This window comes from Moraxella sp. K23, from assembly GCF_041154765.1.
Taxonomy (GTDB): domain Bacteria; phylum Pseudomonadota; class Gammaproteobacteria; order Pseudomonadales; family Moraxellaceae; genus Faucicola; species Faucicola tetraodonis.
The window spans coordinates 230687-288357 of record NZ_AP031595.1 but is presented as its reverse complement, the minus strand read 5'-3'; the positions used below and the strand labels follow the sequence as shown (position 1 = coordinate 288357).

General features: G+C 43.9%; 43 protein-coding genes, 3 tRNA genes and 1 CRISPR repeat array (1 of these 47 cut by a window edge). Of the genes, 20 read left to right on the top strand and 26 right to left on the bottom strand.

Going from position 1 to position 57671, the window contains the following annotated elements; all coding sequences use genetic code 11:
• Nucleotides 1-67 precede the first annotated feature (67 nt).
• The 5 genes from cas1f to cas6f all read left to right on the top strand — a co-directional run bounded on the left by cas1f (nucleotide 68) and on the right by cas6f (nucleotide 6836).
• Nucleotides 68-1042 (top strand): type I-F CRISPR-associated endonuclease Cas1f, encoded by a 975-nt coding sequence (gene cas1f, locus ACAM37_RS01250; protein ID WP_065253433.1) that lies wholly within the window; start codon nucleotides 68-70, stop codon nucleotides 1040-1042.
• 44 nt (nucleotides 1043-1086) lie between these two features.
• Complete coding sequence (locus tag ACAM37_RS01245) at nucleotides 1087-4173, top strand: CRISPR-associated endonuclease Cas3'' (protein WP_369626353.1); 3087 nt, start codon at nucleotides 1087-1089, stop codon at nucleotides 4171-4173.
• Nucleotides 4174-4244: 71 nt separating this feature from the next.
• Entirely contained in the window at nucleotides 4245-5198 is a 954-nt protein-coding gene (cas7fv, locus tag ACAM37_RS01240) for a type I-Fv CRISPR-associated protein Cas7fv (RefSeq protein ID WP_309595462.1), read from the top strand.
• Nucleotides 5199-5207: 9 nt separating this feature from the next.
• On the top strand, nucleotides 5208-6230 hold the full coding sequence (gene cas5fv / locus ACAM37_RS01235; RefSeq protein WP_369626352.1) for a type I-Fv CRISPR-associated protein Cas5fv: 1023 nt from the start codon (nucleotides 5208-5210) through the stop codon (nucleotides 6228-6230).
• A gap of 9 nt (nucleotides 6231-6239) precedes the next feature.
• A complete protein-coding gene (gene cas6f, locus ACAM37_RS01230; RefSeq protein WP_369626351.1) occupies nucleotides 6240-6836 on the top strand; it encodes a type I-F CRISPR-associated endoribonuclease Cas6/Csy4 in 597 nt (198 codons plus the stop codon).
• Nucleotides 6837-7000: 164 nt separating this feature from the next.
• Nucleotides 7001-11298: a CRISPR direct-repeat array (repeat unit 28 nt; unit sequence ATTCACCGCCACACAGGCGGCTTAGAAA).
• Between the two features lie 311 nt (nucleotides 11299-11609).
• Here cas6f and ACAM37_RS01225 read toward each other — a convergent pair.
• Nucleotides 11610-11686 (bottom strand) — tRNA-Val (locus tag ACAM37_RS01225).
• Between the two features lie 223 nt (nucleotides 11687-11909).
• Here ACAM37_RS01225 and ACAM37_RS01220 point away from each other — a divergent pair.
• From ACAM37_RS01220 to ACAM37_RS01205, 4 genes are all read left to right on the top strand, one after another.
• Nucleotides 11910-12185, top strand: coding sequence for a PepSY domain-containing protein (locus tag ACAM37_RS01220; RefSeq protein ID WP_007117114.1), 276 nt, complete (start codon nucleotides 11910-11912; stop codon nucleotides 12183-12185).
• A gap of 112 nt (nucleotides 12186-12297) precedes the next feature.
• Nucleotides 12298-12837: a cytochrome b/b6 domain-containing protein gene (locus ACAM37_RS01215; protein WP_369626350.1), complete on the top strand. Its 540-nt coding sequence runs from the start codon at nucleotides 12298-12300 to the stop codon at nucleotides 12835-12837.
• Between the two features lie 43 nt (nucleotides 12838-12880).
• The gene (locus tag ACAM37_RS01210; protein WP_007117116.1) at nucleotides 12881-13558 is read left to right on the top strand and encodes a response regulator; all 678 of its coding nucleotides are present in this window, start codon (nucleotides 12881-12883) and stop codon (nucleotides 13556-13558) included.
• 34 nt (nucleotides 13559-13592) lie between these two features.
• Nucleotides 13593-15035 carry an ATP-binding protein gene (locus ACAM37_RS01205; protein WP_369626349.1) on the top strand — a complete coding sequence of 481 codons (1443 nt, stop codon included), beginning with the start codon at nucleotides 13593-13595 and terminating at the stop codon, nucleotides 15033-15035.
• Nucleotides 15036-15128: 93 nt separating this feature from the next.
• On the opposite strand, the gene ppk2 is transcribed toward ACAM37_RS01205, so the two are convergent.
• Complete coding sequence (gene ppk2, locus ACAM37_RS01200) at nucleotides 15129-16142, bottom strand: polyphosphate kinase 2 (protein WP_369626348.1); 1014 nt, start codon at nucleotides 16140-16142, stop codon at nucleotides 15129-15131.
• A gap of 57 nt (nucleotides 16143-16199) precedes the next feature.
• Between ppk2 and ACAM37_RS01195 the strand changes: the two genes are divergently transcribed.
• Entirely contained in the window at nucleotides 16200-16739 is a 540-nt protein-coding gene (locus tag ACAM37_RS01195; RefSeq protein ID WP_369626347.1) for a hypothetical protein, read from the top strand.
• Between the two features lie 181 nt (nucleotides 16740-16920).
• Here the strand turns inward: ACAM37_RS01195 and ACAM37_RS01190 are convergent, their stop codons facing one another.
• Nucleotides 16921-17607 (bottom strand): hypothetical protein, encoded by a 687-nt coding sequence (locus tag ACAM37_RS01190; protein WP_309593666.1) that lies wholly within the window; start codon nucleotides 17605-17607, stop codon nucleotides 16921-16923.
• Between the two features lie 197 nt (nucleotides 17608-17804).
• On the opposite strand from ACAM37_RS01190, the gene metH reads away from it, so the two are divergent.
• Entirely contained in the window at nucleotides 17805-21572 is a 3768-nt protein-coding gene (metH, locus tag ACAM37_RS01185) for a methionine synthase (protein WP_369626346.1), read from the top strand.
• A gap of 133 nt (nucleotides 21573-21705) precedes the next feature.
• On the opposite strand, the gene ACAM37_RS01180 is transcribed toward metH, so the two are convergent.
• The 9 genes from ACAM37_RS01180 to epmB all read right to left on the bottom strand — a co-directional run bounded on the left by ACAM37_RS01180 (nucleotide 21706) and on the right by epmB (nucleotide 33486).
• A complete protein-coding gene (locus ACAM37_RS01180) occupies nucleotides 21706-22677 on the bottom strand; it encodes an Abi family protein (RefSeq protein ID WP_007117126.1) in 972 nt (323 codons plus the stop codon).
• A 227-nt stretch (nucleotides 22678-22904) separates the two neighbouring features.
• Complete coding sequence (locus ACAM37_RS01175; protein WP_256999112.1) at nucleotides 22905-23414, bottom strand: SIMPL domain-containing protein; 510 nt, start codon at nucleotides 23412-23414, stop codon at nucleotides 22905-22907.
• Between the two features lie 45 nt (nucleotides 23415-23459).
• Complete coding sequence (locus ACAM37_RS01170; protein WP_369626345.1) at nucleotides 23460-25556, bottom strand: transglutaminase TgpA family protein; 2097 nt, start codon at nucleotides 25554-25556, stop codon at nucleotides 23460-23462.
• Nucleotides 25526-26542 carry a DUF58 domain-containing protein gene (locus ACAM37_RS01165; protein ID WP_369626344.1) on the bottom strand — a complete coding sequence of 339 codons (1017 nt, stop codon included), beginning with the start codon at nucleotides 26540-26542 and terminating at the stop codon, nucleotides 25526-25528. Before ACAM37_RS01165 ends, ACAM37_RS01170 begins: the two co-directional genes overlap by 31 nt.
• Nucleotides 26543-26636: 94 nt before the next feature.
• Nucleotides 26637-27596 (bottom strand): AAA family ATPase, encoded by a 960-nt coding sequence (locus tag ACAM37_RS01160; protein ID WP_369626343.1) that lies wholly within the window; start codon nucleotides 27594-27596, stop codon nucleotides 26637-26639.
• A gap of 84 nt (nucleotides 27597-27680) precedes the next feature.
• The gene (locus tag ACAM37_RS01155; RefSeq protein WP_369626342.1) at nucleotides 27681-28121 is read right to left on the bottom strand and encodes a c-type cytochrome; all 441 of its coding nucleotides are present in this window, start codon (nucleotides 28119-28121) and stop codon (nucleotides 27681-27683) included.
• A gap of 42 nt (nucleotides 28122-28163) precedes the next feature.
• Nucleotides 28164-30353: a GGDEF/EAL domain-containing response regulator gene (locus tag ACAM37_RS01150; RefSeq protein ID WP_369626341.1), complete on the bottom strand. Its 2190-nt coding sequence runs from the start codon at nucleotides 30351-30353 to the stop codon at nucleotides 28164-28166.
• A 225-nt stretch (nucleotides 30354-30578) separates the two neighbouring features.
• On the bottom strand, nucleotides 30579-32342 hold the full coding sequence (locus tag ACAM37_RS01145) for a hypothetical protein (protein WP_369626340.1): 1764 nt from the start codon (nucleotides 32340-32342) through the stop codon (nucleotides 30579-30581).
• Between the two features lie 154 nt (nucleotides 32343-32496).
• The gene (gene epmB, locus ACAM37_RS01140; protein WP_472826317.1) at nucleotides 32497-33486 is read right to left on the bottom strand and encodes an EF-P beta-lysylation protein EpmB; all 990 of its coding nucleotides are present in this window, start codon (nucleotides 33484-33486) and stop codon (nucleotides 32497-32499) included.
• 166 nt (nucleotides 33487-33652) lie between these two features.
• Here epmB and efp point away from each other — a divergent pair, with 166 nt between their 5' ends.
• Nucleotides 33653-34225, top strand: a complete 573-nt coding sequence (gene efp, locus ACAM37_RS01135; RefSeq protein ID WP_007117135.1) for an elongation factor P — start codon at nucleotides 33653-33655, stop codon at nucleotides 34223-34225.
• A 290-nt stretch (nucleotides 34226-34515) separates the two neighbouring features.
• Nucleotides 34516-35745, top strand: a complete 1230-nt coding sequence (locus ACAM37_RS01130) for a toxic anion resistance protein (RefSeq protein WP_369626338.1) — start codon at nucleotides 34516-34518, stop codon at nucleotides 35743-35745.
• 246 nt (nucleotides 35746-35991) lie between these two features.
• On the opposite strand, the gene ACAM37_RS01125 is transcribed toward ACAM37_RS01130, so the two are convergent.
• The 4 genes from ACAM37_RS01125 to ACAM37_RS01110 form a co-directional block, all read right to left on the bottom strand.
• Nucleotides 35992-37149: a 5-(carboxyamino)imidazole ribonucleotide synthase gene (locus ACAM37_RS01125; RefSeq protein ID WP_198510571.1), complete on the bottom strand. Its 1158-nt coding sequence runs from the start codon at nucleotides 37147-37149 to the stop codon at nucleotides 35992-35994.
• A gap of 155 nt (nucleotides 37150-37304) precedes the next feature.
• The gene (locus tag ACAM37_RS01120) at nucleotides 37305-37610 is read right to left on the bottom strand and encodes a hypothetical protein (protein WP_369626337.1); all 306 of its coding nucleotides are present in this window, start codon (nucleotides 37608-37610) and stop codon (nucleotides 37305-37307) included.
• Between the two features lie 338 nt (nucleotides 37611-37948).
• Entirely contained in the window at nucleotides 37949-38587 is a 639-nt protein-coding gene (locus tag ACAM37_RS01115; protein WP_095356628.1) for a MarC family protein, read from the bottom strand.
• A 132-nt stretch (nucleotides 38588-38719) separates the two neighbouring features.
• Nucleotides 38720-40498 carry an ABC transporter ATP-binding protein gene (locus tag ACAM37_RS01110; protein ID WP_369626811.1) on the bottom strand — a complete coding sequence of 593 codons (1779 nt, stop codon included), beginning with the start codon at nucleotides 40496-40498 and terminating at the stop codon, nucleotides 38720-38722.
• Between the two features lie 390 nt (nucleotides 40499-40888).
• On the opposite strand from ACAM37_RS01110, the gene ACAM37_RS01105 reads away from it, so the two are divergent.
• Both ACAM37_RS01105 and ACAM37_RS01100 read left to right on the top strand, forming a co-directional pair.
• On the top strand, nucleotides 40889-42709 hold the full coding sequence (locus ACAM37_RS01105; protein ID WP_369626336.1) for an acyl-CoA dehydrogenase C-terminal domain-containing protein: 1821 nt from the start codon (nucleotides 40889-40891) through the stop codon (nucleotides 42707-42709).
• A 101-nt stretch (nucleotides 42710-42810) separates the two neighbouring features.
• Nucleotides 42811-43716, top strand: a complete 906-nt coding sequence (locus tag ACAM37_RS01100) for a polyprenyl synthetase family protein (protein ID WP_369626335.1) — start codon at nucleotides 42811-42813, stop codon at nucleotides 43714-43716.
• Here ACAM37_RS01100 and ACAM37_RS01095 read toward each other — a convergent pair whose 3' ends face one another.
• Nucleotides 43717-44361: an RDD family protein gene (locus ACAM37_RS01095; protein WP_060994536.1), complete on the bottom strand. Its 645-nt coding sequence runs from the start codon at nucleotides 44359-44361 to the stop codon at nucleotides 43717-43719.
• A gap of 63 nt (nucleotides 44362-44424) precedes the next feature.
• Here ACAM37_RS01095 and ACAM37_RS01090 point away from each other — a divergent pair, with 63 nt between their 5' ends.
• Complete coding sequence (locus ACAM37_RS01090) at nucleotides 44425-44643, top strand: hypothetical protein (RefSeq protein ID WP_060994535.1); 219 nt, start codon at nucleotides 44425-44427, stop codon at nucleotides 44641-44643.
• Nucleotides 44644-44661: 18 nt separating this feature from the next.
• Here ACAM37_RS01090 and ACAM37_RS01085 read toward each other — a convergent pair.
• Nucleotides 44662-44738: transfer RNA gene (locus tag ACAM37_RS01085), tRNA-Arg, on the bottom strand.
• 103 nt (nucleotides 44739-44841) lie between these two features.
• Nucleotides 44842-44931: transfer RNA gene (locus ACAM37_RS01080), tRNA-Ser, on the bottom strand.
• A gap of 331 nt (nucleotides 44932-45262) precedes the next feature.
• Between ACAM37_RS01080 and ACAM37_RS01075 the strand changes: the two genes are divergently transcribed.
• On the top strand, nucleotides 45263-46072 hold the full coding sequence (locus tag ACAM37_RS01075; protein ID WP_369626810.1) for a hydroxymethylpyrimidine/phosphomethylpyrimidine kinase: 810 nt from the start codon (nucleotides 45263-45265) through the stop codon (nucleotides 46070-46072).
• 10 nt (nucleotides 46073-46082) lie between these two features.
• Entirely contained in the window at nucleotides 46083-47735 is a 1653-nt protein-coding gene (locus tag ACAM37_RS01070) for a phospholipase D-like domain-containing protein (RefSeq protein ID WP_369626334.1), read from the top strand.
• 32 nt (nucleotides 47736-47767) lie between these two features.
• Here ACAM37_RS01070 and ACAM37_RS01065 read toward each other — a convergent pair whose 3' ends face one another.
• From ACAM37_RS01065 to ACAM37_RS01045, 5 genes are all read right to left on the bottom strand, one after another.
• Nucleotides 47768-48400, bottom strand: a complete 633-nt coding sequence (locus ACAM37_RS01065; RefSeq protein ID WP_100285136.1) for a YggT family protein — start codon at nucleotides 48398-48400, stop codon at nucleotides 47768-47770.
• Between the two features lie 105 nt (nucleotides 48401-48505).
• Nucleotides 48506-49345 (bottom strand): pyrroline-5-carboxylate reductase, encoded by an 840-nt coding sequence (proC, locus tag ACAM37_RS01060; protein WP_369626333.1) that lies wholly within the window; start codon nucleotides 49343-49345, stop codon nucleotides 48506-48508.
• Nucleotides 49346-49567: 222 nt separating this feature from the next.
• Nucleotides 49568-51052 carry a tRNA lysidine(34) synthetase TilS gene (gene tilS / locus ACAM37_RS01055; RefSeq protein ID WP_369626332.1) on the bottom strand — a complete coding sequence of 495 codons (1485 nt, stop codon included), beginning with the start codon at nucleotides 51050-51052 and terminating at the stop codon, nucleotides 49568-49570.
• A gap of 129 nt (nucleotides 51053-51181) precedes the next feature.
• Nucleotides 51182-51991, bottom strand: coding sequence for an acetyl-CoA carboxylase carboxyltransferase subunit alpha (locus ACAM37_RS01050; protein WP_369626331.1), 810 nt, complete (start codon nucleotides 51989-51991; stop codon nucleotides 51182-51184).
• A gap of 125 nt (nucleotides 51992-52116) precedes the next feature.
• Complete coding sequence (locus ACAM37_RS01045) at nucleotides 52117-53640, bottom strand: Ppx/GppA phosphatase family protein (protein WP_095356620.1); 1524 nt, start codon at nucleotides 53638-53640, stop codon at nucleotides 52117-52119.
• Between the two features lie 494 nt (nucleotides 53641-54134).
• Between ACAM37_RS01045 and trxA the strand changes: the two genes are divergently transcribed.
• On the top strand, nucleotides 54135-54458 hold the full coding sequence (gene trxA, locus ACAM37_RS01040) for a thioredoxin (protein ID WP_036589854.1): 324 nt from the start codon (nucleotides 54135-54137) through the stop codon (nucleotides 54456-54458).
• A gap of 392 nt (nucleotides 54459-54850) precedes the next feature.
• The gene (gene rho, locus ACAM37_RS01035) at nucleotides 54851-56119 is read left to right on the top strand and encodes a transcription termination factor Rho (protein WP_060994528.1); all 1269 of its coding nucleotides are present in this window, start codon (nucleotides 54851-54853) and stop codon (nucleotides 56117-56119) included.
• 123 nt (nucleotides 56120-56242) lie between these two features.
• On the opposite strand, the gene ypfJ is transcribed toward rho, so the two are convergent.
• The gene (gene ypfJ, locus ACAM37_RS01030) at nucleotides 56243-57127 is read right to left on the bottom strand and encodes a KPN_02809 family neutral zinc metallopeptidase (protein WP_144918730.1); all 885 of its coding nucleotides are present in this window, start codon (nucleotides 57125-57127) and stop codon (nucleotides 56243-56245) included.
• Between the two features lie 532 nt (nucleotides 57128-57659).
• Nucleotides 57660-57671: the 3' end of a hypothetical protein gene (locus ACAM37_RS01025; protein WP_369626330.1), read on the bottom strand. Its footprint extends 447 nt past the window's final position; the window shows 12 of its 459 coding nt (coding positions 448-459); the start codon falls outside the window, past its right edge — the gene reads right to left on this strand; its stop codon occupies nucleotides 57660-57662.

Below are 57671 nucleotides of genomic sequence, written 5' to 3'. Positions count from 1 at the left end.
ATACCCTATTGCATTCATGAACATGGTTTGACAGACTAAAGAAAAATCAACTTATGTCATCTCTATCATGTCAAACGCCAATCCCTATACCGACAATAGCTTTACGTCTTCTGACTTAAAGACCATCCTGCACTCCAAACGTGCCAATATCTACTACCTACAATACTGCCGCGTCATGCAAAAAGACGGGCGTGTGTTGTATCTTACTGAAGCCGAAAAAGAGAATCTTTATTACAACATCCCGATTGCCAACACCACTTGTATATTATTGGGCACAGGGACATCAATTACCCAAGCTGCCATGCGGATGCTGTCGCAAGCGGGGGTATTGGTCGGGTTTTGCGGCGGCGGTGGTACGCCTTTGTTTATGGGAACCGAAATCGAATGGATGACGCCGCAGTCAGAATATCGCCCGACTGAATATGTACAAGGCTGGCTATCGTGGTGGTGGGAGGATGGCAAACGCTTGCAAGCCGCCAAACACATTCAATTTGCGCGATTGGCATTTTTGCAAAACATTTGGAGTCGCGATCAAGATTTTCGGCAAATGGGTTTTGACAGTAGAAGTGACGCTGTGACGAACTTAATTGAACGCTATCGCGCTGATATTCCTAAGCAAACTGAAGTTATGCACTTATTACAGCTTGAAGCCCGTATGACTAAAGAATTGTATAAGTTAGCGTCAATTCATACCGATCATGCAGGCTTTAGCCGTGAGCATGACGGGATGGATAAAGCCAATGGTTTCTTGAATCACGGCAATTATTTAGCCTACGGACTCGGGGCAACCACTGCTTGGGTGCTTGGCATTCCGCATGGTTTTGCGGTCATGCACGGTAAGACACGGCGTGGGGCATTGGTGTTTGATATTGCCGATATTGTCAAAGATGCAATTGTGCTACCGCTTGCCTTTATTTGTGCTAAAGAAAATACCAGTGAGCAGGAATTCCGCCAAGAATGTCTGAATTATTTTACCACTTATAAAGCGTTGGATGTGATGTTCGATACGGTGAAAGATTTGGCATTAAAAAAGGACTTTTAAAAATTATAAACTTATGAAAATCAATGGATTGGAAAAATTAATTTATGCTAGTGACGTTTATTTCGCAATGTGAAAAAAAGGCGTTAAACCGTACTCGCCGTATTTTGGATGCGTTTGCCAATCGTATTGGCGATAACGTATGGCAAACCGCCATTACCGAAGATGGGCTAGACACTGTCAAAAAGTTACTACGTCAATCGGCAACCAAATCTACCGCCGTGAGTTGCCATCGGGTAAGGACACGGCAACGCAGTGAACTGGTGTGGGTGGTGGGGTGTAAAGACGCATTCAACAACTTAGGCTTTGTGCCTGTCAACTGGACAACAAAGGAAGTATTTATGGATTTGCCAATCGAAACAAAAAACATTCTAGCCAACACGCATGGTCAGCCACTAAGTCACCATTTATTTGCGGTAGGTTATTTGGCATACCAAATTATAAACAAACTAAAAATAGACAGTCCAAATTTGGCAAAATCAGCTTTTATCGCTGGCATTTTGCACGATTTGGGCAAAATTGACCCACAATTTCAACAATGGATAACCAAAAAATCTGCCAGTCCAAAATTTAAAGTCGCCAACGAAGATGAACCAGAAGATATCAAATTGCTTGATGATGGGGTACATATCGATAGCACGGTAAAAGGCTTGGGAAAATTTACCTTTGAAACCCATCCAAGGCATCATGAATTATCTTGGTTATTGGCTGCTTCCTTGCTAAAAGATGAAAAAAATTTGAACACCACTCAGCTAGCCCAAATCTATCACGGTATCTACTGGCATCACACGCGGCCTTACCGAAAAGAAGATAAATACTTCAGTAAAGCAGAAGGTATTGATAAGCTCTTTATCAAGTCATTAACTAATACGCATATTGATAAAGTAATTAACCAACTCGTAGCCGTTCTCAAAGATTTTAAAGTAATTGCTGAAAATTTTCAGTCAGAAGATTTTGATTTTGCCAATTTATTTCCAACTTTGTCATATCCTTACCAATTAACTAAAAATGATTTGCCATTGTATAAGAATTATAATGATTTATCCGATGAAGTGGCGGAATTTGTCAAAGATATCAAACCCAATGCATTACACAATTTGGTACGAATGGCAGTGATTAATGCTGACCGTATCGTCTCAAAAATACCGAGCGAAGATTTAGCCGAATATCTAGCAGAAGGTTCACTGGTGCATGCCTTAAACAATATTCTGCAAGAAGATACCAATTTAAAAATAGAAATTGACCGCTGTATTCAAGGCTTTAATCAAAGTTATCCTAATAGTGAACGTAATCAAAGCCAAAATGCTGCTTCAAGTCAATTAGCTGAACTGACAGAAATTGCTGAATTTGATGGTCGCGATAATGTTGCCGTATTACAAGGTCCTGCTGGCTGCGGTAAAACCAAAATCGCCCTTCAATGGGCAGCCAAAACCAATGTCCAAAAAATCGTGTGGGTATGCCCACGCGTGCAAGTATGTTTGGGTATTTTGCAAGATTTAACCCAAGCAGACTATTTACCAAACAGCAAAATCGAAATTTTCACAGGCGAATACAAGAAAATTTTGACGAATGGACAGCGTTTTGAAGATATCGAAGAAACGGCTGTTGATGATTATTTTAGTGGCGATATTGTCATTACCACAATTGACCAAGTAGTGAATAACATTATTTCCCATCAAAAAATTGACGGCATGATGAGATTTATGCACGCTCATGTGGTTTTCGATGAATTTCATGAATTAATTCCAATGCCTGCATTTAATTTGCTTTTTGCTGAACTTATCGAAGCCAAAAAAATGAGAAAACACCAAGCTAATACCCTGCTTGTCTCAGCAACACCCCATGATTTTTACGTCAAAAATATTCTACAACTTGATGAGACCGATATTGTCCGAGTGGATAGTTTCAATAACGCAGATTATCAAATCGAGTTTAAAGATTATGATGATCAAAATGGTGAAGTCAGTCCTTTAATTATCGATAAAGTGATTGATAATAACGTAACCTTCGTCATTACCAATACCGCCCAAGAAGCCCAACTTGGCTTTTTACTCAATCAAAATGATGAGCATGCTATTTTGTTGCATTCAAAATACACCAAACAGGACAAAGCTGAATGGTTTGATAAGGTGTATAAGTGCTTTAAGCAAAATGGCAACGGCAACTTCCAAATATTACGCAGCGGACCGATTGTGCAAGCATCACTTAATATTAGCTGTGAGCGAATGTTTACCGATATGACCAGTCCCGAAAACTGGCTACAACGTCTGGGGCGACTTGACCGTTTTGACAGCAATAATTCTTTAAATATCTATACTACTGTATTACCAAAATCAGCTGAAACAGGCAAACAATCGAGTAGTAAAGCCAAATTCTTGGCAAATATGAATGTATGGCACAGTAGCGTAGCATGGCTTAATTTTGTCAAAAATTATATTGCAGAAAAGGGCGATATCGTCAAAATCAATGATTTATACCAAATTTATCAAGCCTTTTATGCCGATGAAAAATGCCAAGAAAAAGTTAGAGAAGACTTGAATAAATCGCTCAAAGAAAGTGTCAAATTGATTAATGACAAAATTATTGACCCCATCAGTATACCAAGCCGTAAAAAACAAAAAGATGGCGTTGCCAAAATCGCCAATGTGTCGTTGCGTGGCGATAACCGCTTTGTGCAAATGGCGGTGTGTGAAGTGGATAGCGAGTTAAAACCCAATTTTATTGAAGAATATGCCTATCCAGAAGATACCGACCATAGCAAAATCACAATAGGATTGACTGAAAGTACCAACCGTATTCAAGGCGGGCGATTTGAGATGCGTGATAGCAATAAAGATTTGGTGACTTTCATGCATAAAAAACATCACAACATCATGGCAGGCAAGTATCCAAATGAGACTTTCAAAGCCACGCGCTTTGATTGGGAATTATTAAAACTGGCTCGCTCACCCGAGTTTCCAATTTATCTAAGTTATACCACCAAGGATTTAGAGCCGATTGGCGGTGAGCGTGAACGTCATGGATATGCGATGTATTATGTCAAAACGGCAAAACAGCCAGTCGGTATGATGTCGATTGATAAATTGAAAAACCCACAATCGATAGAAAGTGGGCTTGAAGAAGAGAGTAATTAGTTTTTTAATGTGATTGGGATAGCACAATAAATTTATCCTAATTTTAACTAACAAAATCGTAGGAGAAAATCATGGAAAAAATAACAGGTATTAAAAGTGTGGATTTTAAAATCAAAGCATTCGGACACGGCGTAGTCAACTGGAATGGTCCAACTACTTTGAGTAGCGAAGGTCGTACTGTTGATAATCATACTTTGCCAAAATTGCGTGGCTATACCAATTTAACAGGCAAAATCAAAGACGAAACAGGCTATAAATATAAAAAAGAAGCGACCGATATCAATTTTAAAGAAACACCACTTTATATTAGCCAAAACTGTATTCGTCATCATTTATTCCGTGAGCAAGCTTTCGATTTACATTTTGCAGGTGAAAAATCGCTTGATAAAGTACTGGCTTCTATCACAGGCTTGGTGCGTGGGTACGTTGTTCCAGCTAGCCAATGCAAACGCACTAGCCCTCTATTAATTGAAGATTTTGTAGACCAACTTGGCAATGGAAACTTTGAGCAATTTGGTCAAGCAGGCGAACGTGATAGCTCATCATTCTTTTCAAAAACTACATTTGGTGACACTGAATATATCTCTTATGGCTCGATTAGCATTGAGCAGCTTGAATTTATTTCTTTGGATAACAAGTTTGACCGTTGTGCAATGGTAATTAAAGATAATCAAGGTGAGGCAGTTGCCCAACAAGTACAAAGTTTTATCCAGTCACTTGCCCCAAATCGTAATCCTAAAGCTACTTTCCACTCAAATTATGTGCGTAAAGGTACAATTTATGAACAAGGGGAAGTCGGTATTTTGCTTGACCAAGAAGCCATTGATATTTTGGTGCAAACCACTTTAGAAATGATTCATAATTTGTCAATCCGCCAAGCCAAAGGCTATATGTATGTGGATAGCTTGGAAGTGGATTACAATGACAGTAATAAGATGATGCGCATCAAACGTAACCCAGATGAAGTATCTAGCCAACCAAATGGCAACTATGCGGTATATTTTGAAGCCAAATCTACTCAATAAGGAGGCGCTATGCGTATTATTATTGAATACGAATCATCATGGCGAAATTCCTTTTTGGACGGTAGTAATGATGAAAAATTACCGAATAAAGGGCGTAACTTTGTTGCGTCCATGACGGAACTCAAAAAGCCCGAAAACTATTTTCAACGTGAAGTGACCAAAAATACCGTGATGGGTATTTTAAGCCGTCTGATTGGCGACCAACGTAAACTTTACCAAGCCCGTGCAAGTGAAGACTATTATTTTGCCGACAAAGAGGAATTGATTGCATTTGAAGATAAGCCTAAAGTCATTAATCGTGAAATTGCTTATATTCGCAATATGAAAGGCAGCACTGACCAAAATTCTTTTACAGGTATGATTAAGGTCAATGACCCAATTTTTTTATCGAATTATTCTAAAGAATTTTGGGGTGTATTGGCACTCGATATCGAACAGCTTTGTGAATTTATCCTTAGCGATAAATTGATTAAAGAATTTGAAATTGATGCACCTATTTCACTTGACCCAGTATCGATTTTAAATCGTCTTGAAATTATTGGCAAATCCAAGCCTGTCGAGGCTGACGGTGTTCTTAAACAAGCATCAGATAAACTAGCCAGTTTGTTTGATAAATATAAACCACTTAACACCAAAGGTTTACAGTTGATTTTGCCAATGTACTGCTCTGCTTTGTATGTGCAAATGCAACGCCTTGAGCAACGTTATGACATGGCCACTGCCAAATCAAAAATGGGGGGTATTAGTGGAATTTCTAATAACGGCTTTACCCCAAAAGACTTTATGAGAGCCTATACAACAGGTAAAAGTAAATTAATTTATGGCAACCCCTATGTCCGTGAAGAATTTGTCAAAGGTGAAGGTAAGATTAACCATAACCTGACCAAAGCCAATGGTCAACTTGAAATCACATTGGATATTAATATTGAGCAAGCCAAAGAACTAAAGCAGATGATTGATAACGCAGGCGTTTCTAGTTTTTATTTAGGCAAAAAAGGCTTAGCTTATGTATCTGATATTCGTTTACGCTAAGGAAATTTCATGAAGTACTATCAAGAAATCACGCTAATCGCTGATGATATGCCTTTTTTTGAACTATGGAGTAAGATTTTCACCCAACTCCACATCGCACTTGCCGATGTCAAAAACAGTCACGGTATTGACACCATTGGGGTCAATTTTCCCAATTATCAATATAGCGAAAAACAGGGGAAAACCTTTGCCACTTTAGGACACAAATTACGCATTTTTGCCCCAAGTGAGCAGGCTTTGCAAATGCTGAATTTGGATAAATGGCTAGCGCGTTTGATAGATTATGTACATATCAAACGTATCCAGCCTGTACCCGAAGTGCATGGGCATGTGGTGGTGAGACGTTACCGCTACAAGAATTTTGACAAAAAAGTGGCGGAGTTTGCCAACTTTAAGGGCATCAGTGACCAAGAAGCGTTGGCGCATTGTCTTGCCCATAAGCGTACTATCAAACACTACCCTTTTATCACCCTAAAAAGTCAAACTACCCAAAATGACTACAAACTGTCAATTTGGCAAGAAGTGGCGAAGGATGAAAAAAGTGGCAACTTGAATACCTATGGGATGAATAATCAATCAGATGCGGTAACCGTTCCCCACTGGTAATCAACCTTGCCGACAAACTATAAGGGTGAATAACCCTTATTTTTGACTCAATAAAAATAGGTATAAATTTCAATCAGTTATATCCAGGCAGAAAATGTAGGGTAAAAAGGGTATTTTTACTTGGTAAGCCTTGCTATAACTGCTTTTTTTGGGATAAAATTCCTATTCACCGCCACACAGGCGGCTTAGAAAATTGCTGACAAGATTATCGAAACAGCCAACGCATTCACCGCCACACAGGCGGCTTAGAAAAGCGCAATGAGTTTAAGGCTATGACCCTCTAAATTCACCGCCACACAGGCGGCTTAGAAATTTGGTTATGACGAAATAAAAAAACAAGGTTTATTCACCGCCACACAGGCGGCTTAGAAATGCTGTCCCTAACAATGGGGCGGGGGAATCCTATTCACCGCCACACAGGCGGCTTAGAAATGTCACTTTTAACTGTGAATTTTCCCCTGACGATTCACCGCCACACAGGCGGCTTAGAAAAAAATACATGAAGCCCTAGAGGGTCAAGAAATATTCACCGCCACACAGGCGGCTTAGAAAAAAATACATGAAGCCCTAGAGGGTCAAGAAATATTCACCGCCACACAGGCGGCTTAGAAAACAATAGATTGCCAATTTGCACCCCAAATCAAATTCACCGCCACACAGGCGGCTTAGAAAAAAATTAAAGCCACCAAACGACCAACCAGCCGATTCACCGCCACACAGGCGGCTTAGAAAGCCAGTTCCCCTATTAAAGCGTCACTAGGTTTATTCACCGCCACACAGGCGGCTTAGAAACATTGATAGACAGTGGCAGCAGACAAGCCCCAATTCACCGCCACACAGGCGGCTTAGAAATGGAATGTTCAAGCCGTCAATATCCGCATAAAATTCACCGCCACACAGGCGGCTTAGAAATACTGATATAAAACCCCATGTGAAAACATTTCATTCACCGCCACACAGGCGGCTTAGAAAAGCAAGCAAACGACCCAGCGCAGTAGATAGCCATTCACCGCCACACAGGCGGCTTAGAAACCAACGCTCACCTGCACTATTGCCATACCACAATTCACCGCCACACAGGCGGCTTAGAAAACTGCATTAACTTAACTCGATGTTCCCAATATATTCACCGCCACACAGGCGGCTTAGAAATTTAAGCTCTTCAACATCGGCTTTACTTTCAGATTCACCGCCACACAGGCGGCTTAGAAAGTTAGATGGTCTCGGCTTAACGTATGCTTGTAATTCACCGCCACACAGGCGGCTTAGAAACAAATGTCCATTGTCCGCAGATGACCGCGTAAATTCACCGCCACACAGGCGGCTTAGAAACAAAACCAACACCAAAAACACCGCTATTGCTAGATTCACCGCCACACAGGCGGCTTAGAAAGCTACCACCATGTCTGCGATTACCGTTAAACTATTCACCGCCACACAGGCGGCTTAGAAATTAACCCTAGCAGCTTCAACCGCTGGCACGTTATTCACCGCCACACAGGCGGCTTAGAAATTGTTTGATATCGCCACACTCAAACACTTGGTATTCACCGCCACACAGGCGGCTTAGAAATAAAACTTGGCACTATCAAAACGTATGACCGCATTCACCGCCACACAGGCGGCTTAGAAATGTAATTACTCTTGCTGTGGGTGAGAGGTTTCCATTCACCGCCACACAGGCGGCTTAGAAAAATGACCGTGTAACCACTGAAGTGACTCGTCTATTCACCGCCACACAGGCGGCTTAGAAATATCGTCGATTCCAGCAGCGCAAACTGGTAAAATTCACCGCCACACAGGCGGCTTAGAAAATACACCGCTAAAGTGACAAAAGATGCCGCATATTCACCGCCACACAGGCGGCTTAGAAATGTTTGACGGTACAGCAAGTGACGGCAATGTAATTCACCGCCACACAGGCGGCTTAGAAAAAGTTGGTCAAACTCTAGCGGCGGCTGACGCTATTCACCGCCACACAGGCGGCTTAGAAATTATTCGCGCCCCCAACAGGACACGCAGCGCAATTCACCGCCACACAGGCGGCTTAGAAAAATGGCTTTGATTTCTGTTTACCCCGTATTACAATTCACCGCCACACAGGCGGCTTAGAAAACAGTTATGCGTAGCGTCTGCATCAGCTTTAGATTCACCGCCACACAGGCGGCTTAGAAAACGGGTTTACCTCCCCAGGCTTTGGCTTTTATATTCACCGCCACACAGGCGGCTTAGAAAGCTTAAAGTTACTTTATAAACAGTAGCACCAAATTCACCGCCACACAGGCGGCTTAGAAATGCCACTGGGTGCTGAACAATGCCCATTTGGAATTCACCGCCACACAGGCGGCTTAGAAATTGCGCGATTAACTTTTGCTTCATGTCATCATATTCACCGCCACACAGGCGGCTTAGAAAAGACCATGCCAAAATCGCTTGAGGAATATGTCAATTCACCGCCACACAGGCGGCTTAGAAATTTTGCTATCTCTTTATTTGAAGTAAAGAATAATTCACCGCCACACAGGCGGCTTAGAAACAGAATGTTTAGCCGATGCAATGAACTGGCTAAATTCACCGCCACACAGGCGGCTTAGAAATTGCCGAGCAATCAAAGCAGACACAATCAAAGATTCACCGCCACACAGGCGGCTTAGAAATTCAAAGATGCGGTTCTCTTTGGGCTTGTCCTATTCACCGCCACACAGGCGGCTTAGAAATTTCTGGTTGCATTTTCAATTAATTGTGAAATATTCACCGCCACACAGGCGGCTTAGAAAGACGCCAAGAATACCGCAACCAACGCAAAAATATTCACCGCCACACAGGCGGCTTAGAAATTTCTGGTTGCATTTTCAATTAATTGTGAAATATTCACCGCCACACAGGCGGCTTAGAAAGACGCCAAGAATACCGCAACCAACGCAAAAATATTCACCGCCACACAGGCGGCTTAGAAAAGTTGAGAGCTATGCCAATGCGCCATGCAAGGATTCACCGCCACACAGGCGGCTTAGAAAGTATAAAATGATTTTTGGGTTTGGCTCTATTGTATTCACCGCCACACAGGCGGCTTAGAAAAATACCCAGACATTAAAGAATTTGACGTAATAATTCACCGCCACACAGGCGGCTTAGAAACAAAAATCGCGGCTTGGGGCAGGGCGCTTGTTATTCACCGCCACACAGGCGGCTTAGAAATTTAGAACTGATGTTAATTTGCACATCGACGTAATTCACCGCCACACAGGCGGCTTAGAAAGTTAAAATATTGCATATCAATAACCGTTATTGATTCACCGCCACACAGGCGGCTTAGAAAAAAGAATTTTTGGAAGAATTAAAGAAGTAAAAATTCACCGCCACACAGGCGGCTTAGAAACGAATGTTTAGCAGATGCCATGAATTGGTTGAATTCACCGCCACACAGGCGGCTTAGAAATTTTCGACCTGCAAGCGTTAATTGCAATACAAATTCACCGCCACACAGGCGGCTTAGAAAATCAACTCCAACAACTCCAGATACACCATTTGATTCACCGCCACACAGGCGGCTTAGAAAAACCGCCTGCACTGGCGACATAGGCAAGGGGAATTCACCGCCACACAGGCGGCTTAGAAACCGTGTTACTAATCGGGGTGCTTGGGGTCATCATTCACCGCCACACAGGCGGCTTAGAAAATTTTAACTAGGAAAAATATTATGCAAATGCAATTCACCGCCACACAGGCGGCTTAGAAAAATGTGCCAACGGTTATAGTTTTATTTACTCCATTCACCGCCACACAGGCGGCTTAGAAAAACAGGTATCGTTTCAATCGGTGCTGCTAATGATTCACCGCCACACAGGCGGCTTAGAAAATTTGCGATTGGTTAAGCTCATAGCGCGAAGTATTCACCGCCACACAGGCGGCTTAGAAACCCAATGCTAAAGAACCGTAAATTAAAGATACCCATTCACCGCCACACAGGCGGCTTAGAAAAAAGACGTTATGACCTTGCAAGATTTTAGCCGATTCACCGCCACACAGGCGGCTTAGAAAATCATGGGATACCAAGTGCAAAAAGGCAAAGCATTCACCGCCACACAGGCGGCTTAGAAAATGAGGGTAGATAGCTTTTCATTGTCTTGGATATTCACCGCCACACAGGCGGCTTAGAAAATATGCACATGATGCGGTGTCATCAAAACCAACTTCACCGCCACATAGGCGGCTTAGAAATCATGGCTTGTTCAAGGTTCTATATCAATCTATATTCACCGCCACACAGGCGGCTTAGAAATTTTGATGAACCCAATGAGGACGGTAAAGTTAATTCACCGCCACACAGGCGGCTTAGAAATTATAAAAATGGTTGAGATTGATACCGATTTTATTCACCGCCACACAGGCGGCTTAGAAATATATGCAATATATCGTAAAATTTTAAACTCAATTCACCGCCACATAGGCGGCTTAGAAATTACGAGTCTTTGCCAACCTCATTTACTGGCACTTCACCGCCGCATAGGCGACTGAGTCTTAATTAGTAAAACCGTAAAGTTTATTTATTTTTACTAAAGTAACCAAAAACAAGTGGGTGTAAAATTAAAAGTCTTAAAAAAATGCGTGGTCACCAAATGGTCACCTTTTGGTCACCGTTCAATTTCTGTAGTAAAAAAGGTGCCCAAAATCACAAAAGTGGTCAAAATTTCAATTCTCGAAAAACCACGTAAACACTTGATATCACTGCAATAAAAAAGCCCCAATCAATCGACTGGGGCTTTTGGAATATGGTAGGCATAATCTGACTCGAACAGACGACCCCCACCATGTCAAGGTGGTGCTCTAACCAACTGAGCTATATGCCTAAAAGGGTCTAACAATCTACTTGCGTAAGTAGGAGTGCCATTTTACCAAAAAATTTTGCTTTTGCAAGTGGTTTTAATTTTTCGCTTCAATTTTTATTGCGCTATCTTCAGCTAAGTTTTCGTTAAGGTTAGGTTGTTTTAATACACTTAGCCACTCGGATATACCTCAGTATCAACCTTATCTCGTGACCTGACAAATTTATCAAAAACTTAGGATGGCATTATGAAAAAATCATTAATCACCTCAGGCTTATTGGCACTCGCTATGTTATCAGCCAGCAGCGCATTTGCCGAAGCCAACTGCCAAGCGCACCCAAAAAACGAACAAATCCCGCAAGCCGATTTTCAAAAAGCATTAGAAAAACATGGCTTTACTATCAAAAAATTCAAAACTGATGGCAACTGCTTTGAGATGTATGGCAAAAGCAAAGGTGGTAAAAAAGTTGAAATGTACTTTGATACCAAAGACGGCAAAATCGTTAAATCAGAAATCGACTAATGATAGGATAAGCAAACCGTCTAACCAACGCAATTTGAGGTAGGTTTGCCAATGTTATGCCTTGACGCGGCTAATTTAGCCGTGTTGATATTTTAGACAATGGAAAATAACAATGTTACCACAACCACAATCTGCACAAACCGTCAAAGTCTGGGATATTTGGGTGCGTATCACTCACTGGGCAGTCGCTGCGGGTATTTTTGCCAACCTTATCGTCACTGAAGGCGGTAGCGATGTGCATGAGTATATGGGTTATGCCGTCGTGGCGCTGGTAGTGTCTCGTTTGCTTTGGGGGTTGGTGGGTAGCCAATACGCCAGATTTAGTAATTTTTTCCCTACCCCAACCCGCATTCGCGAGCATATGACCGACATCAAGCAGCATAAGTTTCACGGTCATCTGGGTCACAATCCGTTGGGTGCGCTGATGATGTTTGCGCTGTGGGGCGTTATTATCGCGCTGGGTGTCACAGGCTATCTGCAAACCACCGACCAATTTTGGGGAGAAGATAGCATCCAAGCGATTCACGAATTTTTAGCCAATAGTCTTTGGGTACTAGTCCCTTTACACGTGGCAGCCGCGATTATAATGGGCAGACTACAACAGCAAAACTTGGTAAAATCGATGATAACGGGTGAAAAAACCGTTCAATAAATACCTTCGCTAAAAAATAAGATAAAACCCACGGAAGACCCTCATGACCCGAATTTTACTGATTGAAGATGATGCCACGATTGCCGATGGTATTGTCAAAGGCTTGAGCCAACAAAACATGATGGTGGATTGGTTTGCTGATGCCAAACTCGGTGAAATGGCAATTCATGAAGGGGTGTTTGATGCCGTGTTATTGGATTTGACTTTACCACGTGGCGATGGGATGACCATTTTAGCCAATTGGCGACAGCAAAAGATTGACACGCCTGTCTTGATTATTACGGCGCGTGATGCCATTGCCAACCGCGTGGCAGGTCTCAATGCTGGCGCAGACGATTATTTGGTCAAACCCTTTGCTTTAGATGAAGTGGTTGCCCGTTTGCAGGCTTTGATTCGCCGTAGCCAAGGGCGCAGTCAAACCGAAATCCGTTATGGGGATGTCAGCTATTTGCCACAGCAGCAGCAAGTTTTTTATCAAGGCAAATGGGTGGATTTGACTGCCAAGGAAATCACCGTTCTTGAGCAGTTTATCAGCTATCCCAATTTGGTGCATAGCCGCGCCAGTCTTGAGGACAAGCTATACGGTTGGCAGCAAGATATCGAAAGCAATGCGATTGAAGTACATATTCACAACCTGCGAAAAAAGCTCGGCAATGATTTTATCCTCACTCGGCGTGGTATTGGTTATTATCTCAATCCTGCGTTGCAGCGCCCTGAATGATTCCCCCGCTATCCTTCTTTAAGCTGTTACTATTATGATGCCTGCTACCCAAAAAGCTTATAGTATCCAAAGGCAGCTACTCAATTCCCTGCTCATCGGACTACCGATTATTTGGCTATCGATTACCCTCATATCGGTATGGCGGCTTTCGCACGAAATCAACGAAATCAATGACACCCAAATCACCCAATTAGCCCGCTATCTGATTGGTATTTCTCAAGACGTTAAGCTTCATCTCGCCAATCCTGCCAATGAGCCTAAAATTTTAAATCTTGAAAACGGCTTGCTATCAGGCGATTTAGGGGATGCAGAAGAAGATTACATGGGTTTTGCGATTTGGGATAAAAACGGTAAATTACTGATGGCTGATAAAGACGGTCAGAATTTTACATTTTTGCCCAAACAACACGGTTTTTTGGAAAACAACAGTGCCTATCAAGAGCTTAATCCCTTTAGTCACTCGTGGCGCCTGTTTTATGCGCATGATGACGCCACCAATCATCTCATCGCCATCGGGCAAAACCTTAATTCGCGTCAAGAGATTATCTATAAATCATTAACCATTCAACTCGTTCCCTGGCTGATTGGGGTGCTGCTATTGATTATGCTGACATGGCTGTCGGTGCGGCGTGGGTTTGTTCCGCTCAAACGGATTAGTGACTTGTTGAGCACTCGCAGCCCTGAAGATAAAACCCCATTATCGGTTGATACACCGTTAGAAATTCAACCCCTGCTAAACGCGCTTAATGGGTTATTTGATAAAGTCGCGGATACCCTTGAGCGTGAAAAACGCTTTACCGCAGATGTCTCTCATGAATTACGCAGCCCGCTCACTGCTATCAAACTACAGACCGATGTGCTACAACAAACCATCTTGCAAGCCAATTTAACCGATAGCCAAACTGATGCACTCCTGAGTCACTGCCGACAAATCAGTCACAGTAATGAGCGCGCCAATCGACTGGTCGAACAGTTGCTGATTTTGGCAAAATTGGCGCCACAGCAAGGGCTCGACCCGCAGACCTTTTCACCGATTGATTGGATAGCCCTATCCAATGACATCCTCTCAGAAGTCAACCGTCGTGCCCGCGAAAAAAACAGCCAATTACGCCGTGATGTGTTAGTGGATGCCAAAGCTATCTTACCTTTGACAGGTAACACCACGTTAATCGGCATTTTGCTGCGTAACCTATTGGACAATGCCATTCGCTATAGCCCTGACCATACCACGATTCGGTTAGTGTTAGATAGCGAGGTGATTTCAGTCATCGACAATGGCAATGGGGTTGCACCTATCGACCTTGCTCGGCTATCAGAGCGGTTTTTTCGTCCCGCAGGTCAAGCTGAGATTGGTAGTGGCTTGGGTCTGTCGATTGTGCGCCGTATCGCTGAGCTGCATGGTTTGCAAATTACCCTACAGAACCTAGAACACGATGGGCAGATTTGCGGTTTTCAAGTCAGTCTTCTCAAGCGCTGACTTGCCCACTGCTGAAGCTTACTTTACCAACAACAGGGGGCATTTAAAAAAGGATACATAGCGTATCCTTTTTGTGGGAGTAAACTAAAAAAATTAGTACACGTTGGGCACATACATATCTTCAGCGATAGGCTCACGTTGGTAATTGTCGTGATGCTCGCGTTCTGGCAATACCACTTCATCCCGTTGTATTTCTTGGTAGGGAATTTGTGAGAGCAGATGGTTGATGCAGTTTAGCCGCGCTTTTTTCTTATCATCCCCCTCAACCACCCACCAACGAGCTTCTGGAATATGGGTGCGTTCAAACATCACTTCCTTGGCTTTGGTATAATCTTCCCAGCGGCGACGCGATTCTAAATCCATCGGTGAGAGTTTCCACTGTTTGAGCGGGTCATAAATACGGCTCATAAAGCGTGACTCTTGCTCGTCATCTGAAATAGAAAACCAATATTTGATTAAGCGAATCCCTGAGCGCACCAACATACGCTCAAATTCTGGCACTGACTCAAAAAACTCTTCGTATTGCGCGTCAGTACAAAATCCCATTACTCGCTCAACCCCAGCACGGTTGTACCAACTGCGGTCAAATAACACAATCTCGCCCGCGGCTGGCAGGTGCGCGACGTAGCGCTGAAAATACCATTGGGTTTTTTCTCGGTCATTGGGGGCAGGCAGCGCGGCCACACGGCAGACACGCGGATTGAGCCGTTGGGTGATACGTTTGATAGCACCGCCTTTACCTGCTGAGTCGCGACCTTCAAAGATGACAACGATGCGCTCACCGGTTGCCACTACCCAATCTTGCAATTTGATCAATTCTTTTTGCAGACGAATCAATTCATTAAAATAAATATGGCGAGCGATTTTTTGGCTGTCGGTTAACGGCTGCCCCTCATACCGTAAATCTTGGATGTAGTCGTCCATTTCGGACTCAATCTCTTCGTCATAGCTGTCAATCAAGTCTTCATGCATTTGTTGTCGCAGTCTATCATTGTTTTTGAGGGTTTCATCATTTAAAAAATGTGATTGGGGTAAGTCATCAAGCATATCGGTGATATGATTGCTGATAGTGAGGTTGCTATGTGCAGTGGGCTGATTATTTGGCATATTGACGTTCTCTAATGAGCATTAAAAATGCTGATAATATGACAAAATTATGAAGGTATGATGATACAAAAGGTTAAAAACATCAGCTTATCTGCGCTGGCTGAAGCATTAAGTATTGTTGAGGCGTTAAAAACCAACCAAGTTGACAAACTGCCTTTGACAGCAGACATTCCGCCCACGTCAGGTTTACAGCGTCCCGATCTTTGGGCAAGCCTGTTGACCATTAAACAAACGCCTGCGTTTACCCCGCTCGTCAAAACAGTAGCCGATAGTGAAGTCAAACTTATTTGGGCAGAAGCAGAATTTTGTGAGTTTGGTTGGCGCCATTCTCGCGAGCACTATAATACTGTTGACCGCTGGGTAGCTACGGCTGAATTAACCGCCTTAAATACGTCGGGCGTGGATAAACAAAGCTTTAATGCGTTAAAAACCCAGTATTTGGCGCGCTTAAAGCCGCTTGCCGCGACTAAAAACAGTAAAGAAATTTGCCGTGGCGCTGTGTTACCTTATATCGAGCTACCCAAAGTTGGCATAGCTGAGCCCAGCCCGCAAACTTTGACTCTGCCTGTTGTTGTAGCTGTCGCATCTCCCAATTGAACTCAACATTGCGTCCAAACCTGCCATTGTAGGATAAAGTGCCCAACACAAAGCGGACAACGATGATACGTTATCCATTTTACATTTGGCCTAGCGTTGGTTTTTGTATTTTTAGGCCTAGTTCGCTTATTGATTATGGATTGTTGCATCTACCAGTTATCAATGAGTGTTTGACTGGTGACTAGCCCACGCTTGATTTATGCTTTATTAATCTATTTATTTTATTTAATAAATACATTATAGCAGCAGGTAACACAAACAGAATCAATAACCATTGATCACCTTTGCGACGTCTGGCCGCGATGGCTTGAACGCCTTTATCATAATCAGCAATGCTATAAAGCGCTTGGTCGGCCACCCTCATCTCATAGACGATAAACCCATACGGGTAGTCCTCAGCATAGTGAATACTGGCCGTATGTCCAGCCAACGGGTAGGCTTTTGGGCAACTTGAATGATAACCGTCGGTTTCCAAACAGCGAAAGCGCTTGCCATTTAACACCAAAAACTCATCACGGCTGCTGCCCGATTTGCTCTGGGCAAATACCAATTCGGTAGGTTGTTTGGGCAGTGTAGCGGTGATGGTTTGCCAGTCTTTTTGTTCAAGTGGTGTGTCAGTGATGGAGAAAAAATGGGCAATAGCGATGGCCATCAAGGCAATAACGGCATGGCTGGTGAAAAACACCCTTAAGCTTGGCAGGTCTTTGGGCGATTTTGCAACATAGCCAACCACCATAAAAAATGTGATTACGGCAATGATACCAACGGCCAATAAGTAATTGGGCGCAACATAAAAAGCGATAATGACGGCTGCGACATTATAAAGCTTGGCAATCGTGACCAGTATTGGGTATAAGTTGTTGGACATATTATTAACTAAATTTGGGTTTGCTTTATCCTTCCACAATAGGCCGTCCGGCTCAAGTTAAATTTTTTGTAAACTTTCACTTCAACCGCTTATTCCACAAATCTAACGATTGAGCGGCGACAAAATGTTATAATCGACTTATTAACAGATACCTATGACAATTTGAATCAGGACAAGCCCTCTCAGTGAGTATTAGCATGAGCATTAGCACCAGTAACGCACCTACCAGTCACAAACCCCACGACCCCACCAATTTTAAATTAACGCCCCCTACCAGCTTTCCGTATCAAGACCGTCAAGCCACGAATAAAGCGCGTTTAGCTGACCTGTTAAAGCAGCGAATTTTGTTCCTTGACGGCGCGATGGGTACTGAAATCCAAAATTATAAACTCATCGAGGCAGACTATCGTGGTGAGCGATTTGCCAATTTTGGACGTGACGTCAAAGGCAACAATGACTTATTGGTACTGACCCAGCCGCATATTATCCGTGATATTCACCGCTCGTATCTTGAGGCAGGCGCAGATATCATTGAAACCAACAGTTTTAATGGCACGCAAATTTCGATGGCAGACTACGGCATGGAAAATCTCGTTTATGAGATTAACAAATCCGCCGCCGCCCTCGCCCGTCAAGTGTGTGATGAAGTCACTGCGATAAACCCAGAAAAACCTCGGTTTGTGGCAGGCGTGATTGGTCCCACCTCTCGCACTTGCTCGATTTCACCCGATGTCAATGACCCCGCCTTTCGTAACGTCACCTTCGATGAACTGGTTGATAACTATACCGAGGCGACTTACGCTTTGATTGAAGGCGGTGCCGATATCATCTTGATAGAAACCGTGTTCGATACCCTAAACGCCAAAGCAGCGATTTTTGCGGTGACGGGCGTGTTTGAGGCCATTGGGTTTGAATTGCCGATTATGATTTCGGGCACCATTACCGATGCGTCGGGACGTACGCTGTCGGGGCAAACTGCCGAGGCGTTTTATAACTCAATCCGCCACGCCAAGCCGATTTCGATTGGGTTTAACTGTGCGCTGGGCGCAGATGCGTTAAAACCGCATATCAAAACCTTGTCGGATGTGTGCGAAACTTTTGTGTCCGCTCACCCCAATGCAGGCTTGCCCAACGAGTTTGGCGAATATGACGAAACCCCTGAGCAAACTGCCACCATGGTTGCCGACTATGCCAAATCTGGCTTGGTCAATATCGTGGGCGGCTGCTGTGGTACCACCCCCAAACATATCGCCAAAATTGTCGAGATGACGTCGCCCTTTGCCCCACGCCAGCTGCCAGACTACAAACCAGCTTGCCGATTGTCGGGACTCGAAGCGTTCAACATCACCCGTGACAGCCTGTTTGTCAATGTCGGTGAACGTACCAATGTCACAGGCTCAAAGAAATTTTTGCGTCTCATCAAAAACGAAGAATACACCGAAGCGTTGGACGTGGCTCGTGACCAAGTCGAAGGCGGCGCTCAAGTCGTTGATATCAACATGGATGAAGCCATGCTAGATAGCAAGGCGGCAATGATTCACTTTGTCAATTTGGTTGCCAGCGAGCCAGATATCAGCCGTGTACCGCTGATGATTGACTCGTCAAAATGGGACATCATCGAAGCGGGTCTTAAATGCACCCAAGGCAAATCTGTGGTCAATTCGATCTCGTTAAAAGAAGGCAAGATAGAGTTTGTGCAAAAAGCCAAGCTATGTCAGCGTTATGGGGCAGCGATTATCGTCATGGCGTTTGATGAAGACGGACAGGCAGACAGCTTTGAGCGTAAAATCGAAATCTGCAAACGCTCATACGATATTTTGGTTGATGAAATCGGTTTTCCGAGTGAAGACGTCATCTTTGACCCCAATATTTTTGCCGTCGCCACGGGGATTGAAGAGCATAACAACTACGGCTTAGACTTTATTAATGCCACCCGATGGATTACCGACAATTTGCCCAATGCCATGGTCTCAGGCGGTGTGTCGAATGTGTCGTTCTCATTTCGTGGCAATCCCATTCGTGAAGCCATTCACGCCGTGTTCTTGTACCATGCTATCAAAAACGGCATGACCATGGGGATTGTCAACCCCGCCATGCTAGAGCTGTATGACGATATCGAACCAGACGCTAGAAACGCCATTGAAGACGTGATTTTGAACCGCAACCAAGGCGAGTCAGGTCAAGACGCCACCGACCATTTGATGCAAGTGGCAGAAAACTATTTGAGCGGTAAGAAAAAAGACAGCACCGTCGATTTGTCATGGCGTGAATTGCCCGTCGAAAAACGCATTGAACATGCGTTAGTTAAAGGGGTAACCACTTATATCAATGAAGACACTGAAGAAGCACGGCTAAAATTCTCGCGTCCCTTAGACGTCATCGAAGGACCTTTGATGGACGGTATGAACGTGGTCGGTGACTTGTTTGGGGCAGGCAAAATGTTCCTACCGCAAGTGGTAAAATCCGCCCGTGTGATGAAGCAAGCGGTGGCATGGCTTAATCCGTATATCGAAAAAGAAAAAGTTGCGGGCGAAACCAAAGGCAAAGTGCTCATGGCAACGGTGAAAGGCGATGTGCATGACATCGGCAAAAACATCGTCGGCGTGGTGCTCGGCTGTAATGGCTATGACATCATCGACTTAGGCGTGATGGTGCCTTGTGAAAAAATCCTACAAGTCGCCAAAGATGAAAACGTCGATATCATCGGCTTGTCAGGTTTGATTACCCCAAGCCTTGATGAAATGGTGTATGTCGCCAAACAAATGCAGGAGCAAGGCTTTAATCTGCCCCTACTGATTGGGGGTGCGACGACTTCAAAAGCCCATACCGCGGTAAAAATCGAGCCCAACTATCAAAACGATGCGGTTGTCTATGTTGCTGATGCCAGCCGCGCAGTGGGCGTAGCGACGACTTTACTATCCAAAGAAAAACGCGTCGATTTTATCAGTGAGCTGCGTCAAGAGTATGGCGAAGTCCGTGAACGCCTTGCCAATCGCCAACCTAAAGCGGCGAAGCTGTCGTATGCGGAATCGATTGAACAAGGCTTCCAATACGACTGGGCGAACTACACGCCGCCTAAGCCCAACCAATTAGGACAATTCATTTTGGACGATTATCCGTTACAAAATTTATTGCCTTATATCGACTGGACGCCTTTCTTTATCTCTTGGGGATTGGTCGGCAAATATCCCAAAATCTTTGATGATAGCATCGTCGGGGAAGAAGCCAAAGACTTATTTGCCAATGCCCAAGCCATGATTGATAAATTAATCAAGGAAAAATTGGTCACAGCTAAAGCGGTGTTTAGACTAAGCCCTGCCCAACGTCCAAGCTCAGACACGGTGCAGGTACTGGACGACCAAGGCAATGTCGTGCATACCTTTGAGCACCTGCGTCAGCAGTCTGATAAAGCCAGTGGTAAACCTAATTACAGCCTAGCAGATTTTATCAGTCCTGAAAAAACCGATTATCTCGGTGGTTTTACGGTGTCATTGTTTGGCGCAGAAGCACTTGCCAATGACTATAAAGCCAAAGGCGATGATTATAGTGCCATTATGGTACAGGCGCTTTGCGACCGCTTTGCTGAGGCATTTGCCGAACATTTGCATGAGTTGATTCGTAAACAGTATTGGGGCTACCAATCCGATGAAAATCTCACCAATGAAGAGCTGATTAAAGAAAAATATGTCGGTATTCGCCCTGCGCCGGGTTATCCTGCCTGCCCTGATCATACCGAAAAAGGCAAGCTGTTTGACTGGCTTGATACCACCAATGCCATTGGGACGTATTTGACAGAAAGCTATGCCATGTACCCTGCGTCTAGCGTGAGTGGGTTTTATTATAGCCACCCAGAGAGTGATTATTTTAATGTCGGTAAAATCAGTCAAGACCAGCTTGAAGATTATGCAGCGCGTAAAGGCTGGGATAAAGCTACCGCAGAAAAGTGGCTAAATCCGAATTTATAATGTTTACCTTTTTGTAAAAATGCTTGCAGTGATATAAACATTTTGTGTAAACTACTGTGTAACAGCACCACTACCGCTATCTATTCTCTCTGGAAACATTGGTTTAGAATATGTAGTGGTTTTCTATTGCCTATCAAAAAAATCCTTGAATAAACCCCATATTTTCAAATTTAACGGCATTATTCTTTGGTTTAGGAAAGCTTAAGAGCAAGTCTTTGATATTTTCTCGCCAAAATGTATCCTTGCTAATTATATTCAATAGATGGTCAATAACAATCAAATAAAAAAATAGTCTTTTATTATCAAGATTGTTTAATCCCTTAATTTGATGGTCTTTTTTTCCAATAACATCAATATTTACATTCCACAGACGACTATGATGGGCACAGATATTACGAATGTAATTGAGTGAACGTAGCCAGCTGGCGAACACATCGGCATTTCTCACTTGATAACTTTGGGCAATTAGGGTTCTTTGCTTATTAGGTAATCCTGTATAAAGTACCGACACTGCTCCAAAGTCCAAGTGATCAATCGCTACCCAAATAGGAATGGCTTGATAGTTTGTGGCATGGTGTATGATAGCAGGATTCTTTTTTGCTCTTTCAATCTGTTGGTCAAATTTCTCTTTCCACCTATCATAACTAGTTTTACCTTTTTTATCTTTGTATTGAGTAAAGCTTTTATCAAAGCTCTTTGGGTCTAGGTGAGCAATGGGGCTAGTTCTTCCCATGAGATGAGCAATCTGTGTTCTAACAGACATTTCTATGCTTTCTAATGCTTGTAAGACTAGCAGACGTAAGTGTTTATCAAAATTATATAGGTTTAGTACGTCTTGAAAATTTGTATCTCTAATAAATTTATCTTGTCTTTGTCCAGCATTGTCTGTTTGACGAAATGGATACCAATACCCACTAAGTCGATAATAATTGATTTGGGAAATGATGTGCTCCGCTGATTTTTTATCTTCAAAGCACATACCACGACTTTCGAGTAGTTGGATTTGTTGTTGATATGATTTCCAAGGTTTGCAGGGTTTTAGTGGGTTATTCGTCATATTGTTTTTGATACCACGCTCTTGCTTGTGTTTACTTGCTTGCTGCATCGCCAATTCGACAGGATTTTCGGGGTTATGAGGTTGTATTTTGAATCTCTTAAAATAGTGCAATCCTAATCACCCTCAAATCCATCATTTTGGCGATAATATCGTGTGTTACAAGATTTTAACATATTTGATAAAATAGTAGCTTTGAAAGCGCCAAAGATTAAAAATAATATTAACCTAAAAAAACCTGCAAGATTGCAGGTTATAAGCTTTTATGGAAATTTGAATTACTGCTCAATCGCGTAATCAATGGTGACAACGAGCCGCACCAATTTATCCACGCCATCTTTATCATACGTCCCACCATAATCCGAATCATCGGTATCAGGGTTATGCGCATCCAAAATATTAAACGACCCTTGCGACGCTGAGCGCATCACCCCCACTTTGGCATGACCGGTTTTGGCAAATTCTTCGGCGCGTTTGTTGGCATCATCGGTGGCTTTAGCAATCAAATCATGCTTGATTTTCTCAAGGTCATTGAGGAGATATTGCGGTTTTTCAAACGTCACGGATTCATGGCTGATACGATAATTTTGCACTTGAGCGAGCATATTGGTGATTTTATTGAGTTCTTGACTGCTAATTGACAGCGTTTGCGTGGCTTTATAGCCATTTTGGCGGGTGCGGGTTTGTCCCTGCTCATCCACATAATCTTCATTATACGGCTCAACGCTTATGGGCGTGACATTTTGACTAGATACGCTAAAACCTTTACTTGCCACAAATTGCTGCAGCGCTTTATTTATATCCTATAGAGTATAGCAAACAAATATTGAATATTAATGGGATTTTTTTAGCGCGATGGTTTTCGCCAAATTGTCTAATTGCCGCATGGAATGTTTGTTATCCGTGGGCTGCTGATAGCGGGTTTGTCGATAAAGCGCGGCAAGTGCTTGAAGGGCTGCCTTATCAGTAACTTTTGGCTCAAGTCGAGTAAGCCAAGCCAGCACCCCTTCACTATCCTGCCTTGCGAGCGTTTTGTCTTTTTTTGCCAAGCGATTGGATAACTGCACCATAATCCAATCATGTCTATCCCACACCCGGCGGCGACGCCACCACAGCCACAATCCCAATAGCGCAAGGACGCTCACAAGGGTGACAAACATCACCATCACTTGCTGATAGACAGATTGGATATTGAGCCATTTAAACAGCGATGACCGCTGGCGGTCTTGGTCATAGCCGACCACATCGCGTTGCCAATAGTAGCTAGCTTGGTCAAACAAGCGGCGCGCTCGCTGCAGCATTTGAAACTGCTGATAGCTAATTTGCCCTGCCACGCCCTCACCAAACATTTTTGCCCCAGCATATTGGGTGACAGTGTCCATACCCTGCTCGACCCGATTGGGTGCGACAAAGCCCGTAGGATCTACCCGCACCCAGCCGCGCCCTTGCACCCAAATCTCGCTCCATGCATGGGCATCCATTTGGCGCACTTCCCAACTTTTGCCATCACGCCCTAATTGCCCACCTTGATACCCGGCTACCACCCGAGCAGGCACACCTGCCGCTCGCATGAGGTAAGTAAAACTTGACGCATAATGCTCACAAAACCCTGCACGGGTAGCAAATAAAAAATCATCGATGCGATTACTACCCAAGGTAGGGGGCGATAAGGTGTAGCGAAACTGCTGGCTACGCATCCACTGGGCGATGGCGTTGGTATAGGTAATCGGGTCATCGCCTGCTTGGTGGTAGAGTCGCTGGGCAAATTGGCGACTTTGCGGATTACCGCCTGCTGGCAATGCTAAATTGACCTGACGCTGCTGGGTGGATAAGGCTAAATTGATAGGCGCATCATCTAACCAATGCACTTGATAAGTGAAACGCTGATTGACAGTATCCCAATACCGTAGGGTAAAATCCGACGTCAGCCCAATGCCTTTTTGGTTGGTTATCGGATAATCAAGCCCAAATAACCAATTTTGTCCCGTCTGCTCCAAAATCACCCGATAGTCAGGGATAACGGCTAAGGTAAAGCGTTTACTCAGCTTCAACGTCGGCAACAACCAATCAGCAAACGGCTGATTGGGCGTCCAAAGCGAGGTGCGAGGATTGGCGCGCCAGGTGGTGCCATCAAAATCAGAAAATACCAAACCGCGCCAATATAAATTTTGTTGGCTTGGCTGATTGCCTAAAAATTCTACCCGAAACGCCAATTCAGTCGATTGACTGAGGTTGGCAAAATCGCCCGGTGACATACTATCTGACATGCCTGTCTTTGCTTGCACGCCGCTCAAATGCACCGACCACAGCGGCGGCAATCGGGGAAAAAATAAAAATAGAATAATGGTCAGAGGAATCGCTTGACCGACCAATAAGCCAAGCGTGCGGTAGCGTCCCGTACCATCATCATTTTGCGCAATCATGGCAAACAGCACGACCATCGTGCCAATCGCCACTTGTAGCGTTGTAATCAAATCTTGGTTGATTAACAACAGCCCTGCCAATACAAACAGTGATAAACTCAGCACCACATAGCCATCACGCCTGGTATGCAATTCAAGTAGCTTACTGACGGCACACAATAGCAAAAACGCGATACCGACATCCAATCCAAAGGCAGTACGATAGGTCACATACAGCCCCACCAAACTTGCAATAAATCCTGTGTACTGTATCAACTGTAATGAGCGCGGACGATACAAAGCGTTGGGTAACCAACGTCGCAGGGGTTGCAATTGAAAGATGATAATAAAAAAGGCATACACCGATAGCCAAATGGGTAAATTTTTGACGTGAAAAACCACAATCAACAGTTGAGATAGCAATATCCACTGATACGCCGAGATTTGGTTTAGACGCTGAGATAAGGTTAAGCTAGGGTGATTTGGGTTAGGGCGACTCATGGCGTTTTTGCCAATCTTAGCAAACATTGCTGACGAAATGCTTGTCCTTCACCTATTGTGCCCTCACCATCAGGCAGTCGCAATTGAAAAGCGATTTGGCTTTGGGTCAAACTATCCACACCATAGCGCAGCTGGCTGAGTTTTTCTTCATGCGTCACCGCAGGCATTTGATAGTAATCAAGTAATTGCTGCTGCCCCACACTCTCTACAAAACGCTTTGACATGAGTCCTTGCCCGCGCGCGACATGCGCCCACGAAATACGCGCCAATGATTCCCCTGGGACATAATTATCCAGCTGGTCAAAATCTTCCTGCCCTGCTTGGGTGTGTAAGGCAGCGGTTTGCTCTTCATCAGATGGCACAAACTGACTGGCTTTCATCTCATAGCGCAGTGGCGCAGGATAAACCCACGCGTGTCCTTCAAAAAACACATACGACCAAGCTTGCAAAATCCCTAAGGGATATAGGGTACTCACCGTGAGTCTGGGTAACACAAATTTGCCGCGTTTGTCGGCTGTTAACCATAAGCTCACCTGTTGCGGCGCTTGTATTTGACTGACCAACAGCCAATCACTTGGTTCGGACTGTGTATTGGGTTTGCGGTGTATCGGCTGTTTAAAGTCAAAGGCGTTGTTGGCAAAACTTAACCGAATTTGCCGATGCGGCTGTCTTGACTCACTACTAATTTGCAGTCGCACTTGCACTTTATCACCCACTTGCGTGTCGCTGATATCCACCAATTTGATTTGTAACCCTGCCAAGTGCGCAAAGGTATAATGGATGGTCACCACGAGTAGACTAGCCAACAAAAAGCACAAACCCAACACCAAATTATTGGCGTAATTAATCCCTGCGACAAAGGTAATGATGAGTAAAAAAGCGTACAGCAATCCTTCTTTACTCAAAAAAATATACACGTTGCGCAGGTTGAGGGTGATGTCGCGGCTGATTGGCGCTCGACGCTTAAACCATGGTTGCAAGTAGTTTTCAAGTCGCTGGCGAATGGCAAACATGATAGGCGCGGGCTCTTAATTGGGATAATTTAATAAATAATAAAAATACAGCAATGAAAAATTTTTTAACGCTAAAACACGTTTACATCATGGTTTACACCAGTACTGGCACTTGGCGTAATAACTGGGTCGCAATCGATTGGGGCTGCTCACCGCCCAAATGATTAAATGGGATAAAAGCTTGCCCCAAGCGATGATCAACCACGGCAGCAAATACCGCTTGGATATCTTCTGGCGTCACTTCATTGTAGCCACCCAAATATGCAAAGGCTTGTGCCGCTTGCTTTAGTGCCAACACACCACGGGTAGATAGACCATGATAGTCTCGGCTTTCACGCGTTTTTGCTACCAATCGCTGTAAGTAGTCAATCACGACATCTGCGATATACACCTCTTTGGCTTGCGCTTGTGCCTGCTGCAATGACTGGGTATCTAACATCGGGGTAATTTGACTGAGCATTTGACGTCTATCTTTACCCAGTAGCAACTCTCGCTCTGCATTAACTGAGGGATAACCCAGCGATAAACACATCAAAAACCGATCCAGCTGTGACTCAGGTAAAATAAACACACCCGATTGCTGCGTTGGGTTTTGGGTGGCAATCACAAAAAAAGGTTCAGGGAGTTTTCGTGTTACCCCATCTTGCGACACTTGCCGCTCTTCCATCGCCTCTAACAGGGCAGATTGGGTTTTTGGGCTTGAGCGATTAATTTCATCGGCAAGTAACAACTGACAAAATATCGGACCTGGCTTAAATTCAAACGTGCCAGTATCGGTTTTATACAGCGAAATTCCTAAAATATCGGCAGGTAGCATATCGCTGGTAAATTGCACCCGATTAAACGATAACCCCAAATGGTTGGCAATCGCGTGCGCTAGCGTGGTTTTACCCATTCCTGGTAAATCTTGAAGCAGTAAATGACCGTTGGCTAACAAACAAGCGACCGCCAGCTTCACCACGGCAGGTTTGTCCAAGACGATATCATTGATACTCACCAACATGGCTTGCAATCGTTGTTGTAACGGCTGATTGTCTAAGTTACCCATCACCATGTGGTCTATCCTTTAAAGGTTTAAATGTTGTTTATCAATCATGTTCACTAAAAATATCGCTTAAAGGTATAGCCACAAAGCGATTTAACGAAGCGTCGAAATATAGGCAATAATGTCTTGGCGGACTTTGGCATCAGCAATCGGGTCAGAACGCATACGCGTTCCTGGGATGGTTTGTTTTGGATGAGCGATATATTTATCCAAATTTTCCGCTGTCCACGTCATATTGCTGTTTTTCAGTGCGTTTGTATATTGATAATCGGTTAATAAGGCGGATTTTGCCCCATAAATACGCAGTAATTGTGGGCCTTTCTCGTTATTTCCTGGCTGCAGCTTGTGGCATTTGAGACAGGCTTCTTCGTATTGCTTTTTACCGTTATCGGCATCCCCTTGGCTATAAATGGGCAAATTGACGGCAGCGCGCTGAGCGGGTGGCTGATGTTGACAACCTGTCGCAATGACGATACAAAGACCCAATCCTAGCATAGGCAATCGTTTTGATTTATGAATGATTGTTTGGTGCATTTTGGCTAACTCTTTTTTACTTTATAAATTCAGCGCTTGGATTTAGCTGGTTTCATTCTCGATGTGCATGGTGTCACTCGCTTTTTGCAAATATGCGCCTTGCAAATAACGCGCACCGACTGTCCATGCCGCTGACATGGCGGCAGGGTCTTCAATAAAAGGCATCAAACAACTGGAGCCACGCTCAGTGATTTCGCGCACCACCGTTGCCACGGTATTGACATTGTCATTGTTGCTCAAATCTTTGATATAGCTGCGATCGAGTCGTACCAGTTGAGGTTTGACAAATTCCAATACTTCCATCGCATTGACCGCTGAGCCAAAATTATAAATGCCTAAGTGACAACCTATTTGGTTAAGCTCATTACTTTGTTTGGCTGCCACCGCTAGATAATCAATTACCATGGTTTCATTAAACTGCAACGTCAACACCCCCGGCTCGCTGGTCTCTAACGCTTGCATTAATCGACTCATAAAGCTTGGCAAGGTGTCATCCGCTAATGATGTCGGGCTTAAATGCACTAATAATCTGGCACTGGCATCGACCTCATGACGGTAACGTTTTAAATCTTTACAGGCTTGAATCAACATCCAACGGTCGATTTTATCCATCAACTGATGCCGGGTCGCCACTTCTAAGAATTTATCAGGTGCCATTAAGTTGCCATCTGCTAGCGGCAGGCGTAAAAACACCTCAAACATATTACTGACATCGTTTTCAACGTCATAAATCGGCTGATATAATAATTTAAATTTGTTATGTTCTAGCGCATCACGTAGCGATTCGTACAGCGCACTGTCATCACTGCTGGCAAAACTACTTGGGTCATATAGATAGAATGAATCTTTATCGTCGTTGCTGTCTTTATTGGCTTTGGCTGCCATGCCGACGGCTTGGATGACACGGTTAATAATACTATTGGTGTCAGGTGCACTGGCGTTGACTAAGGTTGCACCAATCGTTACTGTGGTCTTAACCGTACGATGACCAATTTCAATAATGGTGCTATTAATATCGGCAACCAATTTTTGTCCCAATGCTGTCAAATCTTGTTGTCGCATATTAGGGATAATTAGCATAAACATGCTATCATTAAAGCGGCTCAAATAGCCATTTTTCACCCGCTTTTCCCCAATAATCTCAGTGAGATGTTGCTCAAGAATATTGGCAACGGCCACCACCACCCCATCAATCCCTTCAATCCCCACACTAGCATGGATTTTACCAATATTATCGACGCGTAACGCCATCAAACCCACCGATAGGTTTTTCTCAACAATCGCGTCACGCAGTCGGTGAAACAGGCTTTCAAAACCATGACGATTAAATAGCCCGGTGATTGAGTCAATGCGTTCCATGGCCTCAAGTTTTTTGGCAAGCTCAGCACTATTGGCTTGTTCATTGGGCTGGATAATGACTTGTAGGCACGGCTGACCGTCATAGGTAGCAGCCGCTAACTGCAGCTTAGCGGCGAAGGTGGTATTATCTTTTCTCACACTTTCAAATTCAAATTCGACGTTTTTACGGTTGCCTTTTTCAAAGTCTTTTAAAAACGTTTTAAAATCTTGGATATTATTGCTCGCAATCAAGTCGACGACCGGCACCCCCATCAGTTCATCGAGCGTTTTAAACCCGAACATTTCAAGATAGGGCTCATTGGCATAAATATGTAAACCATCTTCAATATAAGCCACTGCACTCTTGGAGTTTTTAATAAGAATATTGGCACGCTGTTCGGCATCGCTCAATACCATTTTCAGGCGCTCAAGCTCGCGCCCTAGTTTATGATGCTCGTGTTCACGGCAGATACGAATGGCCATGCGCAGTAACTTATTTTTGCGCAAAGCATCCGCTGCACCCCAATAGGTATATAAAGGTAATAACTTATGGGTTTTATCATTATCGCTAACAAGCTGGGTCTGGGCTTGCTCATTGGCAGTTAATGCCTCTGGGTAAGCAGTCGCGTCATCAGGCAACACCGCAATGACGGGAATGTGAGCATGGTGAGCTTTCAAAATCTCTTTGACGTCTTTAAACGATAAATCATACGCATTTCCCACCAAAACAATGTCCCAAGACTGGCGCAATAACTTTATCAGCTCGTCTTTGGCATCCAAAAATCCTAAATTAACCTGTCTATAATAATGTTTTTCTAATAACCCAACCAACTGCTCGGCATACAGCTGGTTATCATCAATGATTAACAGATTGAGTTGGTTGTGTTTTTGCATCGATTCACTATCCCATTAAACGCTTGCCCATTAACGCTTGGTTTATAGAGCCATGTGCAAGCTATTATAAGCGAACTGTTTGATAAATTATTTATAATATTAGATTCAATTTCTTATTATATGATTAATCTTTCAAAACGGCTACAAGGATATGAAAATCTTTTATTTTTAATGGGTTAGAGTTAAAATGGCAGATTTTGTTACCATTTCTTAGCGGTTAGAAGTTTACGGAATTCTTACAAAAGCGTATTCTTCGATATCATCAGTCATATCAAGTAGCTCAGTCAGACGCACGTTAATTTCCTTGCTCTCAATACGCACCACTAGCTTGTCTGCCACTTGGTAGCCAAAGCGTGCCATCAGCAAACGGGGCTGGGTATCAGCGTTGTTTGGATCGCTAGGGATAATAAATGCCGCAACAAAATGTGGCTGACGGCCACCCGCATTTTGAAAGCGCACGCCACAGGGAATGGCATTTTGACAATGCACTCGCACTTGTGCCTCAATTTCTAAGTAGGTCTTGTTGGTGGGTTGACCGGTTGGCGTATCGATAAAACCTTGACGGTTATCTTTAATATAGCCGAGCTGCCAAGTTTTTGCGCCATTAACCTTTCGCAGCGCAATTAAGCAATTGACTTGCAATTGCCTCAGCGGATGATAGCTATCGCCACGGCTGCTGCTTGGATATGGGTCAACGAGTTGATTGGCATAGCTAAACACATGCGACAGGCACATGGATTGGGGATTTTCTTTGTTCAGCTCCACAACGGTAGATTTTTTAAGATACGCCGTATGTTGAGTTTTGGGTTTTAACCGCTCAGGCAACTCATTGGCATGAATGAGATTGCCCAAACTGGTTTTATTCGCAAGCATGTAATGGATATTATTAAATCCAAGTACCACTTCACATTTTGAATGGTTCTGATGATAGTGTGCCGCTGGTTTTAACCCATCTTGGATATTATTCAATACCAATTTGGCCTGACGCGCGCTGTTTTTTATCTCAGCATCGCTACTGTTTTGACCTTGGCTGATGGTTTGATGTAAGTGTTTAAACAACCGGCTAAACATGACAAACAGGCAATTGCTGGCTGCTGCAAAGGGATTGAATGTACCATCGATTTCTAGCAGTTTGGGCGGCTGCTTACCTTCTAAATCAATATACAGGTAAGGTTTTTCTAGCAAGTCTTTGCTAATTATTAGCGCTTCAATCCACTGGGTACTTACTTTTTGTATGGCTACAATATCCGCACGCCGACAAGCATACGGATTGGTAACCGCTACCGTCAAGCAATGAAAATATATTTCCTCAATCGATAGCGGTGCACCTTGTTTGTTATACTCATTGGCAGAATGCAGTTTGATTGGCAAGGAGATAGACTGCCAATCATTAGTGACCGCAAATCGATAGCAGGCATTCAGATATTGCCAAATCACTTGTGTATCTTTACGATAGCCGATATATTTTTCAAACAGCGATTGGCGCAGTAATAGCATGGTACTGTAGAGGGAGCGCTGAATGACTTGAGTGGAGGTAAGTGATTGAGGTGTTTGGCGAAATAGGCTAATGATGCCTTTTTTCTCAGCTCCTTCAGGTCGAGCCGCCGCCCGTTGCCAAATCACATGGTAAAACATGATGCCTAGATAAAGCACTGATAGCACGGTATCTAAGCCTTGCTGTTTTTCTTCATCCAAAATCCCCGGCTGGGTTTGGTAATTCACCCGCAATTTGCCAAGTAATACGCTGACGGCTTTATTAACCTCATCAAATAATGCAAAGCGTTTGACATCGTCAATATCGGCAAACATCAACTGGTTTATCACGAATTTATATTCGTTATACATCTCACACGCCGACATACGATTAAATTGTATCTGCCAATCGGTCGTATCCTGCAACGAATCCTGGGTAACTTTGAGTTCAATAGGACTGGTCGGTATATCGTTTATGCGCTGTAAGAAATCGTCTAGTGTGAGATCCGTAACCATTTTTTTGTACCAAAATGCACAACATTTTTCGACTTATTTAACAACAATAAATAACACAAAAGCCAGGTTTTAGCTAGATATTTAAGATAATTGTACTATTTATCAGATAAGTAACAGATAACCCATTATTTTAGTTGTTGTGTTTCAAAATATGTTAGTGGTTATACAAATCAATGGGCGTTTTAAATGGCTTATTAGGTAATTCTCGTACTAATTTTGGCACCAAGTAGCCGGCACATTTGGCAAGTAACTCCCAATATAGAGCGACTGCTTGTTCATCTGAAATATAGAAATGGCTCGCCCCGGCAACTTTATCAAGCACATGCAAATAATAGGGTAAGACGCCCGCTTGCCATAATTTTTCGTTCAAGCTTGCCAGCGTATTTGCATCGTCATTAATCGACTTGAGTAGTACGGTTTGGTTAAGTAACGTAACACCCGCTTTTTTTGCCTTACCCAAAAATATTTGCGTTTCTTGGTCGATTTCATTGGGGTGATTGGCATGAATGACCATGACGATGTGACAGCGGCTGTTGGCAAATCGCGCAAGTAACGGCTCATCTAAGCGTTCAGGAATCATCACAGGTACACGGGTATGGATACGAATGGTGTGCACTTGGGGTAGTGCTTCAAGGGTGGTGAAAATCTCGAATAAACGACGATTGCTCAGCGATAATGGGTCACCGCCGCTTAAAATCACTTCATTGACCGCGGGGTGCGCTGTGATATAGGCACTGATGTCTTGCCAATCGTTTTGGGTTGGTAGATTCTCATGGTAGTCAAAGTGCTGGCGAAAACAATAGCGACAATTGACCACGCAAGCCCCGGTGACAGGAATCAGCACACGTGATGCGTATTTATGAATGATGCCTTTGACCGGATTGGCGTGTTGTTCATCGAGTGGGTCGGTGACAAAGCCGGTGACTTGTACCGTTTCTTGAAACGTCGGCAACACTTGCTTAAGCAGCGGGTCATGGATATCGCCTTTCCCCATTTTTTGCACAAAGCGGCGTGGCACTTTGAGGGGAAATTGACCGACCTGACTGTCAAAACTATCTATCGGCAAATCCAACGCTTGCGCTAATTCAGCAAAGCTCGTGATGGTATCAGAAAACGCATTTTGCCAGTTTTTTTGTGTTGCCAAATAGTTTATCATATAGTGTTTATCCAATTGTCAATGCCGCTTGCTGATAACGCCTGTCGCTGACAGGGTTACCCCGTAGGCAGCGCATTTATGCAAATTGGCTATTATACAAAGATTTGATTTACCTCGGTTATTTTTTAGTCGCAACACCTTATTAGGAAATTTTATGGCAACTTACTCAACCAATGAATTTAAAGCTGGCTTAAAAGTCATGCACGAAGGCAACCCCTTTGCAATTTTAGAAAATGAATACGTTAAACCAGGTAAAGGTCAAGCATTCAACCGCGTCAAAATGCGTAACCTAAAAACGGGTAAAGTATTAGAAAACACCTTTAAATCTGGCGATAGCCTTGAAGGCGCTGACGTTGTCGATACTGAAATGAACTACCTATACAACGATGGCGAATTCTGGCACTTTATGCACCCAGAAAGCTTTGAGCAGCTACAAGCCGACAAAAATGCGATGGGCGATGCGGCAAAATGGTTAAAAGAAAATAGCAACGAAGAATGTACCATTACCCTATTCAATGGTGTGCCTTTAAGCGTTGCCGCGCCAAACTTTGTTGAGTTAGTGATTACTGAAACTGACCCAGGTCTAAAAGGCGATACATCAGGTGGCGGCGGTAAACCTGCAACCCTTGAAACAGGCGCAGTCGTACGTGTGCCATTATTTGTCCAACAAGGCGAAAAAATCAAAGTCGATACCCGCACTGGCGAATACCTATCACGGGTACAATAATATATTCTATTACCAATAATTTTAAAAAATAAAAGCCCAACTAACTGTTGGGCTTTTATTTTTTAACATGTGATTGAAAAATTTTTTGTTACGCTGTCACACTGACGTAGCATCATAAAAAAATCATTCGTCAAACGCGCATGGAAAAAATGATTACCCAAATAGAACAACAAATGAAATAATTCACCAAGATAATCAAACTAGCGTTAGCTCAAACCGCTAAAATACCAAGACAAACTAAAAGGCAAGTTAATATACAAATACCAATATAGACAACTCAAGGATATATCATGCCAGAACTCACCCCGCCAGAAACCAGCCCTGTCATCACCCTTGAAGCGCCGCAACCCGTTGCCGTTGTGCCACAAGACGAAGCCGACCAACTGGTCAAACTTGACCTAACCAAAGTGCCTGAACTTGATGCCAAAGTGAACGATTTTGTGATGCATGTATTACAAACCCCTGTCAACACGTCTGTATTCGATGAGAAAGTCAACGCCATTCATCAGCTAGGTAGTGCCGAAATTCGCGCTTCCGCGCAGATTGCAAATCGCATGCTTGATCGTCCTGCCAAAAGCATGGATAAAGCCTTATTTGACAACTCCCCGATTGCCAAATCCTTGACTGAGCTACGCAGCGTGGTCGAAGACCTAGATCCAAGCCGACAAGGTTCGCTGTCAAGTCCACGCAAATTTTTGGGCATCATCCCAATGGGCAAATCCGTACAAGATTATTTTCGTAAATACCAATCTTCGCAAAACCATATCAATGCCATCATCGAAAGCCTGTATCACGGCAAAGATGAACTGATGAAAGACAATGCCAGCATTGAGCAAGAAAAGGTCAATATGTGGGCACTGATGCAGTCGCTCCGTCAATATATTTATGTCGGTCAAAAAATTGATGAACGTCTAGAGCAAAAAATCGGTGAGCTTGAAGCCACTGACCCTGAAAAAGCACGCGTAGTCAAAGAAGAATTGCTGTTTTATCTCCGCCAAAAAAACATGGATTTTTTGACCCAACTGGCGGTGAACATCCAAGGGTATTTGGCGCTTGATATGATTCGCAAAAACAACTTAGAGCTTATCAAAGGCGTTGACCGTGCCACGACGACAACGATTGCTGCGCTACGTACTGCGGTGATGGTGTCACAAGCGCTGAGCAGTCAAAAACTGGTGCTCGACCAAATCAATGCGCTTAATTCAACGACCAGTAGCTTGATTGAATCAACGTCAGTCATGCTCAAACGCCAAACCGCGCAAGTGCATGAGCAAGCCAGTGGCAGCTCGGTAGACTTAGAAAAACTGCAAAAATCCTTTAACCACATCTATGAGACCATGCATGCGATTGATGTCTTTAAAGTTAAAGCACTTGGCAATATGCAGCAAACGCTTCATGTACTGACCCAAGAAGTTGACCGCGCACAAACCTACCTTGACCGCACCAATCGCCAAACGGTGAGTGAGGTTGCCAACGAGCTGCAAATTGATGAGGAGAAACTGGGTAATGTCAAACTTTAATCGCCGTTTGATTTGACTATGAGCAACCTCACGGATGATTGCGGCTTTTACTGTTTATCACTATCTTTTATCAGTAATAATAAAAGGATAATTGATGACAACTAACAAGCAAGAACTATCAAAGTGTCAGTTGGTGAAGACTACTCTTAAAAAGCAAAGTTTTTGAAAAACAAGGTATTTTTAGGCTAAAAAAACACCGCCATGAGTGCGGTGTTTTTGCTGACACATAGCTTTAGTCACATGGCTTTAGTCAGACAATTTATTGGGTAATTTTGCAACCACTTGCTCGACCGTGTTATCCAGTTGACTGCTATCGCTTGGCATGACAGTGATATGAGCGATTTTTCGACCTTCGCGTTCTTCTTTATCATAATTGTGCACGTGCACGCCAGCGATGGCTAGGACTTCGTCCAGTTTTGGGTATTTGCCGATGACATTTAACATAACTGATGGTTTAACAATGGACGTATCGCCAAGTGGTAATCCTGCCACCGCACGCATGTGATTTTCAAATTGACTGGTTACCGCCCCTTCAATACTCCAGTGCCCTGAGTTATGTACGCGGGGTGCGATTTCATTGGCAAGCAATTTTTCAGCGCCGCCTTCAGATGTCACAAATAATTCTAACGTCAGCACGCCCACATAATTTAAATGTTCGAGCAATTTTTTGATATTACTTTGGGCTTGTTCAGTCAATTGCTCGACGTTCGGTGCTGGGGCGGTTGATTTTGCCAAAATACCATTACTATGTTCATTTTGCACGAGCGGATAATAGCGGATTTCACCGTTTTGGCCGCGCACGGCAATGATAGATACTTCGCGCTCAAAATGAATAAAGCCTTCGGCAATGAGCGGCGCTGTTTTGGTTGCGTCACCAAGTTCTGCCCACGCGGTGTCGATTTGGTCAGCGAATTTGACCACAAACTGCCCTTTGCCATCATACCCCCCGCGTGTGGTTTTGAGTACCAAGGGTAGCCCCAATTTATCGGCGGCGGCTTGGATATCGGCTTTGTTATGCACTGCCATAAAAGGCACGGTGGCGATATCTAATTGGTTAAACAAGTTTTTTTCATTTAACCGATCTTGTGCCACCGATAGCGCAAATGACGATGGGTACAAGGTTTTGGTCGATTCCAAAAACTGGGCAGGTTTGAGCGGGGTGTTTTCAAATTCTAAGGTAAAAATATCACTGCTTTGGGCAAAATCTTCAAATTGCTCGCTACTAAACACTTTGCCCAGTAAGCGTGCCGGGCAATTAGCACTATCCTCCAAAAACACGCAGCGGATACCGAGTGGCAATGCTGCTTGCGCCAACATCATACCTAGCTGTCCGCCACCTAAAATCCCAATGGTTTTGACAGGGTAATTGGAATGATTGATGGTATAAAAATTGGCGGTTTGCATAGGCATGGTGGCGGCTCTTTTTGATAAGTGAAACACAGAAGAAAAATTATGGCTAATTATAAAGGATTTGCCCACAAATAAAAAATCCAAGCACAAAAAAACCCATAAGTCTTTAGTCTTATGGGTTCAACAAATCAATGAATAGGCTTTACGCATTAACTATAATGCACGGGTTCTTCGTCATACACATTGGCATGCCACTGCGAGAGCTGCTTTTGCATTAAGGTTTGAATGGCAGCATGAATCATGCTTTGACCAATCAACTGGGTATCGTCCCCCAACATTTCTTTCACTTTGTCAGAAAATTCAATGCTTACCAAGTCTTCTGACTCGTCATTCGAGGTACGTAGTACCATCTTGCCATCATCTTGCTCGACAAACTCTAGCATCATCGCTTCTGCTTTAGCATCCTTTGCCGCTTGCAGTAGGCTGTGGTAATCTGATTTTGTATCTTTTTGCATCGTCGCTCCTCAATCTTTTATCCGCCCCAGTGACTACTTTGGTTACTACCTTAGTAGCTATCTTATGAACTAAGCTTATGAACTAGGGTAAGCAACCTGTTAGTCACCCTATCATATCGCTTTAATCAACGTAAGCATGGTTTAACGCTTGCATCTCTTTAAAAGCCTGTTGATAGCTTATTAACAGGGTTTGGCATATTGCATGATTATTAAAATGGCGACTTTCACGGTAAAAATCAAGCATAATTTGTGATATTAACACAGCGACTACAATGCATAATGCTTAAGGGTTGCTGTGATAAATTATTTAGCGAACCATGCAGCTTGAAACATTGAACTTATAACAACTGCGGAAATACACTTTTTAAGCCGCCAACAAAAATCTCTACCGCAACGGCCGCAAGTAGCATCCCCATGATACGATTGAGCACATTAAGCCCGGTATCACCTAAGAAACGACTCACCTGCCCCGCTGCCATAAAGCTTAGATAAGTAATAATACTGATAATCAAACCTGCGGTGATAATCGCTAACATATTAAAATAACTATGCCCACTTGCGGCATAAATAATCACGGTAGAAATCCCACCAGGACCAATCACCATCGGAATCGTCAACGGCACCACCGCAGATGCCGCCCCTTGAAACGCCACCCCATTTAAATCCCCAGATTTGCCGACATGTGGTTTGGCAACATTGCCAGCGCCATTCATCATGCCAATGGCAATAATCAATACCAAGATACCGCCTGCGATACGAAATGACCCAAGCGAAATCCCCAGCACCTTTAAGATAGGCTCGCCTGCCAACGAAAATATCGCGATAGTCACAAACACAGTAATGGCTGAAATCAGCGCAACTTTGCGAGTTTGTTGTCGATTGGCGTTTTTGGTGATATCAATAAATAACGATAACGCGGCAAATGGATTGACCAGTACCACCAGGGCCAAAAATATTTTTAAGACTTGAGATTCCATGAGCATTGACTAACTTGTTGGGTGAATAGGAGAAAATAGTTATGGTAGCATAAATTTAAGTAAGCAAGGTTACGGCGTTAATCCGCTTAGCGCCACCAGTACGCATGCTAAGCCTGCATGATGAATCCTAAATTAATGGCTGTCTAACGTTTGGGTAATTTTATCAAGATTTAAACTATCGGACATGGCATTAAAAATCTCATAGTATTTGCCTTGCTTGCGATACAGTTCATCATGCGTGCCTGTCTCCACCACGCGCCCTTGCTCGATGACCACCAAATCATCAGCGTCAATAATCTGCGCGATATTGTGCGACACGATAATCACCGTGCGATTTTGTTTGATTAAATCCAAACTGCGCTTGATTTGCTGGCTGGCAATGGCATCTAGACTTGCAGTCGGCTCGTCCAAAAAGACAATTGGCGGATTTTTGAGAAACATACGTGCCAGTGCAATACGCTGCTGCTGTCCACCTGACAAGGATTTGGCTTCGCTTTGGTAGCCTTTGGGCAGCTGGGTGATTTGTTCATGAATGGAGGCTTGTATTGCTGCCTGCTCAATCTGAGCTTGGCTGGCCGTTAAATCGCCATAACGAATATTTTCTTCAATAGTCCCGCCAAAAATATGGTTTTTTTGCAATACCAAACCGATTTGTTGGCGTAGCTCATGGGTATCATAGTCTTGCAAATCCTTGCCATCGAGCAAAATTCGCCCCTGCGTGGGCTGATAAAATTTTACCAACAGATTGATAATGGTGCTTTTACCTGCACCACTCAAGCCGACCAACGCGGTAATTCGGTTGCGCCGAATGCGAAAGCTGACATCCTGCAAGGCTTGGTTGCCGTTGGGATAAACAAAATCCACGTGCTGAAGTTCGATATCACCCTGCACCGTCGCAGGATTGACACCGCCTACCACTTCGATTTGGCTATCATCTTCTAAGATATCAAAAAACCCTTCGGCATAAGTCAGCGCATCATTCACCTCATCATAGATACGATGCAACTGGCGAATCGGCGATGCCACGTTTTGAAACAACAACACATGAAACATAATCATGCCAATGGTCATCTGCCCATCAAGCACAAAATACGCGGTTAAAATAATAATCGCCACGACACCAATCTGCTCGATAAAACTTTTGAGTGCATCATAGCCAAAGCCAATACCGCGCGTTTTGAGCTGGTTATCGGTCATCTCTTTTTGAATGGCAAAATGTTTTTGCGCTTCAATCGGTTCGCGGACAAAGGATTTGATCACGGTGATAGCGTTAATGAGCGAAATGATTTGCTCGCTTTTGCTCTCCTGGTAGTGGCGCATCTGCCGACGAAAGCCTTGCAAGCGCGTGGCTTGTCTTTGACTGATATAAAAATAAATCGGCACAATCACCAGCCCTACCAGCCCCACCCACACATTGGCGCTAAACATCACTACCAGCGCTACGATCGCATTGGCAAATAACGGCAACATATCGATAAAAAAGTTTTGCACCAAGCGCGTGAGACTACTGACACCCAAATCAATGCGCGTCTGCAGCTTACCACTGTCGTTATCAGGGTGGGTATAAAACCCCATGCGGTAACTTAAAATACGCGCCACGACTTTTTGCGATAAATCTCGGGACAAATTAATACGGATTTTTTCACCAAAATAGCGCTGTCCAAAGCTGATTGCCGCGTATAACAGTTCTTTGAGCAGTAGCACGATGCTGATAGTCGTGAGCAGTTTTGCACCTTCCTGCCACGGCTCGCTGAGTTTGAGAATCTCGGTCAAATGATCGACCGTGTAACGCAGTACAAAAGCATTGACCTGCGCGGCAAATGAACCAACCACCGTGAGCAGCAACGTCGCCATGATTAATGAATGATAAGGTTTTGCAAAAACGGATAATTTTTTGATAATTGACCACAGTACGGCGCCGCGCTCGCGTTTGTTGAGTGATATCGGTGCAGGTTTGGCTGGCAGTGTCGACGTATCAGCTAGCGATGGATTAGGAGATTGGTTGTGAAGATTTGGCAAGAGTTGCTCACAAATGATTTTTCAATACGTTTGGTTGTTTAATATGTTTGGTAAAGTTTAAATAAAACGAGTGCGTTTAAGGTAGTTGGTAATTGTTGCATTCTTGTCCATGCAAAGCTTCGCCCCACAAAATCATAAAATAATTTTATGATAATTAGTATTATTTATGAATATTTATTATGATTTGAAGCTTTTAGTGGGAAATACCTTTATACTGAGCGGACTTATTTTTACCTTTCCCTTTTTATCTTAGTTAATAGCCTATTAAAAGGATTTCAGCGTATGCCATTATCATATAAAGCCCCCCTGCGTGATATTCGCTTTTTAACCAATGAAGTATTTAATTACCCCGAACACTACAAAACCTTAAAATGTGGTGAAAATGCCGATCCTGAAACCGTGGATATGATGCTTGAGAGCTTTGCGGATTATTGTAGCAATGTCTTGATGCCACTGTACCAATCAGGCGATGCTGAAGGCTGCCATTTTGACAAGGGTGTTGTCACTACGCCAAAAGGCTTTAAAGAAGCTTATGATATGTTCGTTGAAGCTGGGTATCAAGCCATACCGTTTCCTGAAGAATTTGGTGGCTTGAATATGCCAATGTCTGTCAACCTCATCAAAAGTGAAATGATGGGCACGGCAAACTGGGCATTTGCCATGTATCCAGGACTGTCGGTAGGCTGTATGAATACCATCATGCAATACGGCACCGCCGAGCAAAAAGCCACTTATATGCCAGGCTTGGTAGAAGGTCGTTGGTCGGGCACCATGTGTTTGACTGAGCCACAATGTGGTACCGACTTGGGTCAAGTTAAAACCAAAGCCATCCCACAAGAGGATGGTACTTATAAGATTAGTGGTACCAAAATCTTTATTTCAGCCGGTGAACATGACCTAACGGAAAATATCGTGCATATCGTATTAGCACGCCTACCTGATGCGCCTGAAGGTACCAAGGGTATTTCGTTATTTATCGTGCCAAAATTCTTGGTCACAGAAAACGGTGAGATTGGTGAGCGTAATCCCGTTAACTGTGGCTCAATTGAGCACAAAATGGGTATCAAAGCCTCAGCAACGGCGGTACTCAACTTTGATAATGCGACAGGCTATTTAATCGGTGAGCCGAACAAAGGCTTAAAAGCCATGTTTACCTTTATGAATACTGCCCGCCTAGGTACAGGTATGGAAGGCTTAGCGCACATGGAATTGGCTTTCCAAAACTCATTACCCTACGCCAAAGAACGCCGCTCAATGCGTACCCTATCAGGTACCAAAGAGCCAAACCAAGTGGCTGATGCGATTATCCATCATGCCGATGTTGCGCGCATGCTACTCACCCAAAAAGCCTTCTCAGAAGGAGCGCGCTCAATGATTTATCACGCATCACGCTATGCTGACAAGATGTTTGAAGGAGCGATGCTTGGTGACGATGCTGAGTTCCACAAATGGGATGATAAATTAGGCTTTTATACCCCAATACTTAAAGGTTTCTTAACTGAACTAAGCATTGAATGCGCCAAACATGGTATGCAAATCTATGGCGGTCATGGCTATATCAAAGAATGGGGCATGGAACAAATCGCTCGTGACGCGCGTATCTCAACCTTGTATGAAGGTACCACAGGCGTACAAGCGCTTGACCTACTAGGTCGTAAAGTGTTAATCCAATCAAAAGGCAAAGTGCTGCTTGATTACACCGCCAATATCATGAAATGGTGTAGTGAATATGCATTAGATAAAGGCATGCGTAAATTTGTTTGGGAATTGACCAAATATTGTGCGGAGTGGAATACCCTTACCACACGTATCATGCTCACAGCGCGTAAAGACCGTGAAATCGTCTCAGCGGCATCCGATGATTACTTAATGTACTCAGGCTACGTCATCATGGGCTATCACTGGGCACGTATGGCGGCTGTAGCGTATGATAAACTCAAAAATGGCGGCAGCGAAACCAAAGAATTCTATGAAGCCAAAATCAAAACCGCTGAGTTCTATTTTGAAAAACTATTGCCACGCGCCTCAGGTCACTCAGAGAGCATGTTGGCACCAAGCGAGTTAATGGCGATGGATTTAGATAGCTTTAATTTCCTAGACTAATGCGTTAAACTTGTCGCGCCATTTTGCAAAAAGGCTGCTCAACCTTAATGGGGGCAGCTTTTTTATTGCTCAAAATTTTAACACATACAAAAGAATTGATTATGGAATTTACTGCTTTTTCGCGCCAAGTCATTGATCAACTAGAATCTGATATCACAGCCTACCTCCAAGCCTGCAAGTTACCCTCACCGCTGCATGAGGCAAGCCTATACGCGATGACCAATGGCGGCAAACGGGTACGTCCTTTACTGATTGCAGCAACTTTTGCCACAGTAAGAACCAACAACAGTCTTGCCCACCCATCCCATCCATTGTCTAATGACGTGCGCCGTGCCATGATGGCGGTGGAGTGTCTGCACGGCTATTCGCTGGTGCATGATGACTTGCCTTGTATGGATGATGATGCGCTGCGCCGAGGTCGCCCTACCACCCATATCGCCTATGGTGAAGCTGCTGCCATGCTGGCCGGTGACGTGCTCCAGACCTTGGCGTTTGAAGCCTTGACCCATGCGTATTTTGGTGAAAACAGTGAATTTGCTACGCCGCTTTCTGCCACGTTTGCGCCGCGAGCAAGGCGGATGGTCATGGGGCAAATGCTGGATTTAAATGGCGAACACCAACAACTTAGCCAAACTGAGCTTGAAGCCATCCACCGTGACAAAACAGGCGCGCTCATTGAAGCGTCGGTCTTGATGGGTGCCATCTGTGCCAACGCAACTGACAGCGAGCGCCAAGCACTCAATAGCTTTGCCGAGCAAATTGGCTTGGCTTTTCAAGTACAAGACGATATTTTAGATGTGACTGCCGATACCAAGCAGCTTGGCAAACCTGCGGGTAGTGATGAAAAATTGGATAAATCCACTTATGTCAAACTACTGGGTGTGGCAGCTGCCAAAACCTACGCGCAAAGCTTATTTGATACCGCTAAAAATGCAGTGATTGCTGAATTTGGCGATGATAATTATTTGGTAGATTTGGCAGACTGGTTGTGGACAAGAGACAAATAGTTATTTCTTCCTAAGCCCAGCAAACAAGCCTTCGTGGTTAATTTTTGGCATTTTCATGGTCACGGTGTTTGATAGCAAATCATGTAGCGCCAAGCCTTGCTTATTGACCCATGCAAACCAATAATTAAACAATAGCCCGATAAACATACTAAAATACAGCGCACCCACCGACTGGTGGATGAGATAGCCTATCATCCCGCAGACCACCGGCAATAAACACGCGGCTAATATCCGCATCATCGATTGCCGCCAACTTAGCAATGAGCCATCACGGTTCATGGTTTTAAGTCGCCAAGTCTGCATGCCAAGCGTCTGCCCTGCCTTACGCCAAAATACCCCATAAAACCCGACCAAGATAATCACGAACGCAGGGATTTGCACAATATTACGATACCATAGCGGTAATGTCGCCGCTTGCTTCATATCCGTCCCTGCCAAACCTAGCAGTTTGGTGCCCAATACAATAAGCAGCATCTGCACAAAAAACAGCATCGCCAAAATCAACATACCATCATACAGCATAGCAATCAGCCGAGTAGCCGCTTTTGCCATCACAGGTTCTTCTGGCAATGGCGCTGATGGCATGGATTGCGGTTGGCTGTTGGTTTTAGCTGTTTTTAATATTGGGGCTTTGGTCTTAGGCATAGGTATGGCAAGCGAATGATGGTAGTGGTAGCGAAATTGTAGCCTAAATACAACCAAAACGCTATGACTCAAACACCAACTACAGACTCATCAGCGCATGACTCAAATAAACGTAACTGGGATAAACATAACTCAGATCAACATAAATGGGATGAAAATGCCTTAGGCAATAGTGAGGCAGGGGTGAAAAAAACGGAACGGCAAAATAACCCGCCGAGTAATATGAGGCATAAAAAAATAAAACATAAAAAAAATCGCCTAAACTCAAAGAGCGGCGATTAATTTTAACAAAGTAATTAGTGGTGCGCTTGGAGGGAGTCGAACCCCCGACCCTCAAGTTCGTAGCCTGATGCTCTATCCAACTGAGCTACAAGCGCTTAACTAATGTCTTCGTTTGAAGTGGGCGCTATTATAAGTTAGAATATTTATTTTGTCAAACTTTATTTTAAATAATTTTAAAACTAATTTTGCTTCAATAAATGGCGGTGACGGAGGGATTCGAACCCTCGATACAGTTTCCCGTATGCAGCCTTAGCAGGGCTGTGGTTTCAGCCACTCACCCACGTCACCGAATTGGTCTTACTTATCTATAACACCGTACAATAATTTTAGTCAATGTCGCCATTAACCTCAAGTATTGTGGGTGGGCATTATAACAAACCAATCCAAATTTGCAAGACTTTTTAAAAAAATTATGTGAGAATAATTGCAGCACCTTGGCAGTGGCACTGTGCCTACGCATAACGCCTACCTATAACCCAGTCGTTATGTGATAATCTGTTTGAAACTAATGATTAAAAAAACCATTTAACCAATCCTTTATAAGGATTGATAACCAGCCTGTGAGAATCTTATGTCAACCCTTGCTACCCTTGCCCCTATTTTAGTACCCAGCATGACACTGCGCCCCACTGTATTGTGTTTTTCGGGGTTAGATCCATCAGGCGGCGCAGGCTTGCAAGCGGATATTGAGTCGATTGGGCAATCAGGGAGTCATGCAGCGATTGCCTGTACCGCAGTGACTGTTCAAAGTTCACAGCAAGTTTTTGGGTTTGAGGCATGCGCAAGTGAGCTGGTAAGGGCGCAAGCACTGGCGGTGCTAAATGATTTGCCTGTCAAAGCTATCAAGTCAGGGATGCTTGGCACCACTGACAATATTGCGATGCTCGCGCAGCTTTTCACCGATGGCAGTATTGCAACAGGTACGCCGTATGTGCTTGACCCCGTACTGGTGGCCAACAGTGGCGGTGCGTTAGGTGACAAAGACACTTTGGTGGCTGCCTTTGCCCAGTTGACCCCTTTTGCAACCCTAATGACCCCTAACAGCATTGAACTGCGTGATTTAACAGGCATCGACAATCTACACGCCGCCGCCAAAGATTTGTGTCAACAAGGTGCCAAAGCAGTGCTAGTCAAGACGTCTCACGATAGCCAAGCCGCTGGTATCGAGCAGTATTTATACGTTAATGACAACCAAACCTGCCGACTGGCATACCAAGCGATTTTGCCAAGACTGGCGGGTGAATATCATGGCTCAGGCTGTAGTCTGGCAAGTTATATCGCAGGTCGTTTGGCACTGGGTGATGAGCTTGTGACAGCGGTACAATGCGCAGATATTTGGATACAACACGTGCTCAAAGTCGCTGACATTGTCCACCCTCATGGTCAAAGAATTCCCAAGCGCTTTCATTACACCTCAATGTTAGGTTAGGCAAGCTAGTATGGGGTTATTATTGGAGTGGTCGATTGTCAAGACGTTGCTATTACAGTTAGGTGTGATCGCCCATTTTCTCATCACGCTTTGGCTAGTTGTGCGGGTTATTCAACAGCAGCGCCACCAAAGCGTGGCAATCGCTTGGATTGCGGTGTTATTTGCCCTGCCTGTTGTTGGCATCATCGGTTATATGTTATTTGGTGAAATCAATATTGGGCATCAGTATCGTAAGCGCAGTTTGATGGCGCAAAAATTACTGCGTGACTTTGCCAACGCTCAGCATATTGATTTTAATGAAATTTCCAAAAATTTAGACACCGAAGCACGGCAACTGAGCAATATCGCCCTATTAAAAACTGGGCTTGGCGTGTATGACCATCATACGCTGACGCTGATGACAGACGCTGACCATATTTTTGCTAGTTTATTAGCTGATATCCGTGCGGCAAACACGATGATTTTGCTAGAGTTTTATATTGTATCGCCACAAGGCCGGGTGATTGAGTTATTAGAAGCTTTGATGGCGGCTACCCAGCGCGGCGTATCCGTGCATTTGCTCGCTGATAGCGTTGGCAGTCATGCGTTTTTTCGCAGTTCGTGGGTAAACAAACTCAAAGATGCTGGTGTTTTTGTGCATGAGTCGCTGCCCGTGGGTTTGTTCAAGACTATTGTCAAACGTATTGATATCCGCAATCATCGTAAGCTGGCTATTTTTGACAATTGCTATGGCTATACGGGAAGTTTTAATTTAATCGACCCCGATTTTTTCAAACAAAACGAGCATGTGGGTAAATGGATTGATGTCATGATACGGGTGGAGAGCCATGATACCGTCAATTCGGTGAAAGCCATGGCACTTGTCACGACTACAGATATCAGCGCAGAAACCAACGCCAATTTTTCCGGCCTTAAAAAAATCGTTAATCGCTTTACCAAGTCGTTCTATACTAAGTCGCTGTATATTGGCACCTCAAAGCTGCATCATCACAAATTACAACACGTGACTAACACTAGCGAGGTGGCTCAAAACGCTAACACTGGCGTCACCCAGCCGCCCCTGCTTAACATTTTGCCGCTGCAAAGCAACCTACAAGCTTACCCATCGGTGAGTCAAGTCAGTTTGCAGCTGATTCCATCGGCGCCAGAATTAACCGGGCACGTCATCTACGAAACCTTGGTGTGTGCGATTTTTGCCGCCAAAAAACAAGTGGTTATTACCACGCCTTATTTTGTGCCCGATGATGCGCTGCTGCTTGCTATCACTACCGCTGCCAAGCGTGGGGTCAAGGTGATTTTAAATGTACCCAAAAAAGTAGATTCGGTGTTGGTACGGTTTGCTTCACAGGCTTATTTTGAGCCGCTGTTGTCAGCAGGGGTGCAGATTTATTTGTTCAATGCCGGCTTGCTACATGCCAAGATTTTGTGCGTGGATGACGATTATTGCTTGTTTGGTACCGTCAATATGGATATGCGCAGTTTTTATCTGAATATGGAGGTGAGTATGGCGATTTATAATCGTACCATGACCCAGCAAATGCTCACTTGCCAGCATGAATACCTGCAACAAAGCGAGCAATTACAGCGCGATGGATGGCAGCAGCGTAGCTTTGGGGCAAAATTCTTGGACAACGCGATTCGCCTGTTTAGCCCACTGCTTTAAAACTTAATCATTTAATCGTCGTTTGGGAAAGATTAGAGGGTTAATAGATAAACACCTACGGTTTGCACCAAGGTTTCTAGCAAAATAATCAAGAAAAAACCCAGCATAGGTGCCAAATCAAGCATGCCTGTGGCAGGTAATACTTTGCGAAATGGCTGAATAATTGGCTCACTAAGCAAGGTGAGCAGGCCAAAAATTGCTGGCATTTTTTGGGTAAAAAGCATCACCCAGCCCCCGATAAACGAGCCAATAATGATGTACTGACACATTCTTAAAAAATCAATCAGCAAGGTCACCGCCGCCACAAAAAACATCATGACGGGTGAGAAATGCCGCGATAGATAATCGACCATGGCTAAGTTCACCTCTGGCATATAAAACAGCCCAATATTTTGGCTATCAACGCGCATCATGCCAAGCACGCCCCAAATAAAAATCATCCGCAGCAAAAACAGTAGCACCAAACTTGCGGTATTGATTCTGCCATCGCCAAGGGTTGGGAAAATACGTCCAAACACATCGACAATGCGTGTCATACGATAAATGGGTTTAGCAAACGCATCCTTTGCGGTAATGCCAGCAAACTGCAGCATAAATCGAAAGAAAACCAGTATCATCGCCGCCGCGACGACGATATCAAACAAACCTGCCAAAAGATTAGTCATGCCCTGTGTTTATCCTTATTTGCTGCTTACACACTTGTTAACGATAAGACGTTAAGATAGTTAATTAAAATTTGCTGTTGTAGCCAATTTTATAGCCAAACCGAGTTATTTGCCAAACGCTTGGCTGAGCTCACGCGAGCGCTGCTCACATGCTAGCATGGCATCGGCAATAATTTGATGCATTTGTTTGGCATCCATCACTTCAATTGCCGCTTGGGTAGTCCCATTGGGCGAGGTCACTTTGCGACGCAGGTCAGCTGGCGTATCATGACTGGTCAATGCCATTTGCGCTGAGCCCAATGCCGTTTGCATTGCCAAAGCCGTTGCTTGGGTTTGGGGCAGCCCCAATTTTTCACCCGTGGCAATCATGTTCTCTAACATATAAAAGAAATACGCAGGCGCTGACCCTGAGATAGCGGTCACGGCGTGCAGTAGGTCTTCGTCATCGACCCATAACACCAGTCCTGCCGCAGACATCACTTGCTGCGCAAGTTGCTGCTCCGCCTCGCTAACCCTGGCTGTCGCGTACAAGCCTGTGGCACCCATTTGAATCATCGCAGGGGTATTTGGCATCGCCCGCACTAGCTTGACTTGCGGCCCCAACCATTCGGCTAAACTATCGGTACCAATCCCTGCGGCAATTGAAATAACCACTTGCTCGCCCCAGCTGTCTTTGACTGGCAGTAGCACATCTTTAATGACCTGCGGTTTGACGGCGAGCACGACCACATCAGCTTTTTCGATGGCGTGCTTGGTATCGTCGATATTGCTCGCATTGTAAGTATTTAAACCTTGGGCCTCAAAATCCGCTAACTTCTCGGCATCGGTTTCAACCACATGCAGTAGGCTACTTGGCTGACCTTTTGCTAATAGCCCTGCGATTAGCGCCGATGCCATATTACCGCCACCAATAAAAGCGATATTCAGAGAAGTTGTGGTTGCCATAGATGTCCTTTGTAATCATTTTTTTGGGGTGACGAAAGCAGTTAAAAGAAAGTAGTTAAAGTGTTCGCCCTCGCTATTATTCGCAAATAAGTCTACCATACCTACTGCAAATTTTGATGACAAATTTACAACGTAAATTGGTATACATGGCGCAAATTCAAGCGATTCGTAGCGGTTTGATAGTCTTAGTCCATGACAGTCTCAATCCATGCTAGTGTTAAATCAAGGAGCGTCACTCATCAGACTGTCTGTCCAAACCAAGTGCCATGGACAAGGCGCTTGGGTAGCCAAATTCAGCTCACTGGCATCTGCTAGCCAAACACTGATATTCGGCAATAATAAAGCGAACCGTTTTGGTATTTGGGATGCAATGAGTGCCTTTTCTTTGTTGTCATCCAGGATGACCACTTTGGCAAATTGTCGCTCCCAGCTAGGAATATCAAATCGTTGGCACAGTTTTTTAAACGATTGGTGAAAAGATTGTGACAATAATTGAAAAGACTCATTGGGCAACACGGCTCTGCTAGCAAGCACCAATTCTAGAGATAGCCCCACAGATAATTCCTCAGATAATCCCACATCGGCAGTCAAATTGGCTAATACCCTGTTATCTGACTTGCTATGAATCGCCTTCACATAATCGGCATCAAGACGGTATAACGTATCGCGGTATTTTCTAATTTCAATCCCCTGCCACTGCAAAATCGCTTGCTGGTCTGTTTGCGCTGATTGTAGTAACTGCTCAATTTGTATAATCAATTGCCGAGTGGGGGCAAATTTTTGTGAGCCTTTGACCCAATGATGCAATAGGTTAAAGCGTCTCGCTTGGCTCAATGATTTTAGATTGGGGATATGCAAACATTGCTGATGACTTGTCCAGCCATTTGAGCGCTGACATAGCGCCAAATCTTGTTGATATTGGTCATCAACTATGTGATGCGCTTCGGTTAGGTTTTGCTGGGTGCGGGTGATATTTTGCACTACTTTATGAAAGCGCTCATCAAGGAGTGGCAAAATCTGATTACGTAAAAAAGCGCGCTGATTAGTTACGCCAAAATTGGTAGGATCATCGACATGAGGGAGATGGTGCGCTGCTATAAAGTCGCTAATCTCATCACGCGTTACCCCGAGCAACGGACGCCATAACCAAATGGGTTTGCCGAATTCGTGTTGCACCGCAAACGCCGTCATCCCTGTCAGTCCTGCCAATCCTGTCCCTTGGCATAGGTTCATCAACAAGGTTTCCACCTGATCGTTGGCGTGATGCGCCAAGGCAACAATGGCATTTTCGCCTGCAATCTGCATGATGGCATGATAGCGAGCGGTTCTAGCTTGCTGTTCATTGACTTGTTGTGTGCCGACTTGTTGTTCTTGGCTGATTGTGCTATCGGCTCCATAAACTTGCTGCGATTGCCAATCGATACAAACGCTGTCATAGTCGATGTGGTGCTTGTGGCAATAGCCTTCTACCAGTTGTTGCCAGTCATCACTGATTTTTTGCAATTTATGGTTGATATGAATGACATGAATCGGTAGTTGTAGCTGCTGACAGGCGAACAGTAATGCCATCGAGTCTCGCCCGCCACTGCATGCAATATAAATTTTAGTGGCAGCCTTGGAGTGCGTGTTGATATGAGTTTGATAACTTTGTTTAATCGCTTCAATGACAGGTGACATACGGACAGGTGACATAAGGGTAGACGACATAGGGATAGACGACATAGCGCTCAAGCTCATGCGGCGAGAGAAAAACAGTGGGATAAAACAAATGCGATAAAATAATGGGCGCCTCAATAAACGCGCATGGGTCACTAAAATAGGTCAAATCACTGACAATCAAGCAGAGGCTTTTGGTAAGGACACCGTAGAATTAAAGCTCATTAATTTTTCATAGCGTTGTTGCAGACGCTTTTGCTCATCCAGCTTTATAAGCAACGCTAGCTGTTGCTCCAGCGTGGCTTTAAGGTTGGTCATAGCGACATCGCTGTTAATATGCGCGCCCTCCCCTTCCCCGATGACTTCATCAATCAAGCCAAGTGATTTTAAATTTGCTGCACTGAGTTTCAACGCCTCGCTGGCTTGTGGCGCTTTTTCAGCCGTTTTCCATAGAATCGATGCACAACCTTCAGGCGAAATCACAGAATAAATGCTGTTTTCTAGCATATTGATACGATCAGCGACGCCAATCGCCAGGGCACCGCCTGACCCCCCTTCACCGATTACCGTGGCAATCACAGGCACATTCAAGGATGAAAATACCGCAATACTTTGGGCAATCGCTTGCGCTTGACCACGCTCTTCTGCACCCACGCCAGGATATGCGCCTTGGGTATCAATAAAGGTCAACACCGGCAATTTAAACCGTTCTGCCATTTGCACCAGTCTAACTACTTTGCGGTAGCCTTCTGGGTTTGCCATACCAAAATTGTATTCAATACGCTCACGGGTGCTGCGACCACGATGTTGACCAATCAGCATGACAGGCTGGTCGTTAAACATCGCCATACCCCCCAAAATCGCTTTGTCATCGGCATACGCGCGATCCCCTTGCAGCACATCAAATTCCGTGAACAGCTGGTTGGCATAATCCAAAAATAATGGTCGTTTTGCATGACGTGCAAGCTGTACTTTTTCCCAAACACTCATTGTCGTTATTCCCTTGTTTTACTGCGACTGTTGTCATCTCAAAAGAGTATGACAGACCTAAGCTCTTAATTTAAAATTTAAAAATTTGCTTAGCTATTTACTTAGCTGTTTATCTAACTATTTACTTACCCAATAGCTGGCTCATAAGTGGCAACGGATAAGCTCATGCCCCACTTTTGCCAAATATCAATTTCATCTTGCAAATCTGATAGCACAAGACTTGCGTTATCATCGGCTAAATTTACCGAAACTTCCCAAGTATGGTTATCTTTAGCCGCTAGCTGAATCGGTAGCGTATCATGTTTGCTACGGCTGTGATGCACCAGTACCGCTAGGCGTAAAATCAGGGTTAAATACACCAGATTGTCACCGCCCACCATTTTGACTTCATCAAAACTATCAGGTTTTAATTTACGGCGATGGTGCATGACGAGCTGCGACAAGCGTGTTTTATCGACTTGTGAGAACCCATCAATATCCGAATTTTCCAGCAAATAGGCACTGTGCCTGTGATAGCTACTATGGCTGATGGCAAGACCAATTTCATATAGATAGGCACCACGGCGAAGTAAATCCGCATCCTCTTCATCAAGCCCCAAACGATTTCTCACTTGGTCAAACAGCTGCTGGGCGGTACGTACCACACGTTTTGCTTGTTTTCTATCGACCGAATAACGCGTCATCAAGGCTTGTACACTGCGATCACGCACATCTTCACTGGCAAAACGCCCAAGCATATCGTACATGACGCCTTCACGCAGTGCACCATCTGAATAAGAAATCGTATCAATGCCCAACACATTCATCGCTGCCAACAGCACCGCGACACCAGCCGGCAACACTGCTTTACGGGTGTCTTTAATATCAGCAAAATCAATATTGTCGATATGCTTTGCTTTAATTAGTAATTTTTGGATTTCTTTGACACCGCTGTAGGTCACACGAGCATTTTCATCGGCAAGTCCAAGTTGCAGCAAAATTTGATTGACCGCTTTAATCGTACCACTTGAGCCCGTGACACTATCCCAACCTGTTTTTTGGTATAATCGGCTAATACCAAGCACTTCTTTTCTCGCCGCAGCAATCGCTTTTTCAAACGCTTTTTCGGTGATAGCGCCGTCAGTAAAATAGGATTTGGTAAAGGCAACACAGCCCATCTGTAAGCTTTCGGTCAAAATCGGGTCAAAGCCTTTACCAATAATAAACTCCGTCGAACCACCCCCAATATCAATCACCAAGCGTTTATCGGTACTGGCATTGGTATGAGAAACTCCCAAATAAATTAAACGCGCTTCTTCTCGCCCAGCAATGACTTCTAAGGGTTTGGGTAAAATTAAATTGGCTTGTCGAATAAATTCATCCGCATTCTTGGCTTGGCGCAGGGCATTGGTAGCCACAATCCGTAACCGCTGTGGGGAAACAGCGTCTAGTCTTCCAACAAAACGGGTCAAACAATCCAGCCCGCGTTTTTGTGCCTCAAGCGACAAATAGTTGTTTTCATCAAGTCCAGCGGCAAGCTGCACTTTTTCTGACATTGATGCTAATTTTCGTACTTCCCCATGGTCTAACCGCGCGATGGCAAGATGAAAGCTATTTGAGCCAATATCAATGGCGGCCATAAGTTCGTTGTTAGCAAGTAAGTCAGGCATATTTCACTTAGTGTCGGTTAAAGTCAATAATTCGATTAAACACCATTTTACGCATTTTCACCCTTGAGTAAAAGCCATTTTATTGCAACTGCCATTTTTGCCTCCTCCCATGCCTGTCCATCGGTAAAAAGAATTGACTGTAATATTTTCTAAAAAATTCTATCGTTACAATCATTTAGATACAATTAATTAGATGCCATTAATGTTTCTTATCATAACTATCAAAACAATTAACCATAGCCATACCCTGTTTTGGGGTTGTGATATGCTAAGATTACCCTATCATGATAATTACAATAAAGTAATTTGCCGTTGGGTGTCTGTTTAATAGATTTCATTATCCTATCATTGTTTCTATCACTGTTTGATTGTATCCAATATTAAGATTTTTTTATTAGGCAAAAACAAGCACTGGGCAAAAACAAGGGTTTGGGTCATTACTTAACCGTAATCCAAAACCTAACAGTTAACAACATCAACACGTAGGAGTTACTATGTCTTCAGTTATTCATGCCGATGAAGGTACTTTTGAAAAAGCAGTACTACAATCAGATACCCCAGTATTGGTCGATTTTTGGGCAACTTGGTGTGGTCCATGTAAAGCCATCGCCCCTGTATTAGACGAGCTTTCTTCAGAATATGAGGGTAAAGCGCGAATCGTGAAAATCGACGTTGACCAAAATCCAAACTTAGCTGCACAATATGGTATCCGTAGCATCCCTACCTTATTTATGTTTAAAAACGGTGAAAAAGTGGATGCCACTATGGGTATGCAACCAAAAGCCCAATTGACTGCCCTTATCAATAAACACCTATAATCGCTAGGGTAAGAATCACTAGCGTAGGTTAAATTGAATTTTTATATTGGTAACGGTGTCTTTTTTGATAGTTACCAATGAGATTCGCCGCGATTTTGATACTTGTGAGTAAAAAAATCGCGGTTTTTTATGTCGATACATTGACAAACGAATATGTCAAGTCGTATAGTGTGTTTCACAAAATAACTATCTTATCGATATGCTTAACGTCACGTTAGCAGGCATTTACCAGTATTCGGTATTGTCTGTGTGCAACGCTTAGTTAATCATTTCAAACGTTTCTATTTTTTTCTCTTTATATTCTCTTCACCCCTACTGTCTTAAAACGATGCAGCGCCTTTGCTCGACTCACGTTTTGAGGTGGTTCAAAATTAGTTATTGATGATTTACCTATGAATTTGACTGAACTCAAGAAAAAATCGATTGCTGAATTGTTGTTGATTAGCGAGCAAATGGGTCTAGAAAACATGGCCCGTAGTCGCAAACAAGATATCATTTTTGCTATTTTAAAAACCCACGCCCGAAACGGTGAAGCTATCTATGGGGATGGCGTGCTTGAGATTTTGCCCGATGGCTTTGGTTTTTTACGATCGTCGGAAGGCTCTTATCTAGCAGGTCCCGATGATATCTATGTGAGTCCGAGCCAAATTCGCCGTTTCAATCTCAAGACGGGTGACTCAATCGCAGGGACGATTCGCCCACCCAAGGATTCTGAGCGTTATTTTGCCCTATTAAAAGTTAACGAAATCAACTTCGACACCCCAGACCGCTCTCGCCACAAACTGATTTTTGAAAATTTAACCCCACTTTTCCCCACCCAGCAGCTTCGCTTAGAACTGGGTAACGGTACCACAGAAGACTTAACCGGCCGTATCATTGACTTGATTGCCCCGATTGGTAAAGGTCAACGCTCAATTATTGTCGCCCCACCAAAAGCGGGTAAAACTGTACTGCTACAATCTATCGCGCAATCCATCACCAAAAACAACCCAGAATGTTATCTCATCGTGCTGCTCATTGACGAGCGTCCTGAAGAAGTGACCGAGATGCAGCGTACGGTGCGTGGTGAAGTGGTCGCATCGACCTTTGATGAGCCGCCAACCCGTCATGTACAAGTCGCCGAAATGGTGATTGAAAAAGCCAAACGCTTGGTTGAGCACAAACAAGACGTGGTGATTTTACTTGACTCCATCACACGCCTTGCCCGCGCTTACAATACTGTATTGCCTTCATCGGGTAAAGTATTGACTGGTGGGGTGGATGCCAATGCCTTAGAACGCCCAAAACGCTTTTTTGGTGCCGCGCGTAATGTCGAAGAAGGCGGTAGCTTGACCATTATTTCAACCGCTTTGATTGACACAGGCAGTACCATGGATAAGGTGATTTATGAGGAGTTTAAGGGGACAGGTAACCAAGAAATTACCCTTGAGCGAGACATTGCCGAAAAACGGGTATTCCCTGCCATCAATATCAAAAAATCGGGCACTCGCCGTGAAGAGCGTTTGATGGATGAAGCGATGTTACGCAAAGTATGGATTCTGCGCAAACTGCTACACCCAATGGATGAACTACAAGCTACCGAATTTTTGCTAGAAAAACTTAAAGACTCAAAAACCAATGATGAATTCTTTGAGCAAATGACGCGTAAAGATAAATCTTAATCGTGTTATCGCTTAATCCTGTTAATTAGCTGACTTATAAAAATAAAAAAGCTCAACCTGGTGTTGAGCTTTTTGTTGGCATCTTTTTCATTGGCGTCCTTTGAGCTTAAATCGCACCGTTACTTAAATTGCACCACTAAAAGTATCGCATTGGTTGATATCACCCGATTTTAGACCGCGTGAAAACCACGTCATACGTTGTTGACTGGTACCATGGGTAAAGCTATCAGGGACAGCGGCACGACCACTGGCTTGGGCTAAACGGTCATCACCGATTTGCTGCGCCGCATTAATCGCTTCTTCAATATCGCCTTGCTCTAAGAATTGAACACGTTGTTGGTTACGGTTTGCCCAAACACCGGCGAAACAGTCCGCTTGTAGCTCTTGACGCACTGATAAGTTGTTGGCTTGTGCTTCAGTGGCACGGCGACTGGCTTCATCCACTTTTTGGCTAATACCCAATTGATTTTGCACATGATGACCCACCTCGTGAGCAATCACATAAGCCTGTGCAAAGTCACCTGCTTTACCTTGGTTTTGCGCATCACCTGAGCCATTTTGGTCACCTGTGATACCCAATTTTTGGCGCATTTCTTGGAAAAAACTGGTATCAAGATAGACGCGTTGGTCAGCAGGACAATAGAAAGGCCCTGTCGCTGAAGAAGCGTTACCACAACCCGAGCGTACCATACCATTAAATAATACTAATTTAGGCTGTTGGTATTGCATATTGTTTTCACTAAAAATTTGACCCCACACTTCTTCTGTGTCTTTTAACACCACTGAGGCGAATTTTTGGTCGCGGTCAGCCGTTTGCTGGTCAAGGGTTTGTTGACCACTACTATTTCCACCTGTGATTGCAGAACCTGTTTGCATGGCAGTCATAGGGTTCATACCAAACACCAGCCACAAAATCAACCCAATGATAATACTACCGATACCGCCGCCCACAGCTTTACCGCCGCTGACCAGTACATTTGAACTACCGCCACGATCTTCCCACTTCATACCAATACCTCCTTAAATATTGTCTTGCTTTTATAATATGCTCATATAGTTTGCTTATTTTGGCATTGTAGCATTTTGCCTAAAAATTACTGTGTGAAATCGTAGTTTTATACAGATTTTTGACAATAAACCCTAACAATATACCACTAATGTAACTTATGATTACCTATCTAGAATCTGCCAAACCTAATTAAAACTAACCATTTATCGCTATAAAAAATTATTTTTTCGATATTTTTTAATCAACTTCTACAAATAGGAAAATTTTGTAAATTTACAAAAATAAAGATATCTTTGCCATATTTTTATGCGTATAATACGTCATTTTCCGCGAAAAGCTAAAAAAGATATCTTTTTCGTACGATATTAATGAGTCTAAAAAGTTGTATTTGTGATTGCGGTGTTATTTTGTTACAACCTTTTATCAGATTTATTATATTTTTTTATGCGAAAGTTATTCTATCTTGACTAAGTTTCCGCTACAATATTGCCAGTTTCATGTCCCGTGTGTCTTTAATTCTAAATAAACTCTTTATTTAGAGTA

Excerpts from the sequence above, each read along its gene's own strand:
- cas1f (WP_065253433.1), top strand. The coding sequence starts at position 68 with ATGTCAAACGCCAATCCCTATACCGACAATAGCTTTACGTCTTCTGAC.
- ACAM37_RS01245 (WP_369626353.1), top strand. The coding sequence starts at position 1,087 with ATGCTAGTGACGTTTATTTCGCAATGTGAAAAAAAGGCGTTAAACCGT.
- cas7fv (WP_309595462.1), top strand. The coding sequence starts at position 4,245 with ATGGAAAAAATAACAGGTATTAAAAGTGTGGATTTTAAAATCAAAGCA.
- cas5fv (WP_369626352.1), top strand. The coding sequence starts at position 5,208 with ATGCGTATTATTATTGAATACGAATCATCATGGCGAAATTCCTTTTTG.
- cas6f (WP_369626351.1), top strand. The coding sequence starts at position 6,240 with ATGAAGTACTATCAAGAAATCACGCTAATCGCTGATGATATGCCTTTT.
- ACAM37_RS01220 (WP_007117114.1), top strand. The coding sequence starts at position 11,910 with ATGAAAAAATCATTAATCACCTCAGGCTTATTGGCACTCGCTATGTTA.
- ACAM37_RS01215 (WP_369626350.1), top strand. The coding sequence starts at position 12,298 with ATGTTACCACAACCACAATCTGCACAAACCGTCAAAGTCTGGGATATT.
- ACAM37_RS01210 (WP_007117116.1), top strand. The coding sequence starts at position 12,881 with ATGACCCGAATTTTACTGATTGAAGATGATGCCACGATTGCCGATGGT.
- ACAM37_RS01205 (WP_369626349.1), top strand. The coding sequence starts at position 13,593 with ATGATGCCTGCTACCCAAAAAGCTTATAGTATCCAAAGGCAGCTACTC.
- ppk2 (WP_369626348.1), bottom strand. The coding sequence starts at position 16,142 with ATGCCAAATAATCAGCCCACTGCACATAGCAACCTCACTATCAGCAAT.
- ACAM37_RS01195 (WP_369626347.1), top strand. The coding sequence starts at position 16,200 with ATGATGATACAAAAGGTTAAAAACATCAGCTTATCTGCGCTGGCTGAA.
- ACAM37_RS01190 (WP_309593666.1), bottom strand. The coding sequence starts at position 17,607 with ATGTCCAACAACTTATACCCAATACTGGTCACGATTGCCAAGCTTTAT.
- metH (WP_369626346.1), top strand. The coding sequence starts at position 17,805 with ATGAGCATTAGCACCAGTAACGCACCTACCAGTCACAAACCCCACGAC.
- ACAM37_RS01180 (WP_007117126.1), bottom strand. The coding sequence starts at position 22,677 with ATGCAGCAAGCAAGTAAACACAAGCAAGAGCGTGGTATCAAAAACAAT.
- ACAM37_RS01170 (WP_369626345.1), bottom strand. The coding sequence starts at position 25,556 with ATGTTTGCTAAGATTGGCAAAAACGCCATGAGTCGCCCTAACCCAAAT.
- ACAM37_RS01165 (WP_369626344.1), bottom strand. The coding sequence starts at position 26,542 with ATGTTTGCCATTCGCCAGCGACTTGAAAACTACTTGCAACCATGGTTT.
- ACAM37_RS01160 (WP_369626343.1), bottom strand. The coding sequence starts at position 27,596 with ATGGTGATGGGTAACTTAGACAATCAGCCGTTACAACAACGATTGCAA.
- ACAM37_RS01155 (WP_369626342.1), bottom strand. The coding sequence starts at position 28,121 with ATGCACCAAACAATCATTCATAAATCAAAACGATTGCCTATGCTAGGA.
- ACAM37_RS01150 (WP_369626341.1), bottom strand. The coding sequence starts at position 30,353 with ATGCAAAAACACAACCAACTCAATCTGTTAATCATTGATGATAACCAG.
- ACAM37_RS01145 (WP_369626340.1), bottom strand. The coding sequence starts at position 32,342 with ATGGTTACGGATCTCACACTAGACGATTTCTTACAGCGCATAAACGAT.
- efp (WP_007117135.1), top strand. The coding sequence starts at position 33,653 with ATGGCAACTTACTCAACCAATGAATTTAAAGCTGGCTTAAAAGTCATG.
- ACAM37_RS01130 (WP_369626338.1), top strand. The coding sequence starts at position 34,516 with ATGCCAGAACTCACCCCGCCAGAAACCAGCCCTGTCATCACCCTTGAA.
- ACAM37_RS01125 (WP_198510571.1), bottom strand. The coding sequence starts at position 37,149 with ATGCAAACCGCCAATTTTTATACCATCAATCATTCCAATTACCCTGTC.
- ACAM37_RS01120 (WP_369626337.1), bottom strand. The coding sequence starts at position 37,610 with ATGCAAAAAGATACAAAATCAGATTACCACAGCCTACTGCAAGCGGCA.
- ACAM37_RS01115 (WP_095356628.1), bottom strand. The coding sequence starts at position 38,587 with ATGGAATCTCAAGTCTTAAAAATATTTTTGGCCCTGGTGGTACTGGTC.
- ACAM37_RS01105 (WP_369626336.1), top strand. The coding sequence starts at position 40,889 with ATGCCATTATCATATAAAGCCCCCCTGCGTGATATTCGCTTTTTAACC.
- ACAM37_RS01100 (WP_369626335.1), top strand. The coding sequence starts at position 42,811 with ATGGAATTTACTGCTTTTTCGCGCCAAGTCATTGATCAACTAGAATCT.
- ACAM37_RS01095 (WP_060994536.1), bottom strand. The coding sequence starts at position 44,361 with ATGCCTAAGACCAAAGCCCCAATATTAAAAACAGCTAAAACCAACAGC.
- ACAM37_RS01090 (WP_060994535.1), top strand. The coding sequence starts at position 44,425 with ATGACTCAAACACCAACTACAGACTCATCAGCGCATGACTCAAATAAA.
- ACAM37_RS01070 (WP_369626334.1), top strand. The coding sequence starts at position 46,083 with ATGGGGTTATTATTGGAGTGGTCGATTGTCAAGACGTTGCTATTACAG.
- ACAM37_RS01065 (WP_100285136.1), bottom strand. The coding sequence starts at position 48,400 with ATGACTAATCTTTTGGCAGGTTTGTTTGATATCGTCGTCGCGGCGGCG.
- proC (WP_369626333.1), bottom strand. The coding sequence starts at position 49,345 with ATGGCAACCACAACTTCTCTGAATATCGCTTTTATTGGTGGCGGTAAT.
- tilS (WP_369626332.1), bottom strand. The coding sequence starts at position 51,052 with ATGTCGTCTACCCTTATGTCACCTGTCCGTATGTCACCTGTCATTGAA.
- ACAM37_RS01050 (WP_369626331.1), bottom strand. The coding sequence starts at position 51,991 with ATGAGTGTTTGGGAAAAAGTACAGCTTGCACGTCATGCAAAACGACCA.
- ACAM37_RS01045 (WP_095356620.1), bottom strand. The coding sequence starts at position 53,640 with ATGCCTGACTTACTTGCTAACAACGAACTTATGGCCGCCATTGATATT.
- trxA (WP_036589854.1), top strand. The coding sequence starts at position 54,135 with ATGTCTTCAGTTATTCATGCCGATGAAGGTACTTTTGAAAAAGCAGTA.
- rho (WP_060994528.1), top strand. The coding sequence starts at position 54,851 with ATGAATTTGACTGAACTCAAGAAAAAATCGATTGCTGAATTGTTGTTG.
- ypfJ (WP_144918730.1), bottom strand. The coding sequence starts at position 57,127 with ATGAAGTGGGAAGATCGTGGCGGTAGTTCAAATGTACTGGTCAGCGGC.